We start from the raw sequence: 56,626 nt of genomic DNA on the forward strand, positions 1-56,626 counted from the left end.
TGGCGCCCATGATGAAGGGCGGTTTCTCGACCGTGTCGTGGCCGATGGTGATGATCAGATCGGCCTGTTCGATGGCTTCGTGCACATAGTCGCGCTCCGAAAGGGCCGCTGTTCCCATGTACAGCTCGGTGCCGCCAGGCACCGTGCCCTTGCCCATCTGCGTGGTGAAGTAGGGTATTTGCGTACGCAGCACGAACTGGGCGACATCGGGCGTCACGCGCGGCCGCGACGCCGCCGCGCCGAACATCAAGAGCGGACGTTTGGCCTCCATGATCATGCGGGCGGCGCGATCGAGCGCTCCCGCACTGGCCGTGGGCAATTCGACCGGATGCGTCGGCACCAGTGCCACCGGTTCGCACTCCGCCGCCGCGATGTCTTCCGGCAGTTCCAGATGCACCGGGCCGGGACGCTCCTCCTGGGCAACGCGAAAAGCTTCGCGCACCAGCGAGGGGATCATCTTGGGCGAAACGATCTGGCGCGACAGCTTGGTCAGCGGCTTCATCGCGGCGACAATGTCGACGATCTGGAAGCGCGCCTGCCGCGATGACAGGATGCCCTTCTGGCCGGTGATCATGATCATCGGCATCGCGCCGAGCAGCGCATAGGCCGCGCCGGTTGTCAGGTTGAGCGCGCCGGGGCCAAGCGTGGTGATGCACACGCCCGCCTTGCCGGTGAGCCTGCCATAGGTGGCAGCCATGAAGGCGGCGGCCTGCTCGTGGCGGGTCAGGATCAGCTGGATCGACGAGCGGCGGATCGATTCGACGATGTCGAGATTTTCCTCGCCCGGAATGCCGAAGATCCGGTCGACCCCTTCATTCTCGAGGGCCGCCACGAACAGATCCGAACCTTTGGTCATGAAAAATCTCCTGCAATGCGCGCATTCCGCCAGTCACCTTCATATGGCAGGGAAGGCGCCGCCGCAAAGAGCGCAAGCCTGCTCTGTCGGCAATCAGGCCATCAGTTTCGGCAAGGTGGCCGCCAGCGCATCGACGGCGAGCCGCACCTTGAGCGGCAGATGCGGCGTCTGCAGCCAAACGGCGTGGCAGTCGTAGAGATAGCGCGGCTGGTCCGGCAGCAGCGCCACCAGTGCACCGGCTCGAATGCGCTCGCGAACCAGCCACCAGGGCAGCCACGCCAGCCCCATACCTCCGACCGCGGCGTCGGCGATGGCATCGAGATCGTCGAGCCGCAGCCGGCCGCTCGGCATAATTTCCTGTGCGGCCTGCCCTTCACGGGGAGACAGCCAGGGCTGAACGGCTTGGCCGAGCCGGCGGTAGACAATGGCTTGATGATCGGCGAGGTCTTCGATCCGCTGCGGCTCACCGTGAAGTCCGAGATAGGAGGGCGCGGCACAGACAACCATTCCCTGGCGCGCGACACGCCGCGCGATTACCCCGGCCTTGTCGTCCAGATCCCCGGTTCGGATGGCAAGGTCAAAGCCGTCCTCCGCGAGATCGGCGAAGCGGTCGGTGAGCGACAAATCGAGTTCCAGCATTGGATATTGCCGCGCGAGGTTTAGCAGGACGGGGGTCACACAGTGGCGGCCGAAATGCGCCGGCATGGTGACGCGCAGTTTGCCTCTCGGTTCCGAGAGCTGGTCGGCGGCGAGCGCATCCGCGGCTTCGGCCTCGGTCAGTACGACCCGGCAGCGTTCGTAATAGGCGCGGCCGAAATCGGTCAGGCTCTGGCGGCGCGTGGTGCGGTTGATGAGGCGCACGCCCAGCCGCTCCTCCAGAAACCGGACATGCTTGCCAACCATCGGCCCGGACAGGTCGAGCGCGATGGCAGCGGCCGCGAACGAGCCGAGGTCGACCGCCTTGACGAACACGGCCATGCTCTCGAGCCGATCCATATTCGTAACTCCTGGTTTCTACTGCTTTATCCTTGCGCCCATTTATCCATGAATCCTCTGGCTGCATAGCTCATTCGGTTCAGATAATTTGGAGTAACCCGAATGGCACGTATTGTCCGCTTCCACCAGCATGGCGGTCCCGAGGTTCTGCGCATCGAGGATGTCGACCTTCCTCCACCCGGCCCGGGCGAGGTTCAAATCCGCGTCAAGGCGCTCGGCCTCAATCGCGCCGAGGCTCTGTTGCGTTCGGGTGCTTACATTGAGACGCCGCCCCTGCCCTCCGGGCTTGGCCTGGAAGCAGCGGGCGTCGTCGAGTCGATAGGCGAAGGCGTGAAGGATTTCGCGCCGGGCGATGCTGTCAGCGTCATCCCGCCGCAATCGATGGTGCGCTGGCCGGCTTATGGCGAGCTCGTCACCTATCCCGCAAGGCTCGTCGTCAAGCATCCGCCATCGCTCGACTGGCAGACGGCGGCAGCCATCTGGATGCAGTATCTCACCGCCTATGGCGCGCTGATCGACATCGCCAGGCTTGGCAGGGGAGATGCCGTCGTCATAACGGCAGCCTCAAGCAGCGTCGGGCTTGCGACCATCCAGATCGCCAACAAGGTTGGCGCGACAGCGATCGCGGTGACGCGGACAGCGGCGAAGAAGCTGGCCCTGCTCGACGCCGGAGCGGCTGAAGTCGTGGTCCTGGCCGAGGAGGATCTCACCGCACGGCTGAACGCAATCGCGGGACCGCAAGGCGTGCGCGTCGTGCTCGATGCTGTCGGCGGCCCGATCTTCGAGCCGTTGACGGCCGCGATGTCAAAGGGCGGCATTCTGATCGAATATGGCGGCCTCAGCAGCGAGCCGACTCCGTTCCCTTTGGCTGCCGTCTTGGGGAAGACGCTGACGCTGCGTGGCTACCTCGTCCACGAAATCACCGGCGACCCGGCGAAATTGGAGGCGGCCAAGGCGTTTATCCTCAAAGGCCTGGAGACAGGTACGCTGAGGCCGATCATCGACCGGAGTTTTGCCTTCGACCAGATCGTCGAAGCGCATCGTTATCTCGAATCGAACCAACAGTTCGGCAAGATCGTCGTGACGGTCTGAGCAACTTTCCGGCGATACCGCCCTTGAAGGCTTGGCTCCGCATTCCCAACTGTCGAATGCGGGCCGGGCCCCTCTGACGATCGCTTCTGGTGATTGTGATGTCGGACCGCTTTAACGGGCCCGTTTCCACCCTTTTCGGTCAAGCGGGCTCAATCCTTTCGGTTTGGAGCCCCGTATGACATCTTCCCTTCTTGGCCTGGTTTGCCCCTCCTGCCGCGTCGCGCTCACAATGAGCGAACGCCAGGGTATCGAGATCGATTACTGTCCGCAGTGCCGCGGCGTCTGGCTTGATCGAGGCGAACTCGACAAGATCATCGAGCGTTCCGGCAGGGAGGCTTCGCCCGCGCCGCAGCCACATCCGGCGGCGTTCTCCCAGCCGCAACATGGCCGCGATGACGATTATTCCCGTTCGCAGGGCCACCGCTATCCGAAGCGGAAGAAATCCTTCTTCGAAGAATTGTTCGATTGACCGCATGACGCGCCCGGTACCGGGCCGGCATTGCTGAAAATTTCTAAGAACCACATCGATAAAGGCCAACCCCGATGATGTCTCGCACCAGCCGATTTGCCACCCTGTTTGCCGGACTGTTCCTCGCATTCTCCATGGTCGCGATCGATCATGCCGAGGCGCGGCGCGGCGGCAGTTTCGGCAGTCGCGGCACGCGCACGTTCCAGTCAGCGCCGCCGACCAGGACGGCTCCGGCGCCGACCACCCCGGTCGAGCGTTCGATGACGCCCAACACCGGTGTGAACTCTGCGGCCAGGCAGCCGCAAGCCGGCCCGCAGAGGCCCGGCTTCATGAGCGGCTTCGTTGGAACGATGATGCGCGGCCTGCTGATCGGCGGCCTGATCGGGCTGCTCGTCGGCCAGGGCTTCGGCGGCCTGGCCGGCATGTTCGGCTTCCTGCTTCAGGCCCTGCTCATTGGTGGCGCGATCATGCTGGCCATCAGGTTCTTCCGCTCGCAGTCCGCGCGGGGTCCGGCGCCCGCGCTCGCTGGTGCCGGCAATGCCCAGGCGTCGCGATTTGAGAACCGTACAACGTCACAGCAGCAGACGGCGGGCTCGTTCACAATTCCCGGCTTTGGTGGTGGTTCGGGCGGGAGCGCTCCGGCCGCCGCCTCCGAGGAAATCACACTGGCTCAGACCGACCTCGATGCCTTCCAGCAATTGCTGACCGATGTCCAGGAAGCATTCGGGCGCGAAGACCATGCTGCGCTCCGCCGGGCGACGACACCCGAAATGGTGTCTTATCTCTCGGAGGAGCTGGCCGACAATGCCCAGAAAGATCTCAGGAACGAGGTCTCTGACATCACTCTACTGCAGGCCGACATTGCGGAAAGCTGGCGCGAGGATGACCGCGACTATGCCACGGCCGCATTGCGCTATGAGTCCCGCGACGTGATGCGCGAACGGGCCAGCGGCAAGGTCGTTGAGGGTGACGCGGACCATCCGACCGAGACGACCGAGCTGTGGACATTCACGCGTCAAAATGGCTCGAGCTGGAAACTGTCGGCCATACAACAGGCCTGAGCCCCGTCCAGCTGTCCGAGGGTCGTTGCGAGCGCCTCAGCGCACGATCCTGACGCACATCGGCGTGCCGATCTCGATGGCGCGTCCGGTGTCCGTCAGCATGCCGCTCGCCGCGTCCCTCGCGAAGATCGAAATGCGGTCGGCATTCTGGTTGGCGGAGAACAGATGGCCGCCTGAGGGCGTCAGCGCCAGGTTGCGCGGCGTGGCGCCGCCGCATGGGACATAGCCGACGAGGCTCAGCGAGCCGGTCTGCTGGTCGACGACCATGATGACGACACTGTCATGGCCACGATTGGAGCCGTAGATGAAGCGGCCATCCGGCGAGATCTGGATATCGGCGCAATGGTTGCTGTCGCGTGCCTCGGCCGGCACCGCCGGTTTGGCGTCGATGATCGACAGCTTGCCGCTTGCTTCGTCCAGCGCCATCGAGACGACGGTCGAATCCAGCTCGTTCATGACGAACACGAAGCGCCCGTTCGGATGCAGTGCGAGATGGCGCGGACCCGCACCAGGCTTCAGTGCGGACTCGGCAAGTTTCGTCAGGCTGCCATCCTTCTCGATCCGATAGGACACCAGCCGGTCGATGCCGAGATCGGCGACGATAGCCGTTCCACCAGCGATGGTTTCGGTGACGCTATGCGCATGCGAGCGCTCCTGCCGCGCCGTTTTCGGGCCAGTGCCCTTGTGCGAAACACTGGCGAGTGGCGCTGACAAGACACCATCCTTCTCGAAACCGTACACGGCCACTGCGCGGTCCGGACCGCCCTCGCCCATGCCGTAATTGGCGACCAGCAGCTTTGTCCCGTCGCTGGTGATGGTGTTGTGGGCGGTGATGCTGCCGAGCGACGGCTGCTTGTTCAAATAGGTGAGCGTGCCCGACCCACGATCGAAGCGGTAGGCGGAGACGGTGCCCTCGCGCCAGGCAAACACTTCCGAATTGGCGTAGATGCGCGAGCCATCCGATGTCACCGACAGGAAGGTCGGATTGTCGACGTCATTGGTCTCGGCCAGCTTTCGCGTTTCCAGCGTTGCCTCGTCGAAACCGTAGACTGTGAGGCCGATGCCGCGCGCGCCCTGAAAATACGGCGCCTCGCGGTTCAGGCTGCCGACAAACACCAGACAATCCTTGCTCATGATTTCCCCCTTGCCCGCCGGCGCTTGATCGAGCGGGACAGGCCAAAATTTCGCCTGTCTTCGCTTGCAACGCAACCCCATATGTGAAAATACTATTTACAAAAGAAGATTGACGGGAGGAGACGTCGTGCAGCCAGGCGCTTTGAGGCGCATTCAAATGGCTGCCCGGAGCCTCCTGCGAGACTGCCGGAGCCAGCCATGAACGACTTCGCCCCCACAGTCGGCGTCGCCTCGACCTACCCCAAGAACATGCCCGAGGCGCATGCCGCGCTGCCGGTGTGGAACGCCGAGAACTGGTTCTACGAGGACTGGCCGGTTGGGCAGAAAATCCGCTCGTTGCGGCGCACCATGGCGGAAGGCGACAGCCATCTATTCAACACGCTGGTGCTCGACATCCACCCCTATGTGCAAGACCAGATGTTCGCCGAGAGCGAAGGCATTTTCGGCAAGCGGCTGATCGCCGGCGCATTTGTCTTTTCGGCGGGGCTGGGGCTGGTCGCCACCAACTGCGTCAACGCTTTTTCCTACGGCTACGACAAGCTCCGTTTCATAAAGCCTGTCTTCATTGGTGACACGATCTATTCGATCCGCTCCAACCTCGACAAGAAGCCGCGCTACAAGGAGATGGGGCTGATCCGCGCCAGCTACGAAGTGTTCAAGGGCGAAGGTGAACTCGTTTTGTATTGCGAGCACCTGCAGACGGTGAAGTATCGCAACCCGGCCGATTTCGTCGGCAAGACGGAGAAATGAAAATGCCGGCTTTGGCCGAATTGCCGCTTGCCGGTCTCACCGTCGTCGACATGAGCCAGTTCCTGTCCGGGCCTTATTGCTCGCTCCGGCTGCTCGATCTCGGCGCCCGCGTCATCAAGATCGAGCGCCCGGATGGCGGCGACCTGTCGCGCCGGCTCTATCTCAGCGACACCGAGATCGGCGGTGACTCCACCATCTTCCACGCCATCAACCGGGCCAAGGAAAGCTTTGCCATCGACCTCAAGAACGAGGCCGATCTCCAGGCGCTGCGCGGGCTTCTGGCCAAGGCCGACGTGCTGATCCAGAATTTCCGGCCGGGTGTCATCGAGCGCCTCGGCCTCGACTATGAGGCCGTGCGCAAGCTCAACCCGCGGCTCGTCTATGCCTCGATCAGCGGCTATGGCGAAGAGGGTCCATGGGTAAAACGGCCCGGCCAGGATTTGCTGGCGCAATCGCGCTCCGGCGTGATGTGGCTGAACGGCGACGAGGACCAGGGACCTGTGCCGTTCGGCCTTGCCATCGGCGACATGCTGGCCGGTGCGGCCTGCGCGCAAGGCATTCTGGCGGCACTGGTGCGGCGTGGCATCACCGGCCAGGGCAGCCATATCGAAACCAGTCTGCTCGAAGCGCTGGTCGATTTCCAGTTCGAGGTGCTGACGACGCATCTCAATGACGGCCGCCGCTTGCCCAGGCGCTCCAGCTTCCGCAGCGCGCACGCCTATCTGTCGGCGCCTTATGGCGTGTATCCGGCCAAGGACGGCTACCTCGCCATCGCCATGACGCCGATCCCGAAACTCGCCGATCTGCTGGCACTCGAAGAGTTGTCGCCCTATCGCGACAGGCCGGCCTCGTGGTTCACCGCGCGCGACGACATCAAGGCGATCATCGCGCAGAGGATTGCCAGCAAGACCATCGACGAGTGGCTGGCCATTCTGGAGCCCGCCGACATCTGGTGCGCCAAGGTGCTGACCTGGCCGGAGATGCTGGCCAGCGAAGGTTTCCAGTCGCTCGACATGCTGCAGACGGTGACGCGCGAGGACGATGTCTCGATCCTCACCACCAGTTCGCCGCTCAGGGTCAACGGCATCAGGGCCAAGGTCGATCGCGCCGCGCCACGCATCGGCGAGCACAGTGCCGCGATCCGTGCGGAGTTCGGCCTGTGACCACGCTCAAGGGCATGACCTGGAGCCATCCGCGCGGCTACGATCCGATGGTCGCCTGCTCGTCCCTCTGGCAGCAGAAAACCGGCGTCGTCATCGAATGGGACAAGCGCTCGCTGCAGGATTTCGAGTCCTTTCCGGTCGAGGAACTGGCACGCACCTATGACCTCATCGTCATCGACCATCCGCATGTCGGCCAGATCACGGCGGAGCACTGCCTCGCGCCGCTGGATGTCGCCGGCCGCGAGACGGAGCGAACCGCGCTCGCCTCGGGCAGTGTCGGCCAGTCCTATCCGAGCTACAACTGGCAGGGGCGGCAATGGGCGTTTCCTGTCGATGCGGCCAGCCAGGTCCAGGCCTGGCGGCCGGATGCGCTCGATGCGCCGCCGGCGCGCTGGAGCGACGTGCTGGATCTCGCCCGCCAGGGCCGCGTGCTTTTGCCGCTGCGGCCGCCACATGTGCTGATGGTGTTCTACACGCTGGCCGGCAATCTCGGTCATCCCTGCGTTACCGATCCGTCCCGTGACCTCATCGATATCGAGACCGGCAGCCAGGTCTTCGAGGCGATGCGCGAGATCGCCGCGCTGGTCGAACCGGCCTGTTTCGAGATGGATCCGATCGCGGTCTTCGAGCGCATGGCGGGGGCGGATTCCAAAATCGTCTGCGTGCCGCTGATCTATGGTTACGTCTCCTATGCGATATCAGGGTTTCGCCCACACCGGCTGGCCTTCACCGATATCCCGATCGTCGGCTCCAACGGTCCAATCGGTTCGGCGCTCGGCGGCACTGGCATAGCCGTGTCAGCCTTTTCCCAGGCAAAAGAAGCCGCGATCGACTTCGCCTACTGGGTTGCCAGCGGCGATGTCCAGCGCGGCCCCTATGCCACCGCCGGCGGACAGCCTGGCCATGCCGCGGGCTGGGAAGACGAGCCCGTCAACGCCGCGACCGGCAATTTCTATCGCGACACGCGCGCGACGCTGGAGGGCGCATGGGTGCGGCCGCGCCATGACGGCTACATGGCGTTCCAGCAGGCAGCGTCCGACCGCATCCTTTCCGGCATCATCGGCAGGCAGAAGCCCGCCGAGGTCGTTGCCGATCTCAATAACCTGTTCCGGGAGAGTGCGCCCGCGCAGGTGTCCGGCGCTGCCGGTGGAGGAGCCTGAACGAAACCGAACGGAGGAGCAAAATGAAAAACATGATGCGCGGCCTGATGGCCGCAACCGCCTTTGTATCCATCACGAGCGTTGCCTTTGCCCAGGATGTGCAAGGCGTCATCGGCGGGCTGCCGACCGAACTCAAGGCGCAGTATGACGGCGCGCCGCAGAAGGTGCTGCCTTCGGCCTGGGACAATTTCACCCCGCCGCCGAAGCCGTGGAAATGGTGCCATTCGGAATCCTACCAGGGTAATCCGTGGCGCGTGACGGTCACCACGGAGTTGAAGCGTCTGGTCGACGGGCTGATCGCCGACGGCAGCGTATCCAGCTTCGAAGTGTCCGACTCCAACAATGACGCCAGCCAGCAGATCAATCAGATCCGCGCCTTCATCGACAAGAAGTGCTCGATCATCACCTCGATCCCTGGCTCGGCGACCGCACTCGACGATGCCATCGATGCCGCTGCCAAGGCCGGCATTCCGTTCATCACCGCGGCCGGTTCGGTGACCAGCCCGAACGCGATCAATGTCGATTCCAACTATGCGCGCTGGGGCTACGACATGATGACGGCGATCGGCAAGGCTGATCCGGACGGCGCCAGCATCCTGCTCGTCGAAGGCATTGCCGGCCACCCGATCGTGGTGCAGGAGCGCCAGGGCGCCGACAAGGCGCTGGCGGAAAATCCGAAGCTGAAGATTTCGCGCAACGTCAACGGCAACTGGACGGCAAACGTCACCAAGACGGTCGTGCTGCAGGCGATCGCCACCAACCCGGCACCGATCGATGCGGTGTGGACGACCGGCAGCGAAAGCCGTGTCGTCGCCGAGGCCTTCGCCGAAGCCGGCCGGCCGGCGCCGCTGATCACCGGTTCGATCACGGGCGATGCGCTGGGTTACTGGAAGGCTAACCCGGACAAATACCGCTTCGAAGGCCATGCGGTGCTGCCGCACTGGACTGCCGAGACGCTGTTCCGCGTCGGCGAGCGCATGCTCGACGGCCAGAAGCCGAAGCTGAACACGCTGCTGATCCCGATCCCTCCGGTGCACAGCGCCGATCTCGGCCAGTGGTACAAGGACTGCATGACGACGGATGCCGTCTCGATCTTCCCTATCCCGCCAAAAGATCCGATGCCGGAGGAATGGCTTGACGCCTATTTCTCCAACCCGGCGCCGACCAAGGGCTGGGACTATTCGAAAGTACCCGACGCCTGCGCGAAGTGACGCCATCGACAGACCCAGCAAGCCGGCTCCTTTCGGGGAGCCGGCTTGCCAGGTTCGAAACACGGCATGCTTGAAATCAGAACCATATCCAAACGCTATGGCGAGACGGTCGCGCTGGCCGACGCTTCGATCGCGTTCCGGGCGGGGACCATCCACACCATCCTGGGCGAAAACGGCTCGGGCAAGAGCACCATGGTCAAGCTGTTGTCCGGTATCGTCCAGCCGGACAGCGGCGCGATCCTGCTGCAAGGCAGGCCGTTTTCGGGAGCCAATCCCTCGGCATTCCAGGCGCAAGGGTTCGCCACGGTGTTCCAGGAAGTTCTGATCGCGCCGGATTGCAGCGTGATCGACAACATCCTGCTTGGCCAGGACGGCCTGATCCGGCGCGCCGTGCCACGCAAGGAGCGCCGTGACCGGGCGGCAGCCGCACTGAAGCGCTTCGCCGTTACCGATGTTCCTCTCGACAAACCAGCCGGCCTGTTGCCGCTGGCCGCGCAGCAACTGGTCGTTCTCGCTCGTGCGATCGTGCGCAAACCCAGGATTCTGATCCTCGACGAGGTGACGGCGGCGCTCGATTTCGCCGATCGCGAGTCCGTCTTTTCGCTGATGCGCAGCCTTGCCGACGAAGGCTGCCTGATCCTGTTCATCACCCACCGCATGGACGAGGTGATGGCGCTTTCGGATCGCATCTCGATCCTGCGTGGCGGCAGCGTGGTGCGCACCGAGGAACGCGGCGCTTCCACGCCGGCGGAATTGCTCAAGGCCATGGCGCCACGCACGGCGGCGGAGCTGGCGCATGGCTGATCGCGCCGCCCCTGATTTTCGTGGCCTCGCCGTTCGCGGCCTCGTCATTGCACCCGGTGCCAGCGCAATAACGCAAACCATCGCTCCCGGTGAGATCGTTGGCCTTGCCGGCCTCGACGGCCACGGCCAGGAACTGTTCCTCAAAATGCTCGCCGGACTCACCTCGCCGCTTGGCGGCTCGATCGAGCTCGGCGCGTCGGGCGCGTCCCGCAAGATCACCGGCTTCCGCAAGGCTGTCGCAAGCGGCATCGCCTATCTGCCGCGCGACCGGCGTGCGAACGGCATTTTTCCCACACAATCGGTGCTCGACAATTTTGCCGTGTCCACCCTGTCGCGCGATACGCGCCTCTGCCTGATCAGCCCGGCGGCGCGCAAGGCGCGCTACGACCTCTACCGCGAGAAACTGTCGATCGTAGCCCCCCGGCCCGATGCACCGATCACCACCCTGTCCGGCGGCAACCAGCAGAAGGTGCTTTTGGCACGGGCACTGGCGCTGGAGCCCGCCATCCTGCTGCTCAACGACCCAACGCGCGGCGTCGACGTGGCGACGCGGCATGTGCTCTACGACGTCTTTCGCGGGCTGGCGGCCGATGGCATGGGGCTCGTCATACTATCCAGCGAGATCGAGGAGATTCTGCTCCTGTGCCAGCGCGTGCTGGTGTTCCGCGAAAACGAGGTCGCGGCCGAAATCTCCGGTGAAGCGATGACCACCGACAGCGTGATCTCGGCCATGTTCGGACATGCGGCATGAGCCCTCTCACGCGCCTCCTGTCGCTCGGGCGAAGTGTCGGTTTCGCTGTCGTGCTGCTGGCTGTCCTGTTTGCGGTCAATCTCATCCTCCGCCCGGCGCGGTTCCAGCCGGGATCGTGGGGCGCACTCATCGGACTGGCCGCGCCGCTGATCGGCGCGGCCATCGCCTCGACACCGGTGATCCTCGCCGGGCGTGGCGGCATCGATATTTCGGTCGGACCGCTGATGGGCTTCGTCAACGCCGTGGTGATCCAGATGTTTTTCCTCAAGGCCGGCATCTCATCGCCGCTGCTGCTCGTCCCGGCCGCCTTGCTCATTGGCGCGCTGGTCGGCGCGGCGAACGGTTTTCTGGCGACGGTCGTGCGCATCCAGCCGATCGTCGCCACGCTCGGCACCTATCTGATCCTGACCGGCGTGACGCTGACGATCCTGCCGGCGCCGATCGGCCCCGCACCCGCCTGGCTCAAGGCCTTGGCTGGTCCTTGGTCGATGCTACCGCTGCTGTTGATGTTCCTTGCCTGGTGGCTGGTTCGGCGCCTTCCCTATTATGACCAGCTGATGGCCGTCGGCAGCGACGACCGCGCCGCCTACACCGCCGGCGTCGACGTCACCCGCGTGCGCTTCATCGCCTATGTCATGACCGGCATCCTCGGCGGCTGCGCCGGGCTGATGCTGACGGCGCTGATCGGCTCGGCCGATCCCAATATCGGGCCGACCTACACGCTGATTGCGATTGCCGCCGTAGCACTTGGCGGCGTCAGCCTGGCCGGCGGCCGTGGCGGCGTCGCCGGCGCCGCGATCGGCGCCATCGACATCTTCCTGCTGCAAAGCGTGCTGACGACGTTCAACGTTTCGACCTTCGTCCTGCAGATCGCCTATGGCGGCATACTGGTGCTGGCGGTGATGCTGACCGCCCTGCAGGAACGTCTTGCCGTGAGGGGACGCTGACATGACTGGGCGAAACCTGTTCGCGACAACCAATGCCCGCGTCGTCGGCGCCTTCTGTGTCGCCGCCCTTCTGCATCTTGCCGGCACAATCCTCATTCCCGGCTACTCCTCCCCATTCGCGGTACGCGCCATGCTGGTGCTTGCCTCGCTGCTCGCCGTCGCCTCGATCGGGCAGACGCTGGTCGTCATCATGGGCGGCATCGACCTGTCGATCCCCTTTGTCATCGGCTTCGCCAATGTCGTGGCCGCGCAGCTTTACGGCGATGGCTGGAATTTTGTCCTGGTCTGCGGCCTCGTCGGTGTGCTGGCAATTCTCATCGGCGGCCTGAACGGATTGATCGCGCGCAGCCTCGATATCCAGCCGCTCATCGTCACGCTTGGCATTGGCATGGTGGTGCAAGGGCTTGTGCTGCTATGGACGGCCGGATTCCCGTCAGGCTCGGCGCCGCAAGCGGTTTCCAGTTTCGTGTCGATCGGCGGATCGGCCGGGCCGCTGCCGGTGCCATGGCTGGTGCCGAGCCTGGTCGTGCTGGCAGCGCTCGTCGTGCTGGTGCTGGAGCGAACGCCCTATGGCCGCCGGCTTTACGCGCTGGGCAGCAATCCGGGTGCCGCACCGCTGGCGCTGATCGACCCGGTCCGCATGTGGATGATCACCTATGCCGCGAGCGCCTTCTTCGCCGCCGTCGCCGGCGTGCTGCTGCTCGGCTTCACCGGTTCGGCCTATGGTGATGTCGGCCAGCCCTATCTGTTCCAGACCATCGCTGCCGTCGTCGTCGGTGGTGCGGCACTGGTCGGCGGCCGCGGCAGCTATCTCGGCACGATCGCCGGCGTGCTGGTGCTGACCGAAATCAACACGCTGCTGATCGGCCTCGGTTTCCAACCATCGGCGGTGCAGGCGGCACTGGGCTTGATCATCGTGCTGCTGGTCTCGCTCTACGGCCGCGAGCGGCACGTCTCGACCACCATCTGACGGTTACTTCAACCGCCAGAGCTTGCGGGCATTGCCCGACAGCAATCTGTCGCGCTCCGAAGCGCTGCAGCCGGAAAGCAGCGCATGGGTCGCCGCTACCCAGGTCGAGAGGCCGCCGCCAAGCGCGCAGACCGGCCAGTCGCTGCCCCAGACGACACGGTCCCAGCCGAAGGCGGCGATGGTGTGCTCGACGTAGGGACGCAGCGTCTCGACCGTCCAATCGGCGGGATCGGCATAGGCGACGACGCCGGAGATCTTGGCCATGACGTTCGGGCGCCGCGCGATCTCGCTCATATGCTCGCGCCAGGGATGCTCGGCTCCGCCCTTGATGTCGGGGACGCCGCAATGGTCGAGGACGAACTGGACGCCGGGCGCAAGGTCGGCCAGCGCGATCGCCTTGGGGATCTGGTGCGGCAGCACGACGAGATCGAAAGTCAGGCCGGTGCCGCGGAGCTGCTTGATGTTGTCGCGGAACACCGCGCCTTCCGAGAGATCATCCGGCACGACATGGAGCACGCGGCGGAAGCCTTTGACGAAGGGATTTGCCCGCTGCCTCTCGAGATAGGTAGCAAAGTCCGCCTCTTCCGGCCGGCACGATGCGATGACCCCTGCCAGCATGCTGCCGGCCTGCCGCGACAGACCTTCGACCCGCGCGGTCTCGGCTTCGATGTCAGCCGGATCGACATCGACCTCCATATGCAGCACGCGCTCGACGCCAACGCGCTGCGCTTCCACGGCGTATTCCTCATAGGAGAAATCGCGATTGAGCGCCGGCACGCCGGCAAGCCAGGGATAGCGCAAGGCCGAGCGATCGATGAGATGCAGATGGGTGTCGATGATCATGGCGAGGCTCCTCCCTCCAGTGTTTTTCAATCATCTCACGGAGGAATTCTTCATTCAAATAAGAATTTATGCTGCCGAGCCCACAGCCGACCCAGCCAGATGCGATAGCTTTTCGCAGGTTGCCAGCAACAGCTCGATCGTCCTGGTGATGTCAGGCGCTGAAGGCGTGTTGATGACTGTGATGTAGGGGATCGACAGCGCTGCGATGGCCCTGCCATCAGAACTGCGCACCGGTGCCGAAAGATTGAAGACGCCGGCGGTCTGCATCGAGGCCATCATCTCGTAGCCGCGGTCGCGGATCTGGTCGAGCCGGGTGAAGAACTCGGCCGATTGCGCCGTCTTGTCGGTGCTGCGGACGTGCTCGGAAATCATCATCTGCCGCTCTTCCTGTGAGCGGAAGGCGAGCAGCACATGGCCCGAACCGGTGTCGAACAGGCTGATGTGGGAGCCGACGCGGATCGAGATGCCCCAGTAATTCGGCGCCTCCTGCTGGGCGATGACGACGGCGGAACCGCGATCAAAAACAACGAGTTGATTGGCCTGCTGCGAGGTCTCGGCCAGCTCGCGCATCAGCGGCGTGGCGTAGGAAACCAGCCGCCGCACCGGCGCGTGCAGTTGCGCCAGGCCGAACAGTTTCAGCGTCAGCGAATAGCGGTCGCCATCCAGCCTTGTGACATAGCCGCGCCTCACCAGCCGGTCGAGCATGCGGTAGAACTCATTGGGGCTGCGGTCGAGTTTCTTGGCGATTTCCGCCTGCGTCAGGCCGCCATCGACACCGGCGAGCAATTCCAGGATGTCGAGTCCCTTGTCGAGCGCCGGCGCGCGATAGCGCTCGTCTTCGCTGTCGTCCATGGGGCACTTCTCCAGTGAAATCGATTCTTCATATACGCATAAATGGAGCCGGCGGAAACAAATTTCGCCTTGACGTATCCATGAATGTTTTGTTTGTATATGAATGTAGCACTTCTTGTCATCAGACGAGTTGCGGTCGCCTGCCAAGGCGCACCAAGGGAGGATACCAATGAACAGACTGCTTTCCGGCGTGTCCGCCGGTGCATTGATGCTTGCATTTGGTGCAGGCACGGCCCTTGCCGGCGACCTGCCCGGCAAGTTCGAAGGCGTGACCGTCGACGTGAAACTGATCGGCGGCCAGCAATATGAAAAGCTCTACGAGCGCATCCCCGAATGGGAGAAGGCGACCGGCGCCAAGGTCAACATCCTGACCAAGAAGAACGGCTTCGACATCGACAAGGAGTTGAAGTCCGACATCGCCTCGGGCAGCACCAACTGGTGCGTCGGCTGGAACCACTCGTCCTTCGCGCCGCAATATACGGGCCTCTATACCGACCTCAGCAAATTGCTGCCCAAGGAAGAGATCGACGCCTTCGTGCCGTCGACGATCAAGGCGGCAACCATCGACGGCAAGCTGGAAATGCTGCCGCGCGCGCAGTTCGACGTCTCGGCGCTCTACTACCAGAAGAGCCTCTACGAGAAGGCCGACAACAAGGCCAAGTTCAAGGCCAAATACGGCTATGACCTTGTGCCGCCGGACAGCTGGAAGGAAGTCACCGACCAGGCCGAGTTCTTCGCCAACCCGCCCAATTTCTACGGCACGCAATTTGCCGGCAAGGAAGAGGCGATCAACGGCCGCTTCTATGAGATGGTCGTCGCCGAGGGCGGCGAATATCTCGACAAGGACGGCAAGCCGGTCTTCAACTCCGAGGCCGGCATCCGGGCGCTCGACTGGTTCGTCCATCTCTACAAGGCCAAGGCCGTACCGGCCGGAACCACCAACTACCTCTGGGACGATCTCGGCCAGGGCTTTGCCTCGGGCACCGTCGCCATCAACCTCGACTGGCCGGGCTGGGCCGGGTTCTTCAACGATCCGAAGTCGTCGAAGGTCGCCGGCAATGTCGGCGTGAAAGTCGCGCCGAAGGGCTCTTCCGGCAAGCGCACCGGCTGGTCCGGTTTCCACGGTTTCTCGGTCACGGAAAACTGCCCACACAAGGAGGCCGCGGCTTCGCTGGTGTGGTGGCTGACCAATGAGGACAGCCAGAAGCTCGAGGCCGCCGCCGGCCCGCTGCCGACACGCACCGCTGTCTGGGACTGGGACCTGAAGCAGGCCGAAAACGATCCCTACAAGAAGGAGGTTCTGTCCGCCTTCCAGGAAGAAGCCAAGCACGCCTTCGCCGTGCCGCAGACGCCTGAATGGATCGAGATCTCGAACGCCGTCTATCCCGAACTGCAGGCGGCGATCCTTGGCGACAAGACCTCCAAGCAGGCACTGGATGAAGCAGCCGCCAAGGCGACGCAGATCCTGCAGGACGCCGGCAAGCTCTAGAACCGTCTCCCATGGCTGCCTCCCCCATCAGGAATGGGGGAGGCGATCGCGTCTTGCCGGAGGCTCGGCGATACATGGCCCTTTCGTCGCGTCCGCCTCACCGCCAGTCCAATGCAACATTTCAGGAATTCTGATGAAGGGCTTCAAGCCATCCGCGCCATTCCTGCTGCTGCTTCCAGCCATCATCGTGCTGGCGACGGTCGTCGTCGTGCCGCTGCTTTTGTCGCTCTATTCCAGCTTCACACCCTTCCGCCTGACCAAACCGGAGACGTTCTTCGTCTTCGTCGGCTTCCGGAACTATCTCTCGATCCTGGCCAACACCGATTTCTGGTGGGCCTTCGGCCGCACGGTGCTGCTGCTGACCATCGCGCTCAATCTCGAACTGCTGCTTGGCCTTGGCCTCGCCATGCTGGTGGAGAAGGCGACGCGTGGTCAGCGCATCCTGCGCACGCTGATGATGTTTCCGATGATGTTCTCGCCGATCCTGGTCGGCTTCCAATTCAAGTTCATGTTCAACGACAATATCGGCCTGGTGAACAACGCCCTGCAGTCGCTCGGCATCACGCAGGACGCCATTCCGTGGCTGATCGAGGGGCATCTCGCCTTCATCGCCATTTTGATCGCAGAGATCTGGTCGTCGACGGCGATCTTCGCCATCCTGATCCTTGCCGGCCTGCTCGCCATGCCCAAGGAGCCGATCGAGGCGGCACGCGTTGACGGCTGCACGCCGTGGCAGACGTTCCGCTATGTGACGTGGCCGTTCGTCATGCCCTTCGCCTACATCGCCATGACCATCCGCTCGCTCGACGTCGCGCGCGCCTATGACATCGTCAAGATCATGACCGATGGCGGACCGGCAGGCCGCACCGAACTGTTGTGGACGCTGGTGGCACGCACCGCCTACAGCGACGGGCGCATGGGCATGGCCAACGCCATGGCCTATTTCTCGATCCTTTTGTCGATCGCCTTCACCGTCTATTTCTTCAACAAGCTCGCCGCGGCGCGCACGCAGATCGGTGCGGAGTGGTGATGGACGAGAATTCCTCCGCCCGCCTGAAGCGCCGGCTGCTGGGTGTCGTCTACCGCATCGGCCTGTTCCTGGCGATGCTGACGATCTGCCTGCCTGGCCTGTGGATCGTCATCTCGTCGCTGCGGCCGACTGTGGAAATCATGGCCAAGCCGCCGGTGTGGATCCCGCAAGAGGTCTCGTACGATGCCTATGTGTCGATGTTCAGCGGCATCGGCAAGGGTGGCATCCCGGTGATCGAATATTTCCGCAACTCGCTGATCATCTCGGTGACCTCGACGGTGATCGCGGTCGCCATCGGCATGGCCGGCGGCTATGCCTTCGCGCGTTATCGCTTTCGCGGCAAATCGAGCGTCTTCCTCGGTCTGATGCTGACGCGCACAGTGCCCGGCATCGCGCTGTCGCTGCCGCTGTTCTTCCTCTATGTGCGGCTCGGCATCATCGACACGCATTTCGGGCTGATCCTCGCCTATGTCGCGCTCAACGTGCCGTTCACGATCTGGCTGATCGACGGCTTCTTCCGCCAGGTGCCGAAAGACCTTGCGGAGGCCGCGCAGATCGATGGCTGCACGCGCTGGCAGGCGTTCTGGCAGGTCGAGTTCCCGCTCGCCGGTCCAGGCATCGCATCCGCCGCCATCTTTGCCTTCCTGACCTGCTGGAACGAGTTCGCGCTGGCCTCGCAGTTGACCCGCTCGGTGAGCGCCAAGACGCTGCCGGTCGGCCTGCTCGACTACACGGCCGAATTCACCATCGACTGGCGCGGCATGTGCGCGCTCGCCGTGGTGATGATCATTCCGGCGCTCACCCTCACCTACATCGTCCAGAAACACCTTGTCGGCGGCCTGACCTCCGGCGCGGTGAAAGGCTGATCCCATGGCAACGGTTTCCCTCAAAAAACTGACCAAGCGCTACGGCAATATCGGGATCGTGCATGGCATCGATCTCGATATCACCGACCGCGAATTCATCGCGCTGGTCGGCCCGTCCGGCTGCGGCAAATCGACGACTTTGCGCATGATCGCCGGGCTGGAGGAAATCAGCGCCGGCTCGATCGAGATCGGCGGGCGCGTCGTCAACGATCTGCCGCCGCGTTCGCGCAACATCTCGATGGTGTTCCAGTCCTACGCGCTCTATCCGCATATGACGGTGCGCGAAAACCTCGGCTTCTCCTTGAAGATCGCCGGCGCCGCCAAGGAAGATATGGACCGCCGCGTTGCCGAAGCCTCGGCCATCCTCGGCCTCGACGCGCTGCTCGACCGGCGCCCGTCGCAACTGTCCGGCGGCCAGCGTCAGCGCGTCGCCATGGGCCGCGCCATCGTTCGTGACCCCGACGTGTTCCTGTTCGATGAGCCGCTTTCCAATCTCGATGCCAAGCTCAGGACGCAAATGCGCACCGAGATCAAGAAGCTACATGCCAAGGTGCAGTCGACGGTGATCTATGTCACCCATGACCAGGTCGAGGCGATGACGCTGGCCGACCGCATCGTCATCATGCGCGACGGCCATATCGAACAGGTCGGCACGCCCGACGAGGTGTTCCGCCGGCCGGCGACACGCTTCGTCGCCGGCTTCATCGGCTCGCCGCCGATGAATTTGCACGAAGCGACGGTCGATGACGGCCAGCTTGTTTTTGCCAGCGGCGAGAAACTGCCCCTGCCCGCCCAGTTCAAGGCCAATGTCGCGACCGGCGACAGAGTGGTGTTCGGGCTGCGGCCTGACGACATCTATCCGACCGGGCATGGCATCAGCTCCGGCGGTGCTGCCGACGTCCACCAGATCGAGCTGCCGATCACGGTCACCGAGCCGCTCGGCAACGAGACGCTGGTGTTCGTCGAGTTCAACGGCACGGACTGGGTGTCGCGCATGCTGAATCCGAGGCCGCTCAAGTCCGGCGAGCGGGTGACGATGAGCCTCGACCTGTCGCAGGCGCATCTGTTTGCCACCGAGACCGGAAAGACATTGCGGAGCTGACCGATGGCTAGAATCGAGAAAATCGAACTGCGGATGGTGGACCTTGTGCCCAAGGTCAAGCGCACCGACGCCATTCAGAGTTTCGTCAGCCAGGAAACACCGATCGTCACCATCACCGATTCCGACGGCGCGGTCGGCACCGGCTACAGCTACACGATCGGCACTGGCGGCTCATCGGTGATGCGGCTGTTGTCCGACCACCTGGTGCCGCGCCTGATCGGCCGCGACCCTGACATGATCGAGGCGATCTGGCACGATCTCGAATTCGCAACGCACGCCACCACCATCGGCGCGATCACCGCCATCGCCATCGCGGCGATCGATACGGCACTGTGGGATCTCAGGGCGAAGAAGCAGAGCCTGCCGCTGTGGAAACTGGCCGGTGGCGCCAAGGACCGCTGCCCGCTCTATACGACCGAGGGCGGTTGGCTGCACATCGAGACGGCAGCGCTGGTCGATGATGCGCTGGCCGCCAAGGCCAAGGGATTTCGTGGCTCGAAGGTAAAGATCGGCAAGCCGCACGGATCGGAAGATCTCGCCCGCCTGTTGGCGGTGCGCAAGGCGGTGGGCGACGGCTACGAGATCATGACCGACGCCAATCAAGGGTTTTCGGTCGACGAGGCGATCCGGCGTGCGGCGCGGCTGCGCGAGCTCGACCTCGCCTGGATCGAGGAGCCGCTGCCGGCCGACGATATCGACGGGCATGTACGGCTGTCGAACTCGACGCCGACGCCGATCGCCATCGGCGAGTCGCTCTATTCGATCCGGCATTTTCGCGAATACATGCAGAAAGGCGCCTGCTCAATCGTGCAGGTCGATGTCGGTCGCATCGGCGGCATCACGCCCTGGCTCAAGATCGCGCATGCGGCCGAAGCCTTCGACATTCCGGTCTGTCCGCATTTCCTGATGGAACTGCATGTCAGCCTGACCTGCGCTGTTCAGAACGGCCGCTATGTCGAGTACATTCCGCAACTCGATGCGTTGACCGGCAAGCATATGCGCATCGAGGATGGCCACGCGCTGGCGCCAAACGAGCCCGGCATCGGCATCGATTGGGACTGGGACGCGGTCAAGGCCATGAGCATCGCCGAATTCACCATGGCGATCACCAAATAGGGGAACGGATATGCAGCGGATGGGCATGGTGCTGGGGCTGAAGCCGGAAAAGGTCGAGGAGTATGTCCGCCTCCACGCCGCCGTCTGGCCCGACGTGCTGACCATGATCTCGGCCTGCAGCATCAAGAATTATTCGATCTACCTGAAGCGGCCGGAGAACCTGCTGTTTTCCACTTTCGAGTACCACGGGACCGACTATGCGGCCGACATGGCCAGGATGGCCGCAGACCTCAGGACGCAGGAATGGTGGTCTGTCTGCATGCCGTGCCAGGAGCCGCTGACGACCCGCAAGGAGGGCGAATGGTGGGCTTCCATGGACGAGGTCTTCCATCATGACTGAAGGCGGCTTCGACCCTGCCTCGCTCGTCCAGTCCTGGCTCAAACCCTCGAAGCCTCGCCCGATCGTCACCTTCGGTGCGGGGTCGATTGTCGGCGACGCGCATTTTCCCGCCTATCGCAAAGCCGACTTTCCGATTGCCGGCCTCTACGATCCGGATCAGAGCAAGGCGCAGATCCTAGCCGACAAGTGGGGCGTGACGGCGTTCCGTTCGGTCGACGAAGCCGCAGCCACCAAGGACGCGATCTTCGATCTGGCGACGCCACCGGGACGGCATGCCAAGATCCTGAAAGCTCTGCCGGACGGTGCGGTCGTATTGATCCAGAAGCCGATGGGCAACTATCTCGGCGAAGCAACCGAAATCCTCGAAATATGCCGCACCAAGGAGCTTAAGGCGGCCGTGAACTTCCAGCTGCGCTTCGCACCGATGATGCTGGCGCTCAAGGATGCCATCGCCAAGGGCTGGCTCGGCGAGGTCGTCGACTTCGACGCCTGGCTGGCGCTGGCGACGCCGTGGGAATTGTGGGAGTTTCTGCTCAAGGCGCCGCGCGTCGAGATCGCCATGCATTCGATCCACTATCTCGACCTCATCAGGCAATTGCTCGGCGACCCCAAGGGCTTGCACGCCAAGACGCTCGGCCATCCCAACCACAAGGTGGCGCAGACGCGCACCAGCGCGATTCTCGATTATGGCGACACGGTGCGCTGCGCGCTGTCGATCAACCACGATCACAAATTCGGCCGCCGGCACCAGGCCTGCGAATTCCGCATCTGCGGCACCGAGGGTGCGGCCTACCTCAAGCTCGGCCTCAACCTCGACTATCCCACAGGTGAGCCCGATATTCTGGAAATCTACCCGAAGGGCGGAACCGACTGGATTGCCGTGCCGCTCGCCGGCGAGTGGTTCCCCGACGCCTTCGTCGGGCGCATGGCCAATGTGCAGCGCTTTGCATCAGGCGAAGACGACGAACTGGTCAGCTCGGTCGAGGACGCCTGGAACACAATGGCACTGGTGGAAGCCGCCTATAAATCGAGTGCGGCGCCGGCGACGCCGATCGCGGAAAGACCTTGATGGAACAGATCACCTATTTCGAAGACTACGAGATCGGCTCTTCACGGCTGACCAGCGGCCGCACCATCACCGAGACCGACTTCATCGTCCATGCCGGCCACACCGGCGATTTCTTCCCGCATCACATGGACGCCGAGTACATGAAGACGACGCCGTTCGGCCAGCGCATCGCGCATGGCACGCTGGTGTTCTCGGTCGGCATCGGGCTGACGGCAAGCATTATCAACCCCGTCGCCTTCTCCTATGGCTATGACCGGCTGCGCTTCATCAAGCCGGTGTTCATCGGTGATACGATCCGCACGCGCACCACCATCACGGCCAAGGAGGACGATCCCAAGCGGCCGGGCTCCGGACGCGTGATCGAGCGTTGCGAGGTGATCAACCAGCGCGGCGACGTCGTGCTCGCCGCCGACCACATCTACGTCGTCGAGCGCAAGCCGGTCTAACGAAGTCCGCTATGCACCGGTGGCGCGCTTCGTAATGCGCTCCAAGCCGAGCAGCAGGACCAGCGTTGCGGCCACCAGGATCATGGTGAGCGCGGCACCGGCAAAGATGTCGCCGCGATCGGTGAGGCTGAAGATCGACACTGGCAGCGTTACCCAGCCCGGCGGATAGACCATGACAGTGGCGCCAAGTTCGCCCATCGACAGCGCGAAGCTCAGCCCGAAAGCGGCGACGAGATAGGGGGCCAGCAGCGGCAGCGTGACATGCCAGAGCCGGTAGGCCGGCCGCGCGCCGAGGCTCGACGCCACCTGCTCGAAATCGGGGGAGAGCCGTGCCAGGCCGGCCGAGACATTGCCGAAGGTGAAGGCCGAGATCAGCACGAAATGCGCGATCATGACGATCGCGATCGTGCCGTTGAGCAGCAGCGGCGGATGGCTGAAGGCAACCAGCAAGCCGAGGCCGACGGACACGGAAGGCACCGCACTTGGGATGAAGAACAGCAGGCCGAGCAGGCGCTTCAGGGCGTGACCCTGAAGGCGAAGCGACAGGGCTGCCCAGGTGCCGCTGACCAGCGCCAGCGCGCTGGCCAGGAAGCCGGTGATCAGGCTCGCCTTGACCGAATTCCACGCCGCCCCCCTGATGACATCGGTGTAGTGCTCCGTCGTCAGGCCATTGGGCAGCACACCGTTCCACTGGTCGGCCAGGCTGGACAGGAGGATGACCGCCAGCGGCGCCAGGAACAGCACGCCGAAGATCAGCGCGAACAGCACCCACAACACGATCCGACCCGGGCGCGACCAGACCAGCATGGCTAGACCCCCAACCGGCCGGCGGCGAAACGGTAGAGGCCGAACAGACCGAGCGACAGCGCGATGTTGACCACGGCGATGATGCAGGCGACCTGATAGGCCGATTCCTGGATCGCCTTGCCGTAGATCAGCAACGGCAGGGTGATGACGCCCTTTGCGCCGATGAACAGCACGATGCCGAACTCATTGACGGTCAACAGCAGGCAGAGACTGCCGCCGGCGATGAGCGCCGGAATTGCCGCCGGCAGGATGACCTGACGCACGATGCGGAACGGGCGCGCGCCAAGCACGCTCGCGGCTTCGATCTGGCCGCGATCGACCAGCGAGAAGGCAGCGAGCAGCGGCCGCAGGATAAAGGGCGTGTAGACGGTGACTTCGGCCAACACCACGCCCCAGGTCGAATAGAGGAAATCGACCGGCGGCAGCGGCAGCGAGAAGGCTTCCATCAGCCCCGTGTTGAGCATGCCGGCGGAACCGTAGAGGAAGGTGAAGGCGAGCGTCACCAGGAAGGTCGGGAGCGCAATGAAAGTATCGATCAGCCGGGCGATGAAACTGCTGCCAGGGAACGGCACGAAGGCGAGGATCAATGCCAGCACGAGGCCGACGATCAGGCACCCGGCCGTTGCCGCGACCGATATCGTCACCGTGTTGATCAGCGCGTTGAGGAAGAAGCGCGAATGCAGCACGCGAAAAATCTCGGCGGCATTGGCGACGCCGCTGTCGTCAAGGAAGGCCTGCCGGGCAATCAGCGCCAGGGGATAGAAGAACAGCAACACCAGCAGTGCCGCCGGCGGCACGATCCAGAACTTTCCGGGGTCCCGCCGGATCGCGGGTGCGTGAAGGGCGACCGCCTCAGACACCGGAATCTTCCGGAAGCAGCGAGGTGTCGGTGGGCGCGAAGAACAGCGGCACCCTGGCGCCGGGTTCGGGCAAGGCGATCGGCAGCTTTGTCGCCGAGACGCGCACCGGCGTGCCGTCGACATCGAGCACGAGGTGAGTGAGTTCTCCCTGCCAGTGCACGTCCCGCAACGTGCCGACGATGCGGTTGGTGTGCTCTGCGTCGGCCGTCAGGCTCAGATGCTGCGGCCGGATGCAGAGCAGACTCTTGTCGCCGGCCTTCTCGTCACGGCCGGCGCCGGTGAGCACTGAGTCACCGTGCCTTGCCGTGGCAAGGCCCTTCGAGCCAACAGGCTCGGCAATTGTCACCGGCAGGAGGTTGGCGCGGCCGAGGAACTCGGCGGTGAAGCGGTTCGGCGGGCGGCGGTAGAGTTCCGTCGTCGGTCCATGCGAACAGACCCTGCCGTCGCGCATGATGGCGATCTTGTCGGCAAGCGTCAGCGCTTCGGTCTGATCATGGGTGACATAGAGGATGGTGAGGCCGGGCAGGCTGCGGTGCAGCCGAGCAATCTCCTCGACCATGTTGCGGCGGATCTGGGCGTCGAGCGCCGACAGCGGCTCATCGAGCAATAGCACGCGCGGCCGCACGGCGAGCGCGCGGGCAATTGCGACACGCTGCTGCTGGCCGCCCGAAAGCTCACGCGGATAGCGCCGGGCAAAGGTCGCCATGCCGACGGTGCCGAGCGCATCCTTGACCCGCTCGGCGATCAGCGCCTTGTCGGCGCCTTGCGCCCGCAGGCCGAAGGCAACGTTGTCTTCCACCCGCATATGCGGAAACAGTGCGTAGTTCTGCACCACCATGCCGAGGCCGCGCTCGTAAGGCGGCAGGTCGGTGACATCTGTCGCGCCGATGCGGATGCGGCCGCTGGCCGGCCGCACAAAGCCAGCGACGGCGCGCAAGGCGGTGGTCTTGCCGGAGCCCGAGGGGCCGATCATCGCCAGGATTTCACCCGGCGCGATGTCCAGGGTCAGCGGGTGCAAGACGACATGCGCGCCATAGGCGACGCTGACCTTGTCGAAATGGACATTGGAGCCGGCGCCGCGAATCTTCGCGGCGTCGATGTCCATGACGCTGGTACCAGTAAAGGCGACGGCCGACATGGCTTGGTCCTCCGGATTTCTGTCCTCGGGTGTCAGCTTCCGGTCGCTTCGTTCCACTTCTTGACGTAGTCGGGAAGCTTGCTCAGAGCCTCGTCCCAGTTCGGTGACCAGATGGTCAGGCCCTTCATCGCCTCCTGCAGCTTGGCGAAATTGGCGTCGGACGGCGCCATGTCCTTGCGGGCGGGCACGCCGATGGCAATCGAGCTTACGGTCGACTGGGCCTCCTTGGAGAGCAGGAAATCGATCAGCTTCTTGCCGTTGTCGGCATTGGGCGCGCCGGTGACGAGGCCGATTTCATAGGGCAGCGCGAAGGTGGAGCGCACGCCGTCAGGTCCCGCCGGCCAGAACACCTTGATGTTGGGATTGTCGGCCATCTGCGACATGTTCATCTGCAGGTCGCCATTGGCGACGTGCAGTTCGCCCTTGTTGACCAGTGCGGTCAGCTTGCCGGTCGAGGCGGAGGGACCGACATTGTTGTCCTGCAGCTTCTTCATGAACTCGAAACCGGCATCCTCGCCGCCAAAGGCATGGATGATCTGCAGCATGACGGCGGTGCCGTCGCCGGCCTGGCCGGGCGTCGAATACTGGATCTTGCCCTTGAACTTGGGATCAAGCAGATCGTTGTAGGCCTTCGGCGCTTCCGACAGCACGGCGCTGTTGTAGATGAAGTTCATGTAGTTGTTGACGACAGGCCGGTACTTGTCGGTGCCGCCGTCGATCTGGTCGGCGCCTGCCGGCTTGTAGTCCTGCAGCAGGCCGTCGGCGGCAGCGCGCTGGACGAAGGGCGGCAAGGTCACCAGCACATCGGCCTGCGGGTTCGACTTTTCCTTGGCGACGCGCTCGACGACACCGCCGGAGCCTGCCTCGATATATTGCACGGTGATGCCGGTAGCCTTGGTGAAGGCGGCGAATTCGGTCTCGTACCAGCTGCCATTGCCGTCATGCAGGCCGTCGGCGGAATAGATGGTGACGACACCGTCGGCGAATGCGGGCCCGGTGAGAGCCGACGACGCCAAGAGCGACGCGGTGAAGGCCATAGCGATGGTGAGATTTCGCGATTTCATGGATCAGTTCCCCTGTGATTGTTGGCACATTCTGCGATGCACTAGGACCAACCGGCTTCGGGCCTCTGGCGGACGTTGAGCCGACTGGATGTCGTCGTTGTGCCAACTCTGGGGACTGATGATCGATAAGTAAAATCTATTTATTTTATGACAGGCAAAATTCCTCTGATGTTTGTCACGGAACTGTCGCACAGATGTCGCGGGCGCGATTTTGGCTACGCGGACGGCGTCTATCTGTTTGAAAAATCAGGGATATCAGCTGAATGAAACGCCCGATGTCTGCGCCCGCAAACGCGGATCATGCGAGCGGATGGTCACCGGCCGGCCCTCAAGGATCTCGAAACAACGCGCAAGCGTGTCGTCCTCGAGGCGGCGCATTGCTTCGTGGGTGAAGAAAGTGAGATGAGGAAACAGGATCACGTTGTCGCGATCGAATAGGGCGCTCAACGGATGGCCCGATCTGGTCAATGGTTCGACCGAATAGACGTCGAGCCCGGCGCCGCCGATGCGGCCGGCAATGATTGCCTCGACAAGGGCCACCTCGTCGATAAGTGCACCGCGCGAGACATTGATGATGACCGCGGAAGGCTTGAGGCAAGCCAGCTCCGCCTTGCCGATCAGGCCGCGCGTCTTGTCGTTGAGTACGCAATGGAGGGAAACGAGGTCGCAGGCGCGCAGCATGGCCTGCAAATCGTCGACCTTCTCGATGCCGGCAGCGTGCATGGTCGCGGCATCGACACCGGGATCGAAGCCGAGAACCCGGGCACGAAACCCCTGGCCGGCCATGCGCGCCATGCTGCGGCCGATCTTGCCGCAGCCGACGAGGCCGAGCGTGGCGCCGGAGATGTCGCGCCCGAGCCAGCACTGCGCGGGCCAGACCCAGCCATCGCGCGACACCGCCGCCGTGATCGCCGGCAGCCGCTTGGCCAGCGCGATCATCAGGGCGAAGGCGCCCTCGGCGACGGTTTCCTCCGCATATTCCGGCACGTTGACGACGGGAATGCCGCGCCGCATCGCGGCCGGGATGTCGATGGCATCGATGCCGACGCCATATTTGACGATGCCCTTCAATTTCGGTGCTGCGTCGATCACCCGCGCGGTGATCGGCGTGTAGCACATCAGGAGAAGATCGGCGTCGGCGACGGCCTCGATGAGATTGGCCTCGGGAATGCCGTCAGGCAGCGTCACCAGTTCGACGCCCCGCGCCCGCAAGCCGGCGTCGATGCCGGGGCATTCGAGCTCACGGTCGGTGCGGATCGCTTTCACGATCAGGCCGCCAGCACGGCGGCCTCGACAATGTCGAGGGCGCGGTCAAGATCACTCTTCGAAATCACCAGCGGCGGCGACAGCGTCAGCACGTTACCCTGGCTGACCTTGAAGCTCAGGCCCTGTTCGAGGCAGGCATAGAAGACGCGTTCGGCGAGCTCGCGTGCGGGCTGGCGCGTGGCGTGGTCCTCGACCAGTTCGACGCCGACCATCAGCCCCCTGCCCCTGACGTCGCCGACGTGGGGCGAGCGGGCCTTCAGGTCCTGCATGCGCCCCAACATATGCTGGCCAAGCTCGGCCGCACGCTCGACCAGCCCGTCCTCCAGGATGATGTCGATCGTCGTCAGCGCGGCGCGCGTCGTCACCGGGTTCTTCTCATGGGTGTAGTGGCCGATGGCAAAGCCGCCGGTGACGTCGAGGTCGCGACGGGCGATGACCGCAGCGATCGGCAGGATGCCGCCGCCCAGCGACTTGCCGAGAACGACGATATCGGGCGTCACGCCATCATGCTCGTGAGCGAAGAATTTGCCTGTTTTGCCGAGGCCGGTCGGGATCTCGTCGAAGATCAGCAGCGTGCCATGCCGGTCGCAGGCCTCGCGCACCCGCTTCCAGAAGCCCGGCGGCGGCGGATTGGGCGTCGCCCGCATCGGCTCGGCGACGACCGCCGCCACGTCCTGCTCGCGGCCGAGCACATAGGCGATCATGTTGGCGCAGGCGAGTCCCGATGCTTCCAGGGAATCGTGGCCGTATGGGCAGCGATAGCCATCCCAGGGCGCGACGTGTTCGGTGCCGGTCATCATCGGGCCGGCGATGTGCGAGCGGAATGTGGCTTCGCCGCCGACGCTTGCCGCGCCGAAGCCGGCGCCGTGAAACGCATCCCAGAACGATACTGTCTTGAAGCGGCCGGTCGCGGCGCGCGCGATCTTAAGCGCCACCTCGATGGCATCCGAGCCGCCGGTCGTGAACAGCACCTTGCCGAGATCGCCGGGTGCCAGTTCTGCGAGCTTTTCCGCCAGTTCGACGGCGGGCTCGCAGGTGAAGCGGCGCGGCGCGAAGCAGAGCTCATCAAGCTGCTTCTTGATCGCGGCCACCAATTTTGGATGGCCGTAGCCAAGATGATGCACGCTGTTGCCGTGGAAATCCATGAAGCGGCGACCGGCGGTGTCCTCGACCCAGATGCCTTCCGCCTTGGCGATGGTCGAAAGACAGGGGCTGGACAGGCTCTGGTGCATAAAGGCTGAGGCGTCGCGATCGAGCAGGCCGCGAATGCGGGGATCGTCCTGCCCGGCATCCCAGCGGCCGCGTGCCGCCGTCGTGTTGGAATCGCCTTCGGTATGCACAAGTTCTTTGATCGCGGCCATCACCGTCTCCGAAACGCGAATGAGGGAGCGTGGGAACGCTCCCTCGGGTTTGTTCTGCCTATGTGGTCCGGTCACGACCAAGGCAGTGAAAATGTCTTCACATTGGTGTAGCTCTTCATCGCCTCGATGACGCCTTCCTTGTAGCCATTGCCGCTGTCCTTGATGCCGCCGAAAGGCGACATCTCGATGCGGTAGCCCGGCACTTCCCAGATGTTGACCGTGCCGACCTGGAGGCCAGCGATGTATTTCTGCATGCGCGGAAACGAGTTGGTGCAGACGCCCGACGACAGGCCGAAAGCGGTCGAGTTGGACAGCGCGATCAGCGCCTCGTCATCATCAGGAGCGCGCACGATCGGGATGATCGGCCCGAAGGTTTCTTCCATCACCAGCTCGGATGTGTGGGGCACACGATCGACGACGATCGGCGGCAGCAGCGCACCCCGGCGGCCGGGATTGTAGAGGATGTCGGCGCCTTGCTCGGCGGCCATATGAACGCGAGCTTCGAACAGTGCGGCCGCCTTCTCGTGCACGACGGTGCCGAGATCGGTCGAGCGGTCCATCGGGTCGCCGAAGCGGATCTTTTTCGCCCGTTCCAGCACCAGCGGCACGAAGCGGTCGGCGACGCTTTCCTGGACGAGGATGCGCTTGACCGCGGTGCAGCGTTGGCCGGAGTTTTTCGTCGCTCCGGCCACCGCCAAGTCCGCCGCCTTTGCCAGATCCTCGTCCGACAAATCGTTGAGGATGATCAGCGGATCGTTGCCGCCGAGTTCGAGCACCTGGCGCTTGTAGCCGGCGGTGCGGGCGATCATCTTGCCGACCGGCACGCCGCCGGTGAAGGTGATCAGGTCGATATTGTCGTTGGTGATCATCTCGTTGCCGATGTCGGCCGGCCAGCCGGTCACCACCGACAGCATTTCCGGCGGCAGGCCGGCTTCGTAGAGGATGTCGGCCAGCAAAAGCGCCGTCATCGGCGTCAGCTCTGTCGGCTTGACCACCACGCAATTGTTGGTGGCGATCGCCGGCGCCACTTTGTGCGAGACCATGTTGAGCGGATGGTTGAACGGCGTGATCGCCGAAATCGCCTTCAGCGGCTCGCGGGTGGTGAAGATCTTGCGTGCCTTGCCGTGCGGGGTGAGATCGCAGGAGAAGATCTGACCGTCATCTTGGATGCACATCTGCGCCGACAACGTGAACACGTCATAGGCGCGGCCGACCTCGTAGAGCGAGTCGGCCTTGGAGATGCCGAGCTCGAGCGTGATGAGATCGGATATTTCTTCCCGGCGCGACGCCAGCGCTTCAGCAGTACGAAACAGGATCTGCTGGCGCTCATAGCGCGTCAACTTCGATCTGTAGCCGGCAGCGATCTCGAAGGCTTTTCGCGCGTGCTCGGCGCGACCGGCGGGAACAGTGCCGATAACGGTATCGTTCCAGGGGTAGCGCACCTCGACGATATCATCGGCATCGACCTTCTTGCCGGCAATGCGCATCGGCTCGTGGCGAACTTTGATGGCAGGGTCAAGTTGGGTCATGGGCTCTGCTCCAGCAGCTTCTTGGGTACGTCGCGGCGGAGGATCGACCCCCACTCCGGCCCTTCGGGCCACCTCTCCCCCGATCGACGGGGGAGAGGAAATCAGGCGAGGTCGGTGCCCCCATGTTCGCAGGCCAAGCCGCGGCTAACCTTGGCGCCCTTCCTCTCCCCCGTCGATCGGGGGAGAGGTGCCGAGCGAAGCTCGGCGGAGTGGGGGTCGACAATCACGCTCGACATCAAGCCAGCGCCGCCGCCATCATCGCGTAGAAGAACGCGTCGAAATTGCGCAGTGCCGGCTCATTCGGCAAGTCCGGCAGCACGCGGTTGACGATGAACGGCACTTCCTGCTCGGTCAGGCCGCCATGCGAGCGCAGCGGTTCGTTGAGGGCCGCCAGATCGTGGCGATGTTCGCTGGTACCAATGGTCTTGTTCTCGGTCGAGATCAGCACGATGTCGCCGATGCGGTCGGCCGGCAGTTCGAAGCGGTCGCAAGCGGTCGGGCTGTCGACGACAAGCATGATGCCATCGATCTCCGCCAGCCGCGCCATGATAGCAGCCTGATCCGCGCCGGCCGGAAGATAGGCGGTGGCAAAGGAACCAAGCGCGCCATGATGCACGACATAGGGGTCGGTGATCGGCAGGATGACCCGGGCCGCGTCCTTGCCGAGCCATTCGTCGAGCAGGTCCTGGACATAGACGACGTCGGGCGAACCATCGGCCTTGTGCTTGGGCTTCATGCCATGGTCGGCGGTGACGACGATGGCCGCGCCCAGCGCATCGAGCTCGGTCAGGTATTTGTCGAACATTTCGTAGAAGGCGTTGGCCTGGGGTACGCCCGGTGCGTATTTGTGCTGCACATAGTCGGTCGTCGTCAGGTACATGATGTCGGGGCGGAATTCTTTCAGCAACTGGACGCCGGCGGCGAAGACGAATTCCGACAGTTCGGCTGAATAGACCTCCGGCACCGGCAGGCCGAAATGCTTCGAGGCATTGTCGATGCCGTGCTCTGCGACAGTTGTGGTGTCCGACTTTTCGGCCGAGAAGCACAGCGCGCGGCCTTCATCGAAAGCAAGGCCCTTGCCGAGCAAGGCGCGCAGCTTGTCCTTGGCGGTGACCACGGCCACCTTGGCGCCGGCATCGTAGAAGGCCTGGAAAATGGTCGGCGCGCGCAGGAAGCGCGGGTCGTTCATCATCACTTCCTTGCCGGTCTCGCGTTCGTAGAGATAGTTGCCGCAAATGCCATGCACGGATGGCGGACGGCCGGTCGCGATCGACAGATTGTTGGGGTTGGTGAAGCTCGGAATGACCGAATGGGCGAAACGCACTGTGCCCTTTTCTTTGATCCTGACCAAAGCCGGCATCAGCCCAGCCTTGATTGCTTCGTCGAGATAGGCCGGCTCGCAGCCATCGAGGCAGATGGCGATCGCCGGTACGCGCGGCCAGGCGTAGGTACGGCCGTTGACGGCGACGTTGATGGGAGACATCTGGTTCATCTGATATCCTCGAAATCGGCCGCGTCAAGCGGCGAGTTTGGCGCGCTCGGCGAGTGCCGCGGCGGGTGGAGCGGCGGTGTCGACGCCCATTTCATGCAGCGAGAAAGCCGCCGCCTCGACGACGCGGCGCATGACATGTTCATCCATCTGGCCGATGCAACCGACGCGGAAGCTATCCACGGCGGTCAGCTTGCCCGGATAGATGATGAAGCCCTTGTCCTTCATCAGCTCGTAGAAGCGGTCGAAGGCAAAGTTGGCGTGGGCGGGGTTGAAGAAGGTGACGATGATCGGCGACAGCCAGCGGTCCCCAAGCAAGGTCTCGAAGCCGAGGTCACGCATGCCGGCCACCATCACGTCGCGGTTCCTGGTGTAGCGGGCGCCACGCCCAGTGACGCCGCCCTCGGCCTCATGCTGGCGCAGCGCTTCGAGGAACGCGGCGACAACATGCGTCGGCGGCGTGTAGCGCCACTGGCCGGTCTTGTTCATGTGCGCCCACTGGGCATGGACGTCGAGCGACAGCGAATGGCTCCTGCCCTTGGCGGCTTCCAGCTCGCTCTTGCGGGCGATGATGAAGCCAAAGCCCGGCACGCCCTCGATGCATTTGTTGGCGGAGGAAACCATCGCCTCGTAGCGGATCTCGTTGACATCGAGTGCGACGGCGCCGAAGGCGCTCATGGAATCGACCAGCAGCTTGCGGCCCTTGGCATGGACGGCTTCGGCAATCTCGGCGACGGGGTTCAAAATGCCGGAGCTGGTCTCGCAATGGATGGCGATGACATGGGTGATGGCGGGGTCGGCATCGAGGGCCGCCGCCACTTCATCGCCACGTGGCGGCAGGTAGTCGCCCTTGTCGATCAGCGTATAGGCGCGGCCGAGATATTGCATGGTTTGCGCGGCGCGCAGGCCATAGGCGCCGTTGGCCAGCACCAGCACCTTGCCCTCCCTGGGTACGAACGAACCCAGCATCGCCTCGACGCAGAAGGAGCCGCTGCCTTGCATCGGTACGCAGTCGAACTCGTCTTTCGTGTCGCCCGTCAGCGCCAAAAGGCGGCGTCGCATGTCTGATGTCATGGAGCGAAAGTCGCCATCCCATGATCCCCAGTCGCGCAGCATGGCCTGCTTGACCGAATAGGCCGTGGTGAGCGGGCCCGGGGTCAGCAGATAGGGCTCGCCCAGCGCCGGACTGGCCAGCGGCTCCGCGGCAAATTTCGTCTCGGCGCGCATGGTGTCCTCCGACAGATCGCTGCTTTTTGATGCGGCCTTATTCTTGGCCGGAACGACATATTTGTAAAATCGTTATTTTGTATCGAAGTATCGATTTTCACGATGGTAGAGTGAACCACGCGATGCAAATTGCATCCCAGTCATGACACGGTTGTGAAGCCGGATAAGTTCGCTTTTTAGCATAAGCTAAATCGTTCGTTTCGGCCTTCAGGAAATCTGGCCTTATGATAGGCTGACTCACGATTCCGATGTGTCGAAGGTGAAGACGAATGCGCTACGTTCAGCTGCGAGCCTTTCATCAGGTGGCCATCTCAGGCGGTTTTTCGCGGGCCGCCGAAGCGCTGTTCCTGACCCAGCCGGCCATATCAGATCAAGTGCGCAAGCTGGAGGAAGAGTATGACGTGCTGCTGTTCAACCGCAACAAGAAGCAGGTCACGCTGACCCATTCGGGCCAGAAGCTGCTGGAGATAACCCATCGCATGTTCGATACCGAACAGCAGGCGCTCGAACTTTTGACGGAGTCACGCGCGCTGCGTTCCGGCACGCTGCGCATCGTTGCGGACGCCGCACACCATCTGCTGCACATCCTCGGCAGTTTCCGGGCCCGCTATCCCGGCGTGCAGGTGTCGGTGCGCGCCGGCAACACCGAGACGGTAATCAGCAGCCTCTACAGCTACGATGCCGACATCGGCGTCTTGGGCGAGGTGCCGACCGGGCGCGATTTCGAGGTGCTGAAACTCAACTCCACGCCGATCATCGCCTTCGCCTCCATCGGTCACCCGCTGGCAGGCAAGAAATCGCTGACGCTGAAACAACTTGCGCAGGAATCGCTGGTCATGCGCGAACGTGGTTCGAAGACGCGCCAGAAGCTCGAGGATCTCGCCGCTGCGTCGAAGGTTGAGCTCAGGCCAGTCATCGAGGCCGAGGGCCGCGAGGCCGTCCGCGAAATCGTCGCATCGGGCGCCGGCATCGGCTTTGTCTCGGCGGCCGAATTCGGCCAGGATTCGCGGCTGGTGCCAATTGCCATCGACGCGCCTGAGACGCTAATGGATGAAGCGCTGATCTGCCTGCGCGAGCGCAGCGGCGGCAAGCTCGTGCGCGCCTTTCTCGACATGGCGAGATCAATGTCGGCGGATTAAGCCGCCGCCGCTCTCATCTCCATTACATCCGCCTTCACCCGCATCGACTTCGGATCGTAAGGGCTGCGTAGGTGCGCCGTGGCCGCGTGGCGTATGCCGGCAAGGTCGATCTCGAAACGTCCACCGGTGAGGAACGCGGCATCGACGCCGGCTTCGTTCTCGATCAGCCCGAGCGCGACCGAACGGCCGAGCGTGTGACCATAGGCGGCCGAGCGAACCTCGCCGACCGGTCTGCCGTCGCGCAGGATCAGTTCGCCGCCCCACAGCATTGGTTCGGCATCGTCGAGCGTGAGGAGTACGATGCGTTTTGCCGGCGCCGACGACGACTTGGCTTCTACCAGCGCATCGCGGCCGATGAAACCACCAGGCTTGTCCATGGCGACGGCGAAGCCAAGTCCGGCCTGCCAGGGGTTGATGTCAGGCGTCAATTCCCTGCCCCAGGCGCGAAAACCCTTTTCGATGCGCAAGGCGTCGAGCGCGTAGTAGCCGGCGTCAGTCAAGCCAAACTCACGTCCGGCCTCATGCAGCGCTTCGTAGACGCCGACGGCGAATTCGGTCGGCACGATCAGCTCCCAACCGAGTTCGCCGACATAGGTCATGCGGTTGGCATAGGCGGTGGCGTAGCCGATATCGATCTCGCGGATCGTGGCAAAGGGGAAGCCGGCATTGGAAAGATCCGCCGAGGACAGTTTGCTCAGGAGATCGCGCGAGCGCGGCCCCATCACCGCCAGCACCGCGTAGGACGAGGTGACGTCGGTCAGGATGGCATGGGCGTCGGACGGGATCTTCTTGACGATCCAGTCGGCATCGTGAACCGCCTGCGCCGAGCCGGTGACGATGAGGAATTTTTCCGCGGCAAGCCGCATCACCGTGAGGTCGCTTTCGTAGCCGCCGCGATCGTTGAGCACGCCCGTGTAGACCGACGTCCCGACCGGCACGTCGACATTGCCGGCGCAGATGCGGTTGAGCACGGCACAGGCGTCGCGGCCTTGGACGAGCAGCTTGGCGAAGGAGGTCTGGTCGAAGATGGCGACGGCTTCACGCGTCGCCTTCATTTCGCGCTGGGCGGCCGCGTGCCAGTTCTGGCGGCCGAAGGCGTAGTCGTTCTCGGCCTTCTCGCCCGGTGCCGCAAACCAGTTGGCGCGCTCCCAGCCCATCTTGGAGCCGAAGCAGGCGCCCTTGGCCGCGAGCCGGTCGTAGAGCGGTGAGCGGCGGAAGGGCCGTGCGGTGTCCAGTTCGCGGTTCGGCCAGGGCATGGCGTAGTGTAGGCCGAGCGTCTCCTTGACCCGATCATGCAGCCAGCGCGGATTGTTGTTGAACGAGGCGAAGCGCCTGATGTCGACCGGCCACAGATCCATGGTCGGCGCACTGTTGACGATCCATTCGGCCAGCGCCCTGCCCGCACCGCCGGCGCTGGCGATGCCCATCGAGTTGAAGCCCGCGCCGACATAGAAGTTCTTGAGTTCCGGCGCTTCGCCAAGGATAAAATTGTTGTCCGGGGTGAAGCTTTCGGGGCCATTGTAGAATTTCTTGACCTCGGCCTGTGCCAACTGCGGCACGCGAACGAGCGCGTTTTCCATCAGGATCTCGAACTGGTCCCAATCATCCGGCAGCAAGGCGAACTCGAAATTCTCGGGAATGCCGTTCATGCCCCATGGCTTGGCATGCGGCTCGAAGCCACCCATGACCAGGCCGCCGACCTCCTCCTTGAAATAGATGAAACCGTCGGGGTCGCGCATCACGGGCAGGTCCGGGTCCACGCCCTCGATCCGGCCGGTGACGATGTACATGTGCTCGGCCGAATGCAGTGGCACCGAGACGCCGCACATCAGGCCCACCTTGCGCGCCCATTGGCCGGCGCAGTTGACGACGATCTCGGTTGCGATGTCGCCCCGGTCCGTCGCGACGCCGCAGGCGACGCCGTTTTTCACCGTGATGCCGGTAACCTTCACCCGCTCGAAAATTTTGGCGCCACCGTTGCGCGCGCCCTTGGCCAGCGATTGCGTGAGATCAGTTGGGTTGGCCTTGCCGTCGCCCGGCAACCAGACAGCGCCGACCAGATCGTCCGTCGCCATGACAGGCCAGAGGTCGCCGGCCTCTTTCGGCGAAATCACGTCAATCTCCACCCCTTGCGCACGCGCCGACGCGGCCGTGCGCTTCAGCACTGTCATGCGGTCGACCGTGCGCGCCACCGACAGCGAGCCGCAATTCTTCCAGCCGGTGGCGAGCCCCGTCTCGGCTTCCAGCTCGCTGTAGAGCTGCGTCGAATATCGGATCAGGCTAGTCATGTTGGAATGGCTGCGCAGCTGCCCGACCAGGCCGGCGGCGTGCCAGGTGGTGCCGCCGCTGAGCTGGCCCTGCTCAAGCAAGACGACGTCGGTCCAGCCGAGCCTGGTCAGGTGATAGGCGACAGAGCAGCCGATGATGCCGCCGCCGACAATGACAATTCGTGCCTGGGTGGGAAATTCATGGGCCATGAGCGTTCCGCCATTTGAAGGGAGGGCGGACACTAACACAGCAAAACCAAATATCAACTCAAAAAGTCACAAAATACCACATCAAGCTGCAACGATCAGTTCAGGCCCCTTTTGCAAAAGCGCCTCGGCAAGGGCGGGTTCGGGAATAGTGTCGACGATCACGCCGGCAGCGCGGTCGAAGTTTGGAATCCTGAGCGGCGTCAGCTTGCCGAACTTGCTGCTGTCGAGCACGAAATAGGTCTTGCCGGCGAGCGCGATCATACGACCGCGCTGTTCCGCGCCGGCACGGGTGAAGTCGGTGACCTCACCGTCCGGCGACAAAGCGCCGCCGCCGAGAAAGGCGATGTCGACACGAAAGCGGGCCATCGCATCGAGCGTGTCGATGCCGGAGGCTGCCTCCTCGCCCGGATCGATTTCGCCGCCCAGCATATGCACGCGCATGCCGGGGACATGGCACAGATGCAGCGCGATCTTCAGGCTGGCGGTGCAGATGGTGAGATCGCGCAGTTCCGTCATGGCCTGCGCGACGGCCATGGTGGTGGTGCCGGAATCGAGAAAGACCACCATGCCATCCCTGACCAGGCCGGCCGCCGCCTTGCCGATCGCCGCCTTGCCCCCTGCATTTTCCTGGCTGCGCAGGCTCATCGCCGGCTCGCTTGGCTCGAAGCGCGCCGCCCCGCCATGCACGATGCCGAGCCTGCCCTGGTCCGAAAGCAGCTTCAGGTCACGACGGATGGTTTCGCGCGACACGTCGAAGAACGCGGCCAACTCGGCGACGCTGACGGACCCCTGGGCACTAAGCCGCCTGAAAATTTCATCGTGGCGACGCGGGGCAAGGGCGCGCGCCGACTGGCGGGAGACGGGAGACATGGCGATTCCTCATGTCGAGCATTGATGTTGCAATATGTGGCAGTGAACCGGCGTGCACGCAACCGCGCCTGATGGGGTCGCTACCGATCGGCTCTCGCATTGCCCGTCGAGCCTAGGATTTTCGCGATAGGCCGCCGCCCTCGATCGCCTTGACGAGCGTCTCGCTGCCTTCGCGCAGGTGCTGGCGCAGAATGCTCACGGCCTTCTTGCCGTCGCGCCGGCGGCAGGTGGCCAGCAGGTCGCGATGTTCCGCCTGCGAGCGGGTGCGATAGTCGAGGTTCGACAGCAGGATGCGGACATAGCGATCGGCGGCGTTGTGATGCGCCTCGATCAGGCCGAGCAGACGCTGGTTGCCGCAGGCATGATAGAGCGACAGGTGAAAGGTCCGATTCAGCGCGCCCCAGCGACCGACATTGCGCTCGGCATCGATCTGGTCGAGCGCCTGTTCGGCTTCATCGAGCTTGCCGTCGGACAAAGCGGGCACGGACAGCCGCAGCGCTTCGCATTCGAGCAGTTCGCGCACGGCATAGATCTCGCTGATTTCGGCGCCGTCCATCCGGGCGACATGCGCGCCCTTGGTCGGGTGGATCGAAACAATGCCTTCGGCTTCCAATTGGCGAAGCGCGTCACGAATAGGCATCCGGCTGAAGCCGAACTGCTCGGCCAGTTCATCCTGGCGCAGCGCGGTGCCGGCCCTCAGCGTGCCGCTGGCAATGGCCTCGCGCAGGACGTTGGCGACCTGTTCCGCCACCGTCTGCGGCCTCTCGATCAGGCTTTCCGCAAATCCGCGCAATCGATGTTCCCCTGTCACGCGGAATCCAGCGTAATAGAAAACCACCGGACTGGATATGCGTATCCTCGTGTACGAGACTAGCCTCGGCCCGAAACCGCTTCCCTCAATCAACCTCGACTGCAACCACCGCCGCGCAGTCGCCGGCCTTGACCAGCCCGGGGAAATGCCGCGCCGCCAGCATGCCCGACATCTTTGCCCGGATCTCCTGCGGGGCAATACCGGTGCGACCGGTGGAGTGGATGCGCGCCAGCACCGCGCCCTTCTCCACGGGCTCGCCGAGATCGACCATGGTTTCGATCATGCCGTCATCCTCGGCGAAGGAGAAGCAATCGCCCGACGGCATATCGAGCCACTGGGTTCTGCCCTTCTCGGCCGCACCAGCAACAATGCCGGCGTGGCGCAGCAGATTGAGGATGCCGCGACGCGCGACGCGCACCGTTTGCGCACGCGAGGTGCCGCCCCCGCCAAGCTCGGTGCTGACGAAGACCTTGCCCATTTCCTCGGCCGCCGTGTCGTACATGCCAACCGAGTCGATCTCGATCATGCGCATCGAGAACGGTGCGGAGAATGCCGCGACCGCGTCGAAAGCTTTCTGCTCCAGCGCCTTGTCGGGGAGCGTGTGGGCCGCGCAGAACGGCACGAAATCCAGCGTCTTTCCGCCGGAGTGAAAGTCGAAGACGATGTCGGCGCGCGGCAGCAATTCGCGCTGGAAATAGTCGGCGATCTTTTCGGTCACCGTTCCGTCCGGGCGGCCGGGAAAGCTGCGGTTCATATTGCCCTTGTCGATCGGCGAGGTGCGCGTGCCAGCGCGGAAGGCCGGATAGTTCATCGCCGGCACGATGATCACCATGCCGCTGACGTCCTTTGGATCGAGCGTGCGGGCGAGATCGTAGAGCGCCAGCGGCCCCTCATACTCGTCGCCATGGTTGCCGCCGGAAAGCAGCGCCGTCGGTCCCTTGCCGTTGCGGATGACGCAGATCGGGATCATCACCGAGCCCCAGGCCGAATCGTCGCGGCTGTAGGGCAGACGCAGGAAACCGTGCTGGACGCCGTCACGATCGAAATCGACGGTCGGCGCGATTGGCGACGGGCGGAGGCTGGACATCGGGCTCAATTCTTCACCACCAGTTTGCGCGGCACATTGGCCAGGCACTCTACACCGGTTTCGGTGATCAGGATGGACTCGGTGATTTCCAGCCCCATCGTCTCCAGCCACAGGCCGGTCATGAAATGGAAAGTCATTCCGGGCTTGAGTTCGGTGCGGTCGCCGGGGCGCAGGCTCATCGTGCGCTCGCCCCAATCCGGCGGATAGGAAAGACCGATCGAATAGCCGGTGCGGTTGTCCTTGACGATGCCGTATTTTTTCAAGACGGCGAAGAAGGCATTGGCGATGTCCTCGCAGGCGTTGCCAGGCTTTGCCGCCGCAAGCCCCGCCTCCATGCCTTCCAGCGTCGCCTTCTCGGCATCGAGGAATTCCTGTGTCGGCTTGCCGAGGAAGACGGTGCGCGACAGCGGGCAGTGGTAGCGGTTGTAGCAGCCGGCGATCTCGAAGAAGGTGCCCTCGCCCCGCTTCATCGGCTGGTCGTCCCAAGTCAGATGCGGCGCCGAGGCATCCGCGCCGGACGGCAGCAGCGGCACGATCGCCGGGTAGTCGCCGCCAATACCGTCGACGCCGCGTGTGCCGGCATCATAGATCTCGGCGACCAGATCGCATTTGCGCATGCCGACTTCGATTCTGTCGACGATGCGCTGGTGCATGGCTTCGACGATGCGGGCGGCCTTGCGCATATAGTCGATCTCGGTCGGGCTCTTCACCGCGCGCTGCCAGTTGACCAGCGCGGTGGCATCGACAAACCGGGCGTTGGGCAAATGCTTCTGCAGCGAGGCGAAGGCAGCGGCCGAGAACCAGTAATTGTCCATCTCGACGCCGATGGTGAGCGTGCCCCAGCCGCGATCGGCAAGCACGCTGGACAAGAAATCCATCGGGTGGCGTTCGGTCGACTGCACGTAGTGGTCGGCATAGCCGACGATGTTGTCCTGCGCGAGATAGGCGGTGCGCTTGGCGCCGTTGGCGTCCTGGCCACGGCCGTACCAGACCGGCTCGCCCGACGGCGGCACGATGACGGCCTGATGCACATAGAAGGACCAGCCATCGTACCCGGTCAGCCAGGCCATGTTGGAGGGGTCGCTGACGATGAGGAGATCGACGCCCTTGACCTCCATGGCTTGCCGCGTCTTGGCGAGGCGATCCGCAAATTCGCCGCGCGAGAATTTCAGGTTCGGTTGCATTGTTCTTGGTCCTCGTTTTGCGGCCAGCATCAGCTCTCGAAAATGGTTCCGGCACTGGCGGCGCGAGCCCGGTCGCGGGCGAGCGTGGCGATCGCGGTGTCCTGCACACCAGTGCCGGTGAGATCGGCGATAGTGATATCGCTGGCCGAGCGTCGGCCGTGCCTTCCGCCTGCGATGATCTGGCCAAGTTCAGTTACCTCGGCATCGGCAGCCATCACCCCTGCCGCGATGGCATGATGCAGTTCGCCCAGCCGCCGCGTCTGCCGCGCGCTGTCGGCGACATAGAGGTCGGCCATGCGCAGGATGGCGGGCGCGATCTCGTTCTTGTGTTCGGCGTCCGAGCCCATGGCGGTTATGTGCTGGCCAGCGGCGACGAAGCCTGCCTTGATCAGTGGCTCGGTTGAGGGCGTGGTGGTGACGATGATGTCAGCGCCGGTAGCCGCCTTTGCCGCGTCACGCTCGGCGCGCACGACGATGCCCAGTCTTTCGCGCAAGCGGGCAGCAGTGGCTTCGGCCTTGGTGGCATCGCGCGCCCAGATGCGTGCTTCCTCGATCGGCCTGACAAGACGCAGTGCTTCCAATTGCAGACCTGCCTGCAAACCGGCGCCGAAGATCGCTGCTACAGCGGAGTCTTCGCGGGACAAGTGCTTCGCCGCGACCGCGCCTGCCGCGGCGGTGCGGACATCGGTCAGATAGCCATTGTCGAGCAGCAGCGCCTCGACCACACCGGTCTTTGCCGAAAGCAGCACCATCATGCCGCCACCGCTCGGCAGACCGAACTTCGGATTGTCGAAGAAGCCGGAGCTGATCTTCACGGCAAAGCCATCGATACCGGGTACGTAGGCGGACTTCACGTCGACCTCGCCGCGATGCTCGGGGATGTCGAGGCGCAGGATCGGCGGCATCGCCACCGGCAGAGTGGCGAGTGCGCGAAAAGCGTTCTCGACAACGGCGACGGCATCGAGATCAAGCGTCACGATCTCACGCAATTCTGCTTCGGTCAGGATCGTCATACGGCTCATGCGGCGCGCTCCCCGATTGCCTCGCCGCAGATGATCCCGCGGTGCGCATTCATGTCGATGTTGCGGCCCGAGAGAAGTGCGACCACCGGACCGCTCGGCTTGACCTTGCCGGCAAGCAGCGCAGCGATGGCGACCGCGCCAGCGCCCTCGACGATCTCACGTTCCTGCGCATAGGCATGGCGGATGCCGGTGGCGATCTCGTCCTCGCTGAGCAGGATGACGTCGTCGAGCAGGTCGCGGCACATGGCGAAGGTCAGCCTGTTGTCGAGGCCGATGCCACCGCCTAGCGAATCCGCAAGCGTCGGCAGTTCCTCCACCAGGACAGGTCGGCCGGCATCGAGGCTCGCTTTCATCGCCGCACCGCGCGCCATCGAAACGCCGATGACCTTTGTGCCGGGGCTGACACCCTTGACGGCTGCAGCCACGCCGGAGGCCAAGCCACCGCCGGAGAGCTGCACCAGCACGAGACCGGCATCCGGAACCTGCTCGATCATCTCCAGCCCGAGCGTGCCTTGCCCGGCGATGATAGCGGGATGATCGAAGGGCGGCAGCATCACCAACCCTTCCTGTGCCACCAGGCGCTCGACCTCCTGATGCGCGTCGTCCTGGCTGTCGCCGACAATGCAGACCTCCGCGTCAAGCCGGCGGATTTCGTCGAGCTTGTTCTGCGGCACCAGCCGCGACATGCAGATCACCGCGCGCATGCCTTCGAGCTTCGCCGCATGCGCCAGTGCCCGGCCATGATTGCCGGTCGAGGCTGCGATGACGCCGCGTGCCTTTTCTTCCGCGCTCAGCGAAGCGATGGCATTCGAGGCGCCACGCAGTTTGAAGCTGCCGGTGGTCTGGCGGTGTTCGAGCTTGAGGTGGACGGGGATGCCAAGGCGTTCCGACAGGCTATGGGATAATACGGTTGGCGTGCGCTCGATCTTGTCGGCGATACGTTCGCGGGCGGTGCGGATGTCCTGAAGGGCGACGGCGCTCGTCATCGGGCGCCCCCCCTCTGGTCTGCCGGCCATCTCCCCCTCGAGGGGGGAGATTGGCAGCTTCAACGCCGGCGCTTTTCCTGCAACGTCGATGATTGGCGAAAGCCTAGCAGCAGCTAATGTCCCCCCTTGAGGGGGAGATGGCCGGCAGGCCAGAGGGGGTCGCTCGTGCACGCAAGACATAATCTTACTGCACCAGCGGCAGCGTCATCAGCCGCCCGAATTCGGGATGAGCCATCTCATCGCCACACAGCCGCAAACAATTCCAGGCGCTGGCCTGGTTGCTGGTCACCACAGGGCGGCCGGTCGCCTCCTCCATGCCGGCAACTGCGAGGGCGCCGCGCAGCGCCGTGCAAGACACGAACAGGGCATCGGCGCTCGCGTCGGTAGCCTGACGCGCGAGATCGACAAGCGTCGCCGGCGGGATGCGTGCCATCTCGCGGTCGTCCTCGAAACCGAGACAGGTAAAGCTGGCGATCTCGAAACCACGCGCCGCGAAATAGGCCGCCATCGGCCTGGAGGTCTCCACCGTGTAGGGGGTGAGGATGCTGATCCGGCGCACGCCGAAGGCATTCAGCCCGCGCACGCCGGCCATTGGCGGCGTGACGACGGGAACGCCTGGTTTGGCGGCCTGGATCGCCGCCTCGATCTCGGCATCGCCGATCACCACCGAGGCCGAGGTGCAGGAATAGCAGATGGCGTCGAGCTTCTCCTCGGGCAGGATCAGGGCAGCACCCGCCGTCAGCGCCGGCTGCATCTTGCGCAGGTTTTCCGGCGTCGTCGGATTGGCATAGGGAATGCGCGCGACATAGACGCCGATGCGCTCGCTTGCCACCATGCGGCGAAAGTCCGGCTCGCTGGTGTGATCCGTGGCAAGGATGATCAGGCCGATGCGCTTGTCGAGCGGACGATCATCAAGCGCCGGCCGACTGGAATAGACCTTGATCTCTGGCAAAGGCTTCATGCGTTATCTCTCGATCTTGCCATAACGGCGTTCCAGCCAGCGCAGCAGCACGACCGAACAAAGACTGATGGCGAGGAAGAAGGCGCCGACCAGCGTGATCGGTTCGATGTAACGATAGTAGGTGTTGGCGACACTTTTGGCCTGGTTCATCAGCTCCAGCACGGTGATCGCCGAGAGCAACGGCGTCTCCTTGAACATGGCGATGAAATAATTGGCCAACGCCGGGATCATCGGCGGGATGGCCTGCGGGATGATGATGTGAGTCCAGGTCTGCCGGGCGTTGAGATTGCAGGCCTTGGCGGCCTCCCACTGGCCACGCGGCACATTGTCGATGCCGGCGCGGTAGACCTCGGCCGTGTAGGTGCCGTAGTGCAGCCCAAGCCCGATGACGCCGGCGACGAGCGGCGGCAGCAGGATGCCGATGTCGGGCAGCACGTAGAAGATGAAATAGAGCTGCACGAGAAGCGGCGTGCCGCGGATGAATTCGGCCGCCCAGCCGACGGTGCGTGACAGCGCCTTGTTGGGCGAGCGGCGCGCCAGCGCGATGCCAAGCCCGACGATCGCCGCCAGCACCGAGCCGAGCAGCGTCGCTAGGATGGTGATCTTCACCCCCTGGATCAGCGTCGGCAGGATCTGCCGGACAAAATCCCAATCCCACTCCATCAGCAGACCCAGTTTATCAGAAGGGCATTGGCCATCAGACGCGCACCCCATCAAGGCCGCGTGCCATGCGGCGCTCCAGCGAGCGCACACCCCATGAAATGAGCAGCGCCAGGATGAAATAGATGACCAGGATGGTGGCGAACGGCACCATGGTGTTGCCGGTCTGGGCGCGTACCACCTGCGCCTGGAAGGTCAGGTCGGCGAGCGAGATCAGCGAGACGACGGAGGTGGCCTTCAGCAGTTCGATGGCGTTGTTGCCGAAGGTCGGCAGCATCACCAGAAACGCTTGCGGCAGGATGACGTGGCGCAGACCCTGCCAACGGCCGAGATTGAGCGCGATGCAGGCCTCATGCTGTTCGCGGCCGATCGACTGCACGGCGCCGCGCACCACTTCGGCGGCATAGGCGCCGACATTCAATCCCAGCGCCAGCACGCCGGCCTGCAGCGGGGTGAGCTCAAGGCCAATCAACGGCAGCACGAAATAGGCGAAGAACAGCTGCACGAAGATCGATGTGCCGCGGAAGAATTCGATATAGGCGGTGGCGAGCGCCCGCAAAATGAAGAAGCGCGACAGCCGTCCCATGCCGGCGAGAAAGGCCATGATCAGGGCAAGCACCGACCCCATCAGCGTCAGTCCGATGGTGACAAGCGCTCCCTGCACTATCAGGCCGAGATAGCCGGACCATTGGGTCATGAAATTCGAGGCTCCAACGTTGGCGGTTAGCTTCCTTCTCCCCGTTCCACGGGGAGAAGATGCCGGCAGGCAGATGAGGGGCGGCGCTAGCATGGCAGAACTTGGCGCCGCCCCTCATCCGTCACTTCGTGACACTTTCTCCCCGTAAAACGGGGAGAAGGGAAGAAGGGCGCTACTTCGCCGAGCAGAGCTTGTCGCGCGTCGTCGACATCGCGGCGGCCGCTGAGAAGCCGTAGGGCTCGATGATCTTGGCGAACTCGCCCGACTTCTTCATCTTGGCCAGCTCCACGTCGTAGGCATCGCGCAGCGCCTCGTCGCCCTTCTTGAAGGCGGCGCCGTCGCAATAGACCGGGGCGCCTTGCACCGGCGCGATGACTGCGAGGTTCGGATCATTGGCCTTCTTCATCAGATCGTTGATCGACAGGACAGGCAGCGAGTAGGCGTCGATGCGGCCGTCCTGCACCATCTTCAGGCCGCTTTGTCCATCCGGCACGACGATGACGCGTTCGCGCGGCACGCCGGCGTTGAGCGCCAGCTTCTCCTCGGTGCCGCCGCCTGGCGCGCCGATCGTGGCTGATGTGTCCTTGGCGACGTCCTCGTAGCTCTTGAAGCCTTTCGGATTGCCCTTCTTCACCAGCATCGCCTCGGCATCGCACAGCACCGGTTCGGAATAGGCGACAGCGGCGCAGCGCTCCGGCTTCATGAACAGGCCGGCGGTGACGACATCGAAACGGCCAGCCTTCAGGCCGGGGATCATGGCGCCATATTCGGAGATCGAGGCGACGATGTCGCCAACGCCGAGCCGTTTGAAAATCTCGCGCGCCACGTCGGGTGCTGCGCCAGAAACCTTGCCGTCAGCGGCGACCGCCGTATAGGGCGGCTCATTGGCGATGGCGACGCGGGCGAAGCCCTGTGCCTTCAACTGTTCGAGCTTGCTGTCGTCGGCCGAACCCGTGGTCGAGGCGGCCAGCACCACCGTCAGTGCAAGGCCGGCGACGCCGGCCAGAATGCCAAGTTTCTTCATTGTTCCCAACTCCTTGTTTCTTGTCTTGGTTTTGGCTTCTTGCCTTGGTTTGTCTGGGGCGGCCTTCCGCCCCCGCAAAGCGGTCAGACGCGATGTCCGGCCGCGATGATCTTCTTCAGGAAGCCTTGTGTGCGCTCCTGCTTGGGATGGCGGAAAATCTCGTCGGGCTTGCCTTCCTCGACGATCTTGCCGCGATCGAAGAACAGCACCCGGTCGGCGAAATCGTGGGCGAAACCCATCTCGTGCGTGACAAGGAGCATGGTCATGTCGGTCTCGGCGCAGAGCCGCCACAGAACGTTGAGCACCTCCTCGACCAGTTCCGGGTCAAGCGCCGACGTCACCTCGTCGAACAGCATGATCTTGGGCTGCAGAGCGAGCGCGCGGGCGATCGCGACGCGCTGTTTCTGGCCGCCGGACAGCTGCGCCGGCATCGCCTTGGCCTTGTCGGCCATGCCGACCATGTCGAGCAGTTCCATCGCCCGCTTTTCGGCGGCGGCACGCGGCGTGCCCTTGGTCAGCATCGGCGCCAGCGTCACATTGTCGATGACGCTCTTGTGCGGAAACAGGTTGAACAGCTGGAACACCATGCCGATCTTCTGGCGCATCCTGGCCAGATGCCGCTCGTCGGCGGGCAGCAGCTGGCCGTTGCGTTCCATGTGATAGAGTTGCTCGCCCTCGATCTGGATGTGGCCGCCATCGATGCGCTCCAGCGTCATCAGGATGCGCAGGATCGTCGTCTTGCCCGAACCGGACGGGCCGATCAGCGCCAGCTTCTCGCGCGGCATGACCTGCATCGACAGGCCGTCGAGCACCTTGAAGCTGCCGAAGCTCTTCGAGATGCCGTCGATCTTGATGATGGGAACGGCGGTTGCGGACAAATGAATTTCCCCGTGCTGGAGAAGCCTGTGCCCTTAACGATGCGGAACGCGCCAAATCATGTCAATTGGGAAAATAATATCATGACAATATTTCCCATTCCGCACAATTTGGGAGCAATATCGGCCTAAATGGCAAGCAGCAGGTGCTCGGGATCGCCAAGCAACAGCTTGGTGACAACGCCGAGGCCGGCGCGCAGTTCCCCTTCGGTGGTCGAGCCGAGCGAGATGCGCACCGCCGGATGCCACGGCGCATCGGAAATGCGGAAGGAGGTGCCCGGCGCGATCGCCACGCCCTGCAGCCGCGCCTGGGCGACAAAGCCCTCCTCGGCGCGGTCGTCGGGCAGCTGCAGCCAGACGTGCAGCCCGTCGCGCCGGGCGCGATAGTCGATCCCGGCAAGGACTTGCGCCGCGATATCCTGCCGCCGCCGCAATGCGGCGCGCTGCCAGCGCACCAGTTCCATCGCCGTGCCGTCGGTCACCCATTTGGTGGCGATCTCGGCCACCAGCGGCGTTGCCATCCAGTTCGAGACCAGATGCCGGTTGGCGACAGCGGCGACATAGCGGTCGGGCGCGGCGAGGTAGCCGATGCGCAGCCCGGGCACGGTGATCTTGGTGAAGGAGGTGACGTAGAGCGTGCGTTCCGGGGCGAAGGCGGCGACCGGCGGCGGCCGGTCCTCGACCAGCGGCCCCAGCACGTCGTTCTCGATGATGGCAATGTCGTGCTTGCGCGCAACGGCAGCGATTTCTTCGCGCCGCCGTGCGTCCATGAGGGTTGCCGTCGGGTTGATCACCGAAGGCTGTACAAACACCGCGCGGATGTCGGAAAGCCGGCAGGCCTCGTCCAGCGCCTCGGGGATCAGGCCGTTATCATCGATCGGCAGGCCTTCGAGGTTGAAGCCGAGATAGCGCGCCAGCGGCACCAGCGTATGATGGCCGATCGCCTCGGTGGCGACGGTCGACCCCGGTGGCGCCACGCTCATCAGCGCCACCGTCATGCCGGCGGTCGCGCCATTGGTCAGGCTGATGTTCTGCGCGGAAATGTCGAGCCCGCACAGTTTCAGCCATTCGACGGCGACGGCGCGGTGGCGCGGGAACACCATGTTGGGCCGGAAGGACAGCGCCGAACTCGACGGCAGGTTTTCGGCCAGCCAGCCCAACGCCTGCTTCAGCCGCTCCAGATGCATCGGCTCGCAGACCGGCTTCAGGATCGAGAGGTCGATGACTTCGCCCAGGCGCTCGGGCAGATAGGGCGGTTCCGGCTCACGGCGCTGCGTCTGGACAAAGCTGCCGCGGCCGATCTCGCCCGAAATCAGGCCGCGGCGGATCAATTCCTCATAGGCACGGCTGACCGTCTGCACCGAGAGTTTGAGATCGTCGGCCAGCCGGCGATGTGTCGGCAGCCGCGCGCCATTGGCAAGCCGCCCGTCATGGATGGCGCGCGCGAACTGGTCGGCCAGCGATTGATAGGCTGGCCGCCTTATGAGCGCGGGATCGGGTTGCCACAATGTCATGACTTATTAGAGATCGAAATCAGTGCAATTGACAATCGAAATAATGCGCCATCATGGTACTGTGGACGAAAAAGTGGGCGCCGATGACTGCTGCGAAACTCGACCCGATCGACCTCAAAATCCTCGCCGCCATCCAGCGCGACGGACGCATCACCAAGCTGGCGCTGGCCGAGCAGGTGGGGCTGTCGCCGACACCGTGCTGGATGCGGCTGCGCAAGCTGGAGAAGGCCGGCATCGTCTCGGGCTATCATGCAAGGATCGCCATGCGCGCCGTGGCCCCGGTCGCCACCGTGCTGATGGAGGTGACGCTGGCCAGCCATCGCCAGGCCGATTTCGACCGCTTCGAGCGCGTCATCCGCGACATTCCCGAAATCGTCGCCTGCTGGTCGGTGGGCGGCGGCGTCGACTATGTGCTGAAGGTGATGGCGCGCGACATCGACGCTTATCAGCGGCTGGTCGACAGCTTGCTCGAGCGCGAGATCGGCATCGACCGCTACTTCACCTACATCGTCATCAAGACGGTGAAGGACGATATCGCGCTGCCCATAGCCGACCTCTTGCCGGTGTCGACCTGACGCCGGAGAGATCGTCTGCCCGATCGGCGCAATAGAGAGAAACTCTCTACCAGCGTGCGCCCAAACAGCCCCTCTGTCTGCCCACGATGGATAGTCTCCCGGCATCAGACCGAACCGGGAGGCTTCGACCATGTCCGCGCATTTCGCCCGCTCGCATCGCCATGAGGCGCTCGACCGCCTCGCCGACCGCCGGCTGCTGCGCGAACTTGCCTATGTCGACGGGCATTGGACGGCAAGCGAGGCCGCCGAAAGTTTTGAGGTCACCGACCCCGCGACGGGAAGCACGGTCGCCTTCGTCGCCGCGCTGGATGCGCGGCAAACGACGAAAGCGATCGATGCCGCCGCCCGCGCCTTCCCGGCCTGGCGGTCGCTCCTGCCGCAGGAGCGTTCGAAAATTCTGCGAAAATGGTTCGAGCTGATCATCGCCGCGAAAGACGACCTCGCTCTGCTGATGACACTCGAACAGGGCAAGCCGCTGCAGGAATCGCTCGGCGAGATCGATTATGCCGCCTCCTTCGTCGAATGGTATGCGGAGGAAGCCAAACGTCTGAACGCCGAGAGCGTCACCAGCCATTTGCCTGATGCGGAAATGATGGTGCGGCGTGAGCCGCTCGGTGTCGTCGGCGTCGTGACGCCGTGGAATTACCCGTCGGCGATGCTGACCCGCAAGGCAGCCGCTGCTCTCGCCGCCGGCTGCACCATTGTCGCGCACCCCTCCTCGGAAACGCCGCTGTCGGCGCTGGCGCTGGCCGAGCTTAGCGAGCGCGCCGGCCTGCCGGCCGGTGTCTTCAACATCGTCACCGGCAAGGCCGCGACGATCGTCGGTTGCATGTGCGAAGACCCGCGCGTCCGCGCCATGAGTTTTACGGGCTCGACCGAGATCGGCAGGCTGATTGCCGCGCAGAGCGCACCGACGATGAAGCGGATGGTGATGGAGCTTGGCGGCCACGCCCCGCTGATCGTGTTTGCCGATGCGGATATCGACAGAGCGGTGAACATCGCCATCGATGCCAAATTCGCGACATCGGGCCAGGACTGCCTTGCCGCCAATCGCATCTATGTCCAGCGTCCGCTCTACGACCGCTTCTGCGCCGCTTTTGCCAGGCGCATCGCGGCATTGCGGACCGGCAACGGCCTTGACCAGGAGACCGACATCGGGCCGTTGATGCATGAGCGCGCCGTGGCGAAGGTCGAAGAGCAGGTCACCGACGCCATCGCTCATGGCGCGCGCTGCCTTGCCGGCGGCAAGCGGCATCCGGCCGGGCCGCTGTTCTACCAGCCAACGCTGCTGGCCGATGTGCCCGACGCGGCGCTGATCATGCGCGAAGAGACCTTTGGACCGGTCGCGGCCGTGACGCCGTTCGACAGCGAGGAGGAAGTCATCGCTCGCGCCAACGCTACCGAATATGGCCTGGTTGCCTATGTCGTGACCGAGAACGGCGCGCGCCAGCAGCGCATGGGCCGCGCGCTCGACTACGGCATGGTCGCCATCAACCGCGTCAAGATCACCGGCGCGCCGATCCCGTTCGGCGGCGTCAAGCAATCCGGCATTGGCCGCGAGGGCTCGCGCCATGGCCTCGAAGCTTTCACCGATCTGAAATATCTCTGTTTAGATGCGGCTTAGGCCTCACCCGGATTTCTCAAGGAGTCAAAAGAATGCTCGACCAGTCCAACGAACTCGCCGCCTGGGATCGCGACCACTTCTTCCATCCCTCGACCCATATGGGCACGCATGCGCGGGGCGAGAGCCCGACGCGCATCATGGCCGGCGGGGAAGGCGTTACCATCTGGGACAACAATGGCAGGAAGCTCATCGATGCCTTTGCCGGCCTCTATTGCGTCAATGTCGGCTATGGCCGCCAGAAGATCGCTGATGCCATCGCCACCCAGGCGAAGAACCTCGCTTACTACCACGCCTATGTCGGCCACGGCACCGAGGCCTCGATCACGTTGGCCAAGATGATCATCGACCGCGCGCCCAAGGGCATGTCGAGGGTCTATTTCGGCCTCTCCGGTTCGGACGCCAACGAAACCAACATCAAGCTGATCTGGTACTACAACAACGTGCTCGGCCGGCCGGAAAAGAAGAAGATCATCTCGCGCTGGCGCGGCTATCACGGTTCGGGCGTGATGACCGGATCGCTGACCGGGCTCGACTTGTTCCACAACGCCTTCGACCTGCCGCGCGCGCCGGTGCTGCACACCGAGGCGCCCTATTATTTCCGCCGCGCCGACCGCTCGCTGAGCGAGGAGCAGTTCTCGCAGCATTGCGCCGACAAGCTCGAGGAAATGATCCTGGCCGAGGGCCCCGAAACCGTCGCTGCCTTCATCGGCGAGCCGATCCTCGGCACTGGCGGCATCGTGCCGCCGCCGGCCGGTTATTGGGAGAAGATCCAGGCGGTGCTGAAGAAGTATGACGTGCTGCTGGTCGCCGACGAGGTGGTGACGGGCTTCGGCCGGCTGGGCACCATGTTCGGCTCCGACCATTACGGCATCAAGCCGGACCTCATCACCATCGCCAAGGGCCTGACCTCGGCCTATGCGCCGCTGTCGGGCGTCATCGTCGCCGACAAGATGTGGCAGGTTCTGGTGCAAGGTTCCGACAAGCTCGGGTCGCTCGGCCATGGCTGGACCTATTCGGCGCATCCTATCTGCGTTGCCGCCGGTGTCGCCAATCTCGAACTGATCGACGAGATGGATCTGGTGACGAATGCTCGTGAGACCGGCGCCTATTTCCGTGCCGAGCTCGCCAAGGCCGTCGGCAGCCACAAAAACGTTGGCGACGTTCGCGGCGACGGCATGCTGGCGGCGGTCGAGTTCGTCGCCGACAAGGACGACCGGGTGTTCTTCGACGCTTCGCAGAAGATCGGACCGCAAGTGGCGACAGCCCTGGCGGCAAGCGGCGTCATCGGCCGCGCCATGCCGCAGGGCGACATTCTCGGCTTCGCGCCGCCGCTCTGCCTGACCCGCGAGGAAGCCGACATCGTCGTTTCGAAGACGGCCGATGCGGTGAAAAGCGTGTTTGCCAATCTCTGAGATCGACGATGAATGCCATGACCAGAACCGTCCCCGCCACTATGGCCGCCGTACTGCTCACCGGGCACGGCGGACCGGAAAAACTCGTCTACCGCACCGATGTGAAAGTGCCCTCGCCCGCACCGGGTGAAGTACTGGTCAAGGTCAGCGCCTGCGGCATGAACAACACCGACGTCTGGGTGCGCCAGGGCGCTTATGGCACGGAAGAGGACGCGGCCGCCGTGTCGACCTGGCGGAGGTGGGGCAACACGCTGACCTTCCCGCGCATCCAGGGCACCGACACGGTTGGCGCCATCGTTGCCGTCGGCGACGGCGTTTCGCCGGATCGCATCGGCGAACGGGTGATGGTTGATTTCTCCATCTACAACCGCGACGATGATTCACTCGCCGACATCGACTATATGGGTCATGGCCGCGATGGCGGTTATGCCGAATACCAGGCCGTGCCGGCGCAGAATGCGCATGTCGTCGACACGGAGATGAGAGACGTCGAGCTCGCCACCTTCTGCTGTGCCTATCTGACCGGCGAACAGATGCTGGAACGCGCCGGCTTGAAGGCCGGAGAGCGCGTGCTGGTCACGGGCGCATCCGGCGGCGTCGGCTCCGGAATCGTGCAGTTGGCGCGGGCGCGCGGCGCAATACCCTATGCCGTTGTCGGCAAGGGCAAGGAACAGGCGGTGCTCGACATCGGCGCCGAGGCTGTCATCACCCGTGGCATCGCCGACCTGCCGCAAGCCGTGACTGAGGCGACCGGCGGCAAGCCGATCGACGTCGTGGCCGATCTCGTCGGCGGCGCGATCTTCAACGACCTGCTGCGCATTCTCAGACCTGAGGGCCGCTATACCACCGCCGGTGCGATCGCCGGCCCGGTCGTGCAGCTCGATCTCAGAACCATGTATCTGAAGCAGCTGCAGCTGCATGGCTCGAGCCAGGGCACGCGCGCGGATTTCCGCCGGATCGTTGGATACATCGAGGCGAAAAAAATCCGGCCGCTGGTCGGCGGCGTCTACAAGCTCTCCGATTTCCATCACGCGCAGGCGGATTTCATTGCCAAGGATTTTGTCGGCAAGCTGGTGGTGGTGCCGGACGCGGTCGCCGAGCGACCGGCATAGTTTTCTGACCCTCGCTCTGGCCACCTTCTCGCTGCTGCCCCAATGGGAATGGCTTGCAGTCGCGTCTGCGAGCCGTCACAAACGGCGACGCCCGTTGTAATGCTGGTCCGGGCATCTGGTCACAGGATACAGGCGAGACATGACAGCCCGGATAGTACTGCTCGATGCCAAGCCGCTCGGCGTGGCTGACGTCGCCGAGATTGCACGCCGCAACGCCCGGCTGATGCTGGGTGAGGAGGCGATGCGCCGCATCCGGGCGAGCCGCGCCCTCATCGAGCATCTGACCGGACTTGGCAAGCCGATGTACGGCGTCACCACAGGCCTCGGCGCTTGTGTCGACACGCCGCTGGCGCAGGCCGACCTGATCGCCTTCCAGCACAGCGTGCCGCTCAGCCATAGCATGGGCATCGGACCGGTGCTGCCGACCGACGCGGTGCGGGCACTGATGACCGCACGCATTTCAGGCATGGCCGCCGGCGGCACCGGCACCTCCGAACGCGTGGTCTTGGGCCTTGTGGCGGCGCTCAATGCCGGCGTCCATCCGGTGATCCCGACCTGGGGCTCGATCGGCGCGGCCGACCTTGCCCATCTCGGCCATATGGCGAGGTCATTACGCGGCGATGGCGAGGCGGAGTTCCAGGGCAGGATCATGCCCTCCGCCGAGGCGCTTGCGCTCGCCGGGCTTGAGCCGCTCGACCTGCGCGAGAAGGACGGCCACGCCATCATCGTCGCCAACAGCCTGTCGACCGGAACAGCGTGCCTGTGTCTCGAGGACGTCGTCCATCTCATCGACTGGGCGCTGGCAGCGGTCGCGCTCAACTATGAGGCGTTCCGCTCTTCCCTCACCGCGATCGACGAGGATGCGCTGGCCGCGCGGCCGGCCTTCGGCCAGCGCGAGATCGGCGCCCGGCTGCGCGCGGAGCTGGCGGGAAGCGGTCTGTGGAAGGACAAGGCGGCGCGGCGTTTGCAGGATCCGCTCAGCTATCGCTGCGTGCCGCAGGTCTGGGGCGGCCTGCTCAATGCGTTCGAACAGGCCAAGCTGGCGACCGAGATCGAACTGACCTATTCGGGCGATAACCCGGTGATCCTGGCCGAGGGTGAACGGGTAATTTCCAATGGCAATTTCGACCTCACGGCAATGACGCTCGCCTGGGAACAACTCGGCCAGGCGCTCGCGCATTGCGCCGTCGGCACCGCCAACCGCTGCATGAAGCTGATGTCGCCGACGATCGCCGACCTGCCGCGCTTCCTGTCGGCCAGGGGCGGCAGCCGCCAGGGCTATGCGGAGCTGCAGAAACCGCTTTCCGCGCTGGAAGCCGAGATCCGGCATCTCGCCAACCCGATGTCACTCAGCCCGCTCGCGGTTTCGGACGGCATCGAGGACCAGTCGTCGATGGCGCCCAGGGTGGTCGCCAAGACCGCCGAGATCATCGAGCGCATGCGCTATCTCGTGGCTATGGAGCTGATCTTCGCGGCGACGGGCGTCGAGTTGCGCGGCGTCGTCGACAGCATGGGCGAAGGACCGCAGCGCACCTTCGCCGCTGTCCGCGCGCTCGTCAGCCCGCTCGACGACGACCGCGAGATGAGCACCGACATGACGCGGGTGGCGCGGATGGTGGCCAGTCCCCGGTACTGAGCGGCTCTCCATCCGCTTGCCGCAAACTCTACTGCCGAAGGTCGAGCCTATTGGTAAGGGCCCCTGAGGTTCAGGCTCTCGGCCAGAAGGCAGAAGCGGTCGATCAGCCGGACGAGCTCCTCGCCATGTTCGGCGACGATTTTGCCGCGCTCGTTGGTCGGCGTGTCTGCCAGGGCCTTCCACAACCGGCTTTGCCTATCACAGACATCCGCCAGCTCGGAGCAGTCGTTAGCGGTCAATTTCAAAAAGTGATCCGCCGTCACCGGTCCGATACCTGGAGGCGTCGTCGTCCCACGGGAAAGATAGCCCGGCGGCACCGTGCCCTTCGCATTCGTCACCGATTTGCGGCAGATGACATCGAACAGCTGGTCGACGGCCTGTTTGGCGCCGGCGACGCGCGACGGATGGTCCGTATCGGCTGCCGCATGCGGCAGAAGCTCAAGTTTTTCGCCGTGCCTCTCGACGAGATCGAGATAAGGCAGCATCGGGCCGGACAGACGCCCGGTCGAAGCATCCTTGAACAGGTCGGCATCGATTGCCGCATGGCGCACCCTCCCCGCGTCCAGCGCGTCGCCAAGCGCCGCAACGTCGACAAGCTCGCCGCGATCGTAATTGACCAGCACTGCGCCCTTGTTCATGCGGGACAGAACCTCCGCGCCAATAATCCCGGCATTGGCGTAGCGGCCGGTCTGTGCGTCCTGCTTGCCTAGGCCGACATGGACGCTGAGCACATCGGCGCCTTCAGCCGAGTCAACCAGGTCTGGCGCAAAGGCAAAGCCCTCGGCTTCTACCCAGTCGCGATGCCGTGGCCGTGCATGGATCACGACGCGCATGCCGAAGGCGCGGGCGAGCTTGGCCACCTCGCGGCCGATATTGCCGTAGCCGATGATCGCGATGGTCTTGCCTTCGAGTTTTTCGGTCGAGAAATCACGCAGTTCCCTGCCGGTGTCGAAGGCGCCGCGCGCCACCCGCTCGTGAAGCCTGTCGACCGGAAGGTCCGGCAGCACGTTGAGGATCGCCTTCATCACCATCTGCGCCGTGGCGCGGCTGTTGATGCCGGGCGTGTTCATCAGCACGGCGGTGCCGCCCTCGCCGCTGCCTCCGCCCCAGGAGCGCGAGCCCATATTGCCGGTGCCGGCGCCGATCCGCACGCCGGCCAGCGGAAAGACGGTCTCGGCGGGCAGGAAGGTCGCTGCGGCAATGACGGCGTCGTAGCGCCCGTCGCCCGCAGCTTCGATCAGCTCTTCGCGCGTGCTGAGGTCCGGCTGGTAGAAGAAATGCACCCGGCCACGCTCAAGGCGCGCTTTGTCGCCAAGTGCTGCGGCGTGGAAGCGGCCGCCCTTGGCTTCGATATGGGCGCGCACTTCGCTCGGATCAGGCTTGCCGTCAGGCCCGAAGCGCAGGCCGACCAGATCACAGATCAGCACGGTGTAGACGCTTTGCGGATCGATCGGTTCGACGGCCTGTATGCTGGTGTTTGCGATCACGTCGTTTCCCCCAAAGCAAGAGCGGCAGGCCCGCTGCAACAGCAGGGTGTCCTGAATAATCAGAACCTATCCGCCCGGAAAGGCGTCAGATCGATCACCGGCGGCAAACCGGCGGCAAGTTGCGACACGGATCTAGAGGCTGGGTCCCAACTCGATCGGGCTGCCGTCGCTGAACCGGGATTGACGGAACCTGTGAAGATTATGTCCGATCTCGT

At 64.0% G+C, this 56,626-nt stretch carries 54 protein-coding genes (2 of these 54 running past the window's edge); 25 read left to right on the top strand and 29 right to left on the bottom strand.

The genetic code is table 11. The features are described 5' to 3' along the window. Positions 1–856: the 5' portion of an acetolactate synthase large subunit gene (locus CKW40_RS05705; RefSeq protein WP_095198932.1), read on the bottom strand. The gene continues 791 nt to the left of window position 1, outside the view; 856 of the gene's 1,647 nt are visible here — the first part of the coding sequence; its start codon is at positions 854–856; its stop codon lies off the left edge, out of view. A gap of 93 nt (positions 857–949) precedes the next feature. Next, positions 950–1,852 (bottom strand): LysR family transcriptional regulator, encoded by a 903-nt coding sequence (locus CKW40_RS05710; RefSeq protein ID WP_095198933.1) that lies wholly within the window; start codon positions 1,850–1,852, stop codon positions 950–952. Between the two features lie 102 nt (positions 1,853–1,954). Here CKW40_RS05710 and CKW40_RS05715 point away from each other — a divergent pair, with 102 nt between their 5' ends. The 3 genes from CKW40_RS05715 (at position 1,955) to CKW40_RS05725 (ending at position 4,474) form a co-directional block, all read left to right on the top strand. Further along, the gene (locus CKW40_RS05715) at positions 1,955–2,944 is read left to right on the top strand and encodes a zinc-dependent alcohol dehydrogenase family protein (protein ID WP_095198934.1); all 990 of its coding nucleotides are present in this window, start codon (positions 1,955–1,957) and stop codon (positions 2,942–2,944) included. 175 nt (positions 2,945–3,119) lie between these two features. Next, a complete protein-coding gene (locus CKW40_RS05720) occupies positions 3,120–3,413 on the top strand; it encodes a TFIIB-type zinc ribbon-containing protein (protein WP_095198935.1) in 294 nt (97 codons plus the stop codon). A gap of 74 nt (positions 3,414–3,487) precedes the next feature. Continuing rightward, on the top strand, positions 3,488–4,474 hold the full coding sequence (locus tag CKW40_RS05725) for a Tim44 domain-containing protein (protein WP_095198936.1): 987 nt from the start codon (positions 3,488–3,490) through the stop codon (positions 4,472–4,474). A 36-nt stretch (positions 4,475–4,510) separates the two neighbouring features. On the opposite strand, the gene CKW40_RS05730 is transcribed toward CKW40_RS05725, so the two are convergent. Further along, complete coding sequence (locus tag CKW40_RS05730) at positions 4,511–5,608, bottom strand: lactonase family protein (protein ID WP_095199164.1); 1,098 nt, start codon at positions 5,606–5,608, stop codon at positions 4,511–4,513. Between the two features lie 198 nt (positions 5,609–5,806). Between CKW40_RS05730 and CKW40_RS05735 the strand changes: the two genes are divergently transcribed. From CKW40_RS05735 to CKW40_RS05770, 8 genes are all read left to right on the top strand, one after another. Then, complete coding sequence (locus CKW40_RS05735) at positions 5,807–6,358, top strand: MaoC family dehydratase (RefSeq protein ID WP_095198937.1); 552 nt, start codon at positions 5,807–5,809, stop codon at positions 6,356–6,358. A gap of 2 nt (positions 6,359–6,360) precedes the next feature. Further along, positions 6,361–7,521 carry a CaiB/BaiF CoA transferase family protein gene (locus tag CKW40_RS05740; protein ID WP_095199165.1) on the top strand — a complete coding sequence of 387 codons (1,161 nt, stop codon included), beginning with the start codon at positions 6,361–6,363 and terminating at the stop codon, positions 7,519–7,521. 14 nt (positions 7,522–7,535) lie between these two features. Next, positions 7,536–8,681, top strand: a complete 1,146-nt coding sequence (locus tag CKW40_RS05745; protein ID WP_095199166.1) for an ABC transporter substrate-binding protein — start codon at positions 7,536–7,538, stop codon at positions 8,679–8,681. Between the two features lie 23 nt (positions 8,682–8,704). Next, complete coding sequence (locus CKW40_RS05750; protein WP_095198938.1) at positions 8,705–9,892, top strand: ABC transporter substrate-binding protein; 1,188 nt, start codon at positions 8,705–8,707, stop codon at positions 9,890–9,892. A 66-nt stretch (positions 9,893–9,958) separates the two neighbouring features. Continuing rightward, positions 9,959–10,696: an ATP-binding cassette domain-containing protein gene (locus CKW40_RS05755; RefSeq protein WP_095198939.1), complete on the top strand. Its 738-nt coding sequence runs from the start codon at positions 9,959–9,961 to the stop codon at positions 10,694–10,696. After that, positions 10,689–11,447, top strand: a complete 759-nt coding sequence (locus CKW40_RS05760; RefSeq protein ID WP_095198940.1) for an ATP-binding cassette domain-containing protein — start codon at positions 10,689–10,691, stop codon at positions 11,445–11,447. The genes CKW40_RS05755 and CKW40_RS05760 overlap by 8 nt, the downstream gene beginning before the upstream one ends. Then, a complete protein-coding gene (locus tag CKW40_RS05765) occupies positions 11,444–12,394 on the top strand; it encodes an ABC transporter permease (RefSeq protein ID WP_095198941.1) in 951 nt (316 codons plus the stop codon). The genes CKW40_RS05760 and CKW40_RS05765 overlap by 4 nt, the downstream gene beginning before the upstream one ends. Position 12,395: 1 nt before the next feature. Next, entirely contained in the window at positions 12,396–13,364 is a 969-nt protein-coding gene (locus CKW40_RS05770; protein ID WP_095198942.1) for an ABC transporter permease, read from the top strand. Between the two features lie 3 nt (positions 13,365–13,367). On the opposite strand, the gene CKW40_RS05775 is transcribed toward CKW40_RS05770, so the two are convergent. Together CKW40_RS05775 and CKW40_RS05780 are read right to left on the bottom strand one after the other, a co-directional pair. Beyond that, positions 13,368–14,207, bottom strand: coding sequence for an amidohydrolase family protein (locus CKW40_RS05775; protein ID WP_095198943.1), 840 nt, complete (start codon positions 14,205–14,207; stop codon positions 13,368–13,370). A gap of 66 nt (positions 14,208–14,273) precedes the next feature. After that, positions 14,274–15,059 (bottom strand): IclR family transcriptional regulator, encoded by a 786-nt coding sequence (locus CKW40_RS05780; RefSeq protein WP_095198944.1) that lies wholly within the window; start codon positions 15,057–15,059, stop codon positions 14,274–14,276. Positions 15,060–15,228: 169 nt separating this feature from the next. On the opposite strand from CKW40_RS05780, the gene CKW40_RS05785 reads away from it, so the two are divergent. The 8 genes from CKW40_RS05785 (at position 15,229) to CKW40_RS05820 (ending at position 22,517) form a co-directional block, all read left to right on the top strand. After that, complete coding sequence (locus CKW40_RS05785) at positions 15,229–16,548, top strand: ABC transporter substrate-binding protein (RefSeq protein ID WP_095198945.1); 1,320 nt, start codon at positions 15,229–15,231, stop codon at positions 16,546–16,548. 133 nt (positions 16,549–16,681) lie between these two features. Further along, positions 16,682–17,578 carry a carbohydrate ABC transporter permease gene (locus CKW40_RS05790; RefSeq protein ID WP_095198946.1) on the top strand — a complete coding sequence of 299 codons (897 nt, stop codon included), beginning with the start codon at positions 16,682–16,684 and terminating at the stop codon, positions 17,576–17,578. Further along, positions 17,578–18,444: a carbohydrate ABC transporter permease gene (locus CKW40_RS05795; protein ID WP_095198947.1), complete on the top strand. Its 867-nt coding sequence runs from the start codon at positions 17,578–17,580 to the stop codon at positions 18,442–18,444. The genes CKW40_RS05790 and CKW40_RS05795 overlap by 1 nt, the downstream gene beginning before the upstream one ends. A 4-nt stretch (positions 18,445–18,448) precedes the next feature. After that, the gene (locus CKW40_RS05800; RefSeq protein WP_095198948.1) at positions 18,449–19,546 is read left to right on the top strand and encodes an ABC transporter ATP-binding protein; all 1,098 of its coding nucleotides are present in this window, start codon (positions 18,449–18,451) and stop codon (positions 19,544–19,546) included. Positions 19,547–19,549: 3 nt separating this feature from the next. Then, positions 19,550–20,662 carry a mandelate racemase/muconate lactonizing enzyme family protein gene (locus tag CKW40_RS05805; protein WP_095198949.1) on the top strand — a complete coding sequence of 371 codons (1,113 nt, stop codon included), beginning with the start codon at positions 19,550–19,552 and terminating at the stop codon, positions 20,660–20,662. A gap of 10 nt (positions 20,663–20,672) precedes the next feature. Next, complete coding sequence (locus CKW40_RS05810) at positions 20,673–21,002, top strand: L-rhamnose mutarotase (RefSeq protein WP_095198950.1); 330 nt, start codon at positions 20,673–20,675, stop codon at positions 21,000–21,002. Next, positions 20,995–22,071, top strand: a complete 1,077-nt coding sequence (locus CKW40_RS05815; protein ID WP_095198951.1) for a Gfo/Idh/MocA family protein — start codon at positions 20,995–20,997, stop codon at positions 22,069–22,071. Before CKW40_RS05810 ends, CKW40_RS05815 begins: the two co-directional genes overlap by 8 nt. Continuing rightward, positions 22,068–22,517, top strand: coding sequence for a MaoC/PaaZ C-terminal domain-containing protein (locus CKW40_RS05820; protein WP_179297841.1), 450 nt, complete (start codon positions 22,068–22,070; stop codon positions 22,515–22,517). The genes CKW40_RS05815 and CKW40_RS05820 overlap by 4 nt, the downstream gene beginning before the upstream one ends. 9 nt (positions 22,518–22,526) lie before the next feature. Here the strand turns inward: CKW40_RS05820 and CKW40_RS05825 are convergent, their stop codons facing one another. The 9 genes from CKW40_RS05825 to CKW40_RS05865 form a co-directional block, all read right to left on the bottom strand. Further along, a complete protein-coding gene (locus CKW40_RS05825) occupies positions 22,527–23,324 on the bottom strand; it encodes an ABC transporter permease subunit (RefSeq protein ID WP_095198953.1) in 798 nt (265 codons plus the stop codon). A gap of 2 nt (positions 23,325–23,326) precedes the next feature. After that, a complete protein-coding gene (locus tag CKW40_RS05830; RefSeq protein WP_095198954.1) occupies positions 23,327–24,184 on the bottom strand; it encodes a 2-aminoethylphosphonate ABC transporter permease subunit in 858 nt (285 codons plus the stop codon). Beyond that, a complete protein-coding gene (locus CKW40_RS05835; protein WP_095199167.1) occupies positions 24,177–25,322 on the bottom strand; it encodes an ABC transporter ATP-binding protein in 1,146 nt (381 codons plus the stop codon). The genes CKW40_RS05830 and CKW40_RS05835 overlap by 8 nt, the downstream gene beginning before the upstream one ends. Before the next feature lie 32 nt (positions 25,323–25,354). Further along, entirely contained in the window at positions 25,355–26,386 is a 1,032-nt protein-coding gene (locus CKW40_RS05840) for a 2-aminoethylphosphonate ABC transporter substrate-binding protein (protein ID WP_095198955.1), read from the bottom strand. Positions 26,387–26,641: 255 nt separating this feature from the next. Next, positions 26,642–27,652, bottom strand: a complete 1,011-nt coding sequence (locus CKW40_RS05845; RefSeq protein ID WP_095198956.1) for a 2-hydroxyacid dehydrogenase — start codon at positions 27,650–27,652, stop codon at positions 26,642–26,644. 2 nt (positions 27,653–27,654) lie between these two features. After that, complete coding sequence (pbfA, locus tag CKW40_RS05850) at positions 27,655–29,013, bottom strand: (R)-1-hydroxy-2-aminoethylphosphonate ammonia-lyase (protein WP_095198957.1); 1,359 nt, start codon at positions 29,011–29,013, stop codon at positions 27,655–27,657. Between the two features lie 71 nt (positions 29,014–29,084). Further along, positions 29,085–30,542, bottom strand: coding sequence for a phosphonoacetaldehyde dehydrogenase (gene phnY / locus CKW40_RS05855; RefSeq protein ID WP_095198958.1), 1,458 nt, complete (start codon positions 30,540–30,542; stop codon positions 29,085–29,087). A 235-nt stretch (positions 30,543–30,777) separates the two neighbouring features. Beyond that, the gene (gene phnA / locus CKW40_RS05860) at positions 30,778–32,034 is read right to left on the bottom strand and encodes a phosphonoacetate hydrolase (RefSeq protein ID WP_095198959.1); all 1,257 of its coding nucleotides are present in this window, start codon (positions 32,032–32,034) and stop codon (positions 30,778–30,780) included. A 24-nt stretch (positions 32,035–32,058) separates the two neighbouring features. Then, positions 32,059–33,258: a 2-aminoethylphosphonate--pyruvate transaminase gene (locus CKW40_RS05865; protein ID WP_095198960.1), complete on the bottom strand. Its 1,200-nt coding sequence runs from the start codon at positions 33,256–33,258 to the stop codon at positions 32,059–32,061. Between the two features lie 269 nt (positions 33,259–33,527). On the opposite strand from CKW40_RS05865, the gene CKW40_RS05870 reads away from it, so the two are divergent. Beyond that, positions 33,528–34,397: a LysR substrate-binding domain-containing protein gene (locus CKW40_RS05870; RefSeq protein ID WP_095198961.1), complete on the top strand. Its 870-nt coding sequence runs from the start codon at positions 33,528–33,530 to the stop codon at positions 34,395–34,397. On the opposite strand, the gene CKW40_RS05875 is transcribed toward CKW40_RS05870, so the two are convergent. The 13 genes from CKW40_RS05875 to ehuR all read right to left on the bottom strand — a co-directional run bounded on the left by CKW40_RS05875 (position 34,394) and on the right by ehuR (position 48,565). Continuing rightward, complete coding sequence (locus CKW40_RS05875; protein WP_095198962.1) at positions 34,394–36,874, bottom strand: GcvT family protein; 2,481 nt, start codon at positions 36,872–36,874, stop codon at positions 34,394–34,396. The genes CKW40_RS05870 and CKW40_RS05875 overlap by 4 nt on opposite strands. A gap of 81 nt (positions 36,875–36,955) precedes the next feature. Next, on the bottom strand, positions 36,956–37,744 hold the full coding sequence (locus tag CKW40_RS05880; protein ID WP_095198963.1) for a DeoR/GlpR family DNA-binding transcription regulator: 789 nt from the start codon (positions 37,742–37,744) through the stop codon (positions 36,956–36,958). 112 nt (positions 37,745–37,856) lie between these two features. Beyond that, positions 37,857–38,537 carry a GntR family transcriptional regulator gene (locus tag CKW40_RS05885; protein ID WP_244571093.1) on the bottom strand — a complete coding sequence of 227 codons (681 nt, stop codon included), beginning with the start codon at positions 38,535–38,537 and terminating at the stop codon, positions 37,857–37,859. Between the two features lie 103 nt (positions 38,538–38,640). After that, positions 38,641–39,642, bottom strand: coding sequence for a N(2)-acetyl-L-2,4-diaminobutanoate deacetylase DoeB (gene doeB, locus CKW40_RS05890; RefSeq protein WP_095198964.1), 1,002 nt, complete (start codon positions 39,640–39,642; stop codon positions 38,641–38,643). Positions 39,643–39,647: 5 nt separating this feature from the next. Then, the gene (gene doeA, locus CKW40_RS05895) at positions 39,648–40,826 is read right to left on the bottom strand and encodes an ectoine hydrolase DoeA (RefSeq protein ID WP_095198965.1); all 1,179 of its coding nucleotides are present in this window, start codon (positions 40,824–40,826) and stop codon (positions 39,648–39,650) included. Positions 40,827–40,855: 29 nt separating this feature from the next. Then, entirely contained in the window at positions 40,856–41,848 is a 993-nt protein-coding gene (locus CKW40_RS05900) for a cyclodeaminase (protein WP_095198966.1), read from the bottom strand. Further along, positions 41,845–42,834 (bottom strand): hydroxyectoine utilization dehydratase EutB, encoded by a 990-nt coding sequence (gene eutB, locus CKW40_RS05905; protein ID WP_095198967.1) that lies wholly within the window; start codon positions 42,832–42,834, stop codon positions 41,845–41,847. Before eutB ends, CKW40_RS05900 begins: the two co-directional genes overlap by 4 nt. 184 nt (positions 42,835–43,018) lie before the next feature. Next, a complete protein-coding gene (gene eutA, locus CKW40_RS05910; protein WP_095198968.1) occupies positions 43,019–43,795 on the bottom strand; it encodes an ectoine utilization protein EutA in 777 nt (258 codons plus the stop codon). A 3-nt stretch (positions 43,796–43,798) separates the two neighbouring features. Further along, positions 43,799–44,458 carry an ectoine/hydroxyectoine ABC transporter permease subunit EhuD gene (gene ehuD / locus CKW40_RS05915; RefSeq protein WP_095198969.1) on the bottom strand — a complete coding sequence of 220 codons (660 nt, stop codon included), beginning with the start codon at positions 44,456–44,458 and terminating at the stop codon, positions 43,799–43,801. Between the two features lie 34 nt (positions 44,459–44,492). After that, positions 44,493–45,152 (bottom strand): ectoine/hydroxyectoine ABC transporter permease subunit EhuC, encoded by a 660-nt coding sequence (gene ehuC / locus CKW40_RS05920; protein ID WP_095198970.1) that lies wholly within the window; start codon positions 45,150–45,152, stop codon positions 44,493–44,495. A 172-nt stretch (positions 45,153–45,324) separates the two neighbouring features. Further along, a complete protein-coding gene (gene ehuB, locus CKW40_RS05925) occupies positions 45,325–46,176 on the bottom strand; it encodes an ectoine/hydroxyectoine ABC transporter substrate-binding protein EhuB (RefSeq protein WP_095198971.1) in 852 nt (283 codons plus the stop codon). A gap of 83 nt (positions 46,177–46,259) precedes the next feature. Next, entirely contained in the window at positions 46,260–47,054 is a 795-nt protein-coding gene (gene ehuA, locus CKW40_RS05930; protein WP_095198972.1) for an ectoine/hydroxyectoine ABC transporter ATP-binding protein EhuA, read from the bottom strand. Positions 47,055–47,179: 125 nt separating this feature from the next. Further along, positions 47,180–48,565, bottom strand: coding sequence for a MocR-like ectoine utilization transcription factor EhuR (gene ehuR, locus CKW40_RS05935; RefSeq protein WP_095198973.1), 1,386 nt, complete (start codon positions 48,563–48,565; stop codon positions 47,180–47,182). 83 nt (positions 48,566–48,648) lie between these two features. Here ehuR and CKW40_RS05940 point away from each other — a divergent pair, with 83 nt between their 5' ends. The 5 genes from CKW40_RS05940 to CKW40_RS05960 all read left to right on the top strand — a co-directional run bounded on the left by CKW40_RS05940 (position 48,649) and on the right by CKW40_RS05960 (position 54,924). After that, positions 48,649–49,140 carry an Lrp/AsnC family transcriptional regulator gene (locus CKW40_RS05940; RefSeq protein ID WP_095199169.1) on the top strand — a complete coding sequence of 164 codons (492 nt, stop codon included), beginning with the start codon at positions 48,649–48,651 and terminating at the stop codon, positions 49,138–49,140. A gap of 130 nt (positions 49,141–49,270) precedes the next feature. Further along, on the top strand, positions 49,271–50,764 hold the full coding sequence (locus CKW40_RS05945; RefSeq protein ID WP_095198974.1) for an NAD-dependent succinate-semialdehyde dehydrogenase: 1,494 nt from the start codon (positions 49,271–49,273) through the stop codon (positions 50,762–50,764). 32 nt (positions 50,765–50,796) lie between these two features. Then, entirely contained in the window at positions 50,797–52,176 is a 1,380-nt protein-coding gene (locus CKW40_RS05950; RefSeq protein WP_095198975.1) for an aspartate aminotransferase family protein, read from the top strand. A gap of 8 nt (positions 52,177–52,184) precedes the next feature. Further along, positions 52,185–53,288, top strand: coding sequence for an alcohol dehydrogenase family protein (locus CKW40_RS05955; protein ID WP_095198976.1), 1,104 nt, complete (start codon positions 52,185–52,187; stop codon positions 53,286–53,288). 139 nt (positions 53,289–53,427) lie between these two features. Beyond that, the gene (locus CKW40_RS05960) at positions 53,428–54,924 is read left to right on the top strand and encodes an HAL/PAL/TAL family ammonia-lyase (RefSeq protein WP_095198977.1); all 1,497 of its coding nucleotides are present in this window, start codon (positions 53,428–53,430) and stop codon (positions 54,922–54,924) included. 47 nt (positions 54,925–54,971) lie between these two features. On the opposite strand, the gene CKW40_RS05965 is transcribed toward CKW40_RS05960, so the two are convergent. Together CKW40_RS05965 and CKW40_RS05970 are read right to left on the bottom strand one after the other, a co-directional pair. Further along, the gene (locus tag CKW40_RS05965) at positions 54,972–56,411 is read right to left on the bottom strand and encodes an NAD(P)-dependent oxidoreductase (protein ID WP_095198978.1); all 1,440 of its coding nucleotides are present in this window, start codon (positions 56,409–56,411) and stop codon (positions 54,972–54,974) included. Positions 56,412–56,543: 132 nt separating this feature from the next. Then, positions 56,544–56,626 carry the final stretch of an NAD(P)/FAD-dependent oxidoreductase gene (locus CKW40_RS05970; RefSeq protein ID WP_095198979.1) on the bottom strand. Its footprint extends 1,264 nt past the window's final position, so 83 of the gene's 1,347 nt are visible here — the last part of the coding sequence; its start codon lies beyond the right edge, outside the window; the stop codon is at positions 56,544–56,546.

It is taken from the genome of Mesorhizobium carmichaelinearum, from assembly GCF_900199455.1.
Classification (GTDB): domain Bacteria; phylum Pseudomonadota; class Alphaproteobacteria; order Rhizobiales; family Rhizobiaceae; genus Mesorhizobium; species Mesorhizobium carmichaelinearum.

Excerpts from the sequence above, each read along its gene's own strand:
- CKW40_RS05755 (WP_095198939.1), top strand. The coding sequence starts at position 9,959 with ATGCTTGAAATCAGAACCATATCCAAACGCTATGGCGAGACGGTCGCG.
- pbfA (WP_095198957.1), bottom strand. The coding sequence starts at position 29,013 with ATGGCCGCGATCAAAGAACTTGTGCATACCGAAGGCGATTCCAACACG.
- CKW40_RS05735 (WP_095198937.1), top strand. The coding sequence starts at position 5,807 with ATGAACGACTTCGCCCCCACAGTCGGCGTCGCCTCGACCTACCCCAAG.
- CKW40_RS05725 (WP_095198936.1), top strand. The coding sequence starts at position 3,488 with ATGATGTCTCGCACCAGCCGATTTGCCACCCTGTTTGCCGGACTGTTC.
- CKW40_RS05770 (WP_095198942.1), top strand. The coding sequence starts at position 12,396 with ATGACTGGGCGAAACCTGTTCGCGACAACCAATGCCCGCGTCGTCGGC.
- CKW40_RS05750 (WP_095198938.1), top strand. The coding sequence starts at position 8,705 with ATGAAAAACATGATGCGCGGCCTGATGGCCGCAACCGCCTTTGTATCC.
- CKW40_RS05745 (WP_095199166.1), top strand. The coding sequence starts at position 7,536 with ATGACCTGGAGCCATCCGCGCGGCTACGATCCGATGGTCGCCTGCTCG.
- phnA (WP_095198959.1), bottom strand. The coding sequence starts at position 32,034 with ATGAACCAGATGTCTCCCATCAACGTCGCCGTCAACGGCCGTACCTAC.
- CKW40_RS05760 (WP_095198940.1), top strand. The coding sequence starts at position 10,689 with ATGGCTGATCGCGCCGCCCCTGATTTTCGTGGCCTCGCCGTTCGCGGC.
- CKW40_RS05790 (WP_095198946.1), top strand. The coding sequence starts at position 16,682 with ATGAAGGGCTTCAAGCCATCCGCGCCATTCCTGCTGCTGCTTCCAGCC.
- phnY (WP_095198958.1), bottom strand. The coding sequence starts at position 30,542 with ATGACCCAACTTGACCCTGCCATCAAAGTTCGCCACGAGCCGATGCGC.
- CKW40_RS05800 (WP_095198948.1), top strand. The coding sequence starts at position 18,449 with ATGGCAACGGTTTCCCTCAAAAAACTGACCAAGCGCTACGGCAATATC.
- CKW40_RS05960 (WP_095198977.1), top strand. The coding sequence starts at position 53,428 with ATGACAGCCCGGATAGTACTGCTCGATGCCAAGCCGCTCGGCGTGGCT.
- CKW40_RS05900 (WP_095198966.1), bottom strand. The coding sequence starts at position 41,848 with ATGAGCCGTATGACGATCCTGACCGAAGCAGAATTGCGTGAGATCGTG.
- CKW40_RS05730 (WP_095199164.1), bottom strand. The coding sequence starts at position 5,608 with ATGAGCAAGGATTGTCTGGTGTTTGTCGGCAGCCTGAACCGCGAGGCG.
- ehuB (WP_095198971.1), bottom strand. The coding sequence starts at position 46,176 with ATGAAGAAACTTGGCATTCTGGCCGGCGTCGCCGGCCTTGCACTGACG.
- CKW40_RS05765 (WP_095198941.1), top strand. The coding sequence starts at position 11,444 with ATGAGCCCTCTCACGCGCCTCCTGTCGCTCGGGCGAAGTGTCGGTTTC.
- CKW40_RS05880 (WP_095198963.1), bottom strand. The coding sequence starts at position 37,744 with ATGTCTCCCGTCTCCCGCCAGTCGGCGCGCGCCCTTGCCCCGCGTCGC.
- CKW40_RS05715 (WP_095198934.1), top strand. The coding sequence starts at position 1,955 with ATGGCACGTATTGTCCGCTTCCACCAGCATGGCGGTCCCGAGGTTCTG.
- CKW40_RS05795 (WP_095198947.1), top strand. The coding sequence starts at position 17,578 with ATGGACGAGAATTCCTCCGCCCGCCTGAAGCGCCGGCTGCTGGGTGTC.
- eutA (WP_095198968.1), bottom strand. The coding sequence starts at position 43,795 with ATGAAGCCTTTGCCAGAGATCAAGGTCTATTCCAGTCGGCCGGCGCTT.
- CKW40_RS05835 (WP_095199167.1), bottom strand. The coding sequence starts at position 25,322 with ATGTCGGCCGTCGCCTTTACTGGTACCAGCGTCATGGACATCGACGCC.
- CKW40_RS05870 (WP_095198961.1), top strand. The coding sequence starts at position 33,528 with ATGCGCTACGTTCAGCTGCGAGCCTTTCATCAGGTGGCCATCTCAGGC.
- CKW40_RS05955 (WP_095198976.1), top strand. The coding sequence starts at position 52,185 with ATGAATGCCATGACCAGAACCGTCCCCGCCACTATGGCCGCCGTACTG.
- CKW40_RS05950 (WP_095198975.1), top strand. The coding sequence starts at position 50,797 with ATGCTCGACCAGTCCAACGAACTCGCCGCCTGGGATCGCGACCACTTC.
- CKW40_RS05810 (WP_095198950.1), top strand. The coding sequence starts at position 20,673 with ATGCAGCGGATGGGCATGGTGCTGGGGCTGAAGCCGGAAAAGGTCGAG.
- CKW40_RS05815 (WP_095198951.1), top strand. The coding sequence starts at position 20,995 with ATGACTGAAGGCGGCTTCGACCCTGCCTCGCTCGTCCAGTCCTGGCTC.
- CKW40_RS05785 (WP_095198945.1), top strand. The coding sequence starts at position 15,229 with ATGAACAGACTGCTTTCCGGCGTGTCCGCCGGTGCATTGATGCTTGCA.
- ehuR (WP_095198973.1), bottom strand. The coding sequence starts at position 48,565 with ATGACATTGTGGCAACCCGATCCCGCGCTCATAAGGCGGCCAGCCTAT.
- CKW40_RS05875 (WP_095198962.1), bottom strand. The coding sequence starts at position 36,874 with ATGGCCCATGAATTTCCCACCCAGGCACGAATTGTCATTGTCGGCGGC.
- CKW40_RS05805 (WP_095198949.1), top strand. The coding sequence starts at position 19,550 with ATGGCTAGAATCGAGAAAATCGAACTGCGGATGGTGGACCTTGTGCCC.
- CKW40_RS05940 (WP_095199169.1), top strand. The coding sequence starts at position 48,649 with ATGACTGCTGCGAAACTCGACCCGATCGACCTCAAAATCCTCGCCGCC.
- doeB (WP_095198964.1), bottom strand. The coding sequence starts at position 39,642 with ATGTCCAGCCTCCGCCCGTCGCCAATCGCGCCGACCGTCGATTTCGAT.
- CKW40_RS05945 (WP_095198974.1), top strand. The coding sequence starts at position 49,271 with ATGTCCGCGCATTTCGCCCGCTCGCATCGCCATGAGGCGCTCGACCGC.
- CKW40_RS05840 (WP_095198955.1), bottom strand. The coding sequence starts at position 26,386 with ATGAAATCGCGAAATCTCACCATCGCTATGGCCTTCACCGCGTCGCTC.
- CKW40_RS05780 (WP_095198944.1), bottom strand. The coding sequence starts at position 15,059 with ATGGACGACAGCGAAGACGAGCGCTATCGCGCGCCGGCGCTCGACAAG.
- CKW40_RS05740 (WP_095199165.1), top strand. The coding sequence starts at position 6,361 with ATGCCGGCTTTGGCCGAATTGCCGCTTGCCGGTCTCACCGTCGTCGAC.
- CKW40_RS05710 (WP_095198933.1), bottom strand. The coding sequence starts at position 1,852 with ATGGATCGGCTCGAGAGCATGGCCGTGTTCGTCAAGGCGGTCGACCTC.
- CKW40_RS05865 (WP_095198960.1), bottom strand. The coding sequence starts at position 33,258 with ATGCGCGCCGAGACGAAATTTGCCGCGGAGCCGCTGGCCAGTCCGGCG.
- eutB (WP_095198967.1), bottom strand. The coding sequence starts at position 42,834 with ATGACGAGCGCCGTCGCCCTTCAGGACATCCGCACCGCCCGCGAACGT.
- ehuC (WP_095198970.1), bottom strand. The coding sequence starts at position 45,152 with ATGACCCAATGGTCCGGCTATCTCGGCCTGATAGTGCAGGGAGCGCTT.
- CKW40_RS05825 (WP_095198953.1), bottom strand. The coding sequence starts at position 23,324 with ATGCTGGTCTGGTCGCGCCCGGGTCGGATCGTGTTGTGGGTGCTGTTC.
- doeA (WP_095198965.1), bottom strand. The coding sequence starts at position 40,826 with ATGCAACCGAACCTGAAATTCTCGCGCGGCGAATTTGCGGATCGCCTC.
- CKW40_RS05775 (WP_095198943.1), bottom strand. The coding sequence starts at position 14,207 with ATGATCATCGACACCCATCTGCATCTCATCGATCGCTCGGCCTTGCGC.
- CKW40_RS05720 (WP_095198935.1), top strand. The coding sequence starts at position 3,120 with ATGACATCTTCCCTTCTTGGCCTGGTTTGCCCCTCCTGCCGCGTCGCG.
- ehuD (WP_095198969.1), bottom strand. The coding sequence starts at position 44,458 with ATGGAGTGGGATTGGGATTTTGTCCGGCAGATCCTGCCGACGCTGATC.